The sequence below is a fragment of the Pseudomonas sp. RIT-To-2 genome, assembly GCF_029623465.1.
Taxonomy (GTDB): Bacteria; Pseudomonadota; Gammaproteobacteria; order Pseudomonadales; family Pseudomonadaceae; genus Aquipseudomonas; species Aquipseudomonas silvicola.
In genome coordinates this window covers 56,023-112,593 of record NZ_JAPYKM010000002.1, presented here as the reverse complement: position 1 = coordinate 112,593, position 56,571 = coordinate 56,023, and the positions used below count along the sequence as shown (strand labels likewise).

At 61.3% G+C, this 56,571-nt stretch carries 50 protein-coding genes, 1 tRNA gene and 1 pseudogene (1 of these 52 only partly in view); 25 read left to right on the top strand and 27 right to left on the bottom strand.

Annotated features, from left to right (window positions below):
* The 5 genes from QBK88_RS02470 to bglX form a co-directional block, all read right to left on the bottom strand.
* Window positions 1–226, bottom strand: partial view of a flavin reductase family protein gene (locus QBK88_RS02470; RefSeq protein ID WP_277960782.1) — the 5' end (the start) only. Its footprint begins 395 nt before the window's first position; only the first 226 of its 621 coding nucleotides appear in the window; the start codon lies at window positions 224–226; its stop codon lies beyond the left edge, outside the window.
* 97 nt (window positions 227–323) lie between these two features.
* On the bottom strand, window positions 324–1,640 hold the full coding sequence (locus tag QBK88_RS02465; protein WP_277960781.1) for an MFS transporter: 1,317 nt from the start codon (window positions 1,638–1,640) through the stop codon (window positions 324–326).
* 165 nt (window positions 1,641–1,805) lie between these two features.
* Window positions 1,806–3,155, bottom strand: a complete 1,350-nt coding sequence (locus tag QBK88_RS02460; RefSeq protein ID WP_277960780.1) for a sigma-54-dependent transcriptional regulator — start codon at window positions 3,153–3,155, stop codon at window positions 1,806–1,808.
* Window positions 3,149–4,909 (bottom strand): ATP-binding protein, encoded by a 1,761-nt coding sequence (locus QBK88_RS02455; RefSeq protein ID WP_277960779.1) that lies wholly within the window; start codon window positions 4,907–4,909, stop codon window positions 3,149–3,151. The genes QBK88_RS02460 and QBK88_RS02455 overlap by 7 nt, the downstream gene beginning before the upstream one ends.
* Window positions 4,910–5,130: 221 nt before the next feature.
* Window positions 5,131–7,425 (bottom strand): beta-glucosidase BglX, encoded by a 2,295-nt coding sequence (bglX, locus tag QBK88_RS02450; RefSeq protein WP_277960778.1) that lies wholly within the window; start codon window positions 7,423–7,425, stop codon window positions 5,131–5,133.
* A gap of 442 nt (window positions 7,426–7,867) precedes the next feature.
* Between bglX and QBK88_RS02445 the strand changes: the two genes are divergently transcribed.
* Together QBK88_RS02445 and QBK88_RS02440 are read left to right on the top strand one after the other, a co-directional pair.
* Complete coding sequence (locus QBK88_RS02445) at window positions 7,868–8,119, top strand: response regulator transcription factor (RefSeq protein WP_268148709.1); 252 nt, start codon at window positions 7,868–7,870, stop codon at window positions 8,117–8,119.
* Between the two features lie 97 nt (window positions 8,120–8,216).
* Window positions 8,217–9,425, top strand: coding sequence for a class I SAM-dependent methyltransferase (locus tag QBK88_RS02440; RefSeq protein ID WP_277960777.1), 1,209 nt, complete (start codon window positions 8,217–8,219; stop codon window positions 9,423–9,425).
* 76 nt (window positions 9,426–9,501) lie between these two features.
* On the opposite strand, the gene QBK88_RS02435 is transcribed toward QBK88_RS02440, so the two are convergent.
* Complete coding sequence (locus QBK88_RS02435; RefSeq protein WP_277960776.1) at window positions 9,502–10,512, bottom strand: DUF4917 family protein; 1,011 nt, start codon at window positions 10,510–10,512, stop codon at window positions 9,502–9,504.
* 125 nt (window positions 10,513–10,637) lie between these two features.
* Between QBK88_RS02435 and QBK88_RS02430 the strand changes: the two genes are divergently transcribed.
* Entirely contained in the window at window positions 10,638–11,726 is a 1,089-nt protein-coding gene (locus QBK88_RS02430) for a glycerophosphodiester phosphodiesterase (RefSeq protein ID WP_277960775.1), read from the top strand.
* A gap of 15 nt (window positions 11,727–11,741) precedes the next feature.
* Here QBK88_RS02430 and QBK88_RS02425 read toward each other — a convergent pair whose 3' ends face one another.
* Complete coding sequence (locus QBK88_RS02425; protein WP_268148717.1) at window positions 11,742–11,963, bottom strand: hypothetical protein; 222 nt, start codon at window positions 11,961–11,963, stop codon at window positions 11,742–11,744.
* 195 nt (window positions 11,964–12,158) lie between these two features.
* On the opposite strand from QBK88_RS02425, the gene QBK88_RS02420 reads away from it, so the two are divergent.
* Window positions 12,159–13,373: an MFS transporter gene (locus tag QBK88_RS02420; RefSeq protein WP_277960774.1), complete on the top strand. Its 1,215-nt coding sequence runs from the start codon at window positions 12,159–12,161 to the stop codon at window positions 13,371–13,373.
* A gap of 222 nt (window positions 13,374–13,595) precedes the next feature.
* Here the strand turns inward: QBK88_RS02420 and QBK88_RS02415 are convergent.
* The 5 genes from QBK88_RS02415 to QBK88_RS02395 all read right to left on the bottom strand — a co-directional run bounded on the left by QBK88_RS02415 (window position 13,596) and on the right by QBK88_RS02395 (window position 17,407).
* Window positions 13,596–13,669, bottom strand: a tRNA-Gly gene (locus QBK88_RS02415).
* Window positions 13,670–13,821: 152 nt separating this feature from the next.
* Entirely contained in the window at window positions 13,822–14,706 is an 885-nt protein-coding gene (locus QBK88_RS02410; protein ID WP_268148769.1) for an alpha/beta fold hydrolase, read from the bottom strand.
* A gap of 319 nt (window positions 14,707–15,025) precedes the next feature.
* The gene (locus QBK88_RS02405; RefSeq protein WP_277960773.1) at window positions 15,026–15,718 is read right to left on the bottom strand and encodes a pseudouridine synthase; all 693 of its coding nucleotides are present in this window, start codon (window positions 15,716–15,718) and stop codon (window positions 15,026–15,028) included.
* On the bottom strand, window positions 15,697–15,927 hold the full coding sequence (locus QBK88_RS02400; RefSeq protein ID WP_277960772.1) for a cysteine-rich CWC family protein: 231 nt from the start codon (window positions 15,925–15,927) through the stop codon (window positions 15,697–15,699). Before QBK88_RS02400 ends, QBK88_RS02405 begins: the two co-directional genes overlap by 22 nt.
* Window positions 15,920–17,407 (bottom strand): sensor domain-containing diguanylate cyclase, encoded by a 1,488-nt coding sequence (locus QBK88_RS02395; protein WP_277960771.1) that lies wholly within the window; start codon window positions 17,405–17,407, stop codon window positions 15,920–15,922. The genes QBK88_RS02400 and QBK88_RS02395 overlap by 8 nt, the downstream gene beginning before the upstream one ends.
* 496 nt (window positions 17,408–17,903) lie before the next feature.
* Here QBK88_RS02395 and QBK88_RS30780 point away from each other — a divergent pair, with 496 nt between their 5' ends.
* Window positions 17,904–18,068: a hypothetical protein gene (locus QBK88_RS30780; RefSeq protein ID WP_445764881.1), complete on the top strand. Its 165-nt coding sequence runs from the start codon at window positions 17,904–17,906 to the stop codon at window positions 18,066–18,068.
* A gap of 78 nt (window positions 18,069–18,146) precedes the next feature.
* Here QBK88_RS30780 and QBK88_RS02385 read toward each other — a convergent pair whose 3' ends face one another.
* Window positions 18,147–19,259, bottom strand: coding sequence for an enoyl-CoA hydratase/isomerase family protein (locus tag QBK88_RS02385; protein ID WP_277960769.1), 1,113 nt, complete (start codon window positions 19,257–19,259; stop codon window positions 18,147–18,149).
* Between the two features lie 146 nt (window positions 19,260–19,405).
* Between QBK88_RS02385 and ung the strand changes: the two genes are divergently transcribed.
* Window positions 19,406–20,098: a uracil-DNA glycosylase gene (gene ung / locus QBK88_RS02380; RefSeq protein WP_268148781.1), complete on the top strand. Its 693-nt coding sequence runs from the start codon at window positions 19,406–19,408 to the stop codon at window positions 20,096–20,098.
* An 18-nt stretch (window positions 20,099–20,116) separates the two neighbouring features.
* Here ung and QBK88_RS02375 read toward each other — a convergent pair whose 3' ends face one another.
* Genes QBK88_RS02375 through QBK88_RS02365 form a run of 3 tightly spaced genes read right to left on the bottom strand, consistent with a single transcriptional unit; the run spans window position 20,117 to window position 23,102 of the window.
* Window positions 20,117–21,631, bottom strand: coding sequence for a tripartite tricarboxylate transporter permease (locus QBK88_RS02375; protein WP_277960768.1), 1,515 nt, complete (start codon window positions 21,629–21,631; stop codon window positions 20,117–20,119).
* Window position 21,632: 1 nt separating this feature from the next.
* A complete protein-coding gene (locus QBK88_RS02370) occupies window positions 21,633–22,091 on the bottom strand; it encodes a tripartite tricarboxylate transporter TctB family protein (protein ID WP_268148785.1) in 459 nt (152 codons plus the stop codon).
* 30 nt (window positions 22,092–22,121) lie between these two features.
* Window positions 22,122–23,102, bottom strand: a complete 981-nt coding sequence (locus tag QBK88_RS02365) for a Bug family tripartite tricarboxylate transporter substrate binding protein (RefSeq protein ID WP_277960767.1) — start codon at window positions 23,100–23,102, stop codon at window positions 22,122–22,124.
* 163 nt (window positions 23,103–23,265) lie between these two features.
* Between QBK88_RS02365 and QBK88_RS02360 the strand changes: the two genes are divergently transcribed.
* Together QBK88_RS02360 and QBK88_RS02355 are read left to right on the top strand one after the other, a co-directional pair.
* Window positions 23,266–23,937, top strand: coding sequence for a response regulator (locus QBK88_RS02360; RefSeq protein WP_277960766.1), 672 nt, complete (start codon window positions 23,266–23,268; stop codon window positions 23,935–23,937).
* Window positions 23,930–25,309, top strand: a complete 1,380-nt coding sequence (locus QBK88_RS02355) for a sensor histidine kinase (protein ID WP_277960765.1) — start codon at window positions 23,930–23,932, stop codon at window positions 25,307–25,309. The genes QBK88_RS02360 and QBK88_RS02355 overlap by 8 nt, the downstream gene beginning before the upstream one ends.
* Here the strand turns inward: QBK88_RS02355 and QBK88_RS02350 are convergent.
* Window positions 25,306–26,109 (bottom strand): HDOD domain-containing protein, encoded by an 804-nt coding sequence (locus tag QBK88_RS02350; RefSeq protein ID WP_277960764.1) that lies wholly within the window; start codon window positions 26,107–26,109, stop codon window positions 25,306–25,308. The genes QBK88_RS02355 and QBK88_RS02350 overlap by 4 nt on opposite strands.
* 66 nt (window positions 26,110–26,175) lie before the next feature.
* Window positions 26,176–27,117, bottom strand: coding sequence for a CAF17-like 4Fe-4S cluster assembly/insertion protein YgfZ (ygfZ, locus tag QBK88_RS02345; protein WP_277960763.1), 942 nt, complete (start codon window positions 27,115–27,117; stop codon window positions 26,176–26,178).
* A 152-nt stretch (window positions 27,118–27,269) separates the two neighbouring features.
* On the opposite strand from ygfZ, the gene QBK88_RS02340 reads away from it, so the two are divergent.
* Together QBK88_RS02340 and QBK88_RS02335 are read left to right on the top strand one after the other, a co-directional pair.
* On the top strand, window positions 27,270–27,524 hold the full coding sequence (locus tag QBK88_RS02340) for an FAD assembly factor SdhE (protein WP_268148797.1): 255 nt from the start codon (window positions 27,270–27,272) through the stop codon (window positions 27,522–27,524).
* Window positions 27,508–27,960, top strand: coding sequence for a protein YgfX (locus QBK88_RS02335; RefSeq protein ID WP_277960762.1), 453 nt, complete (start codon window positions 27,508–27,510; stop codon window positions 27,958–27,960). The genes QBK88_RS02340 and QBK88_RS02335 overlap by 17 nt, the downstream gene beginning before the upstream one ends.
* Here the strand turns inward: QBK88_RS02335 and nadB are convergent.
* Window positions 27,929–29,545 carry an L-aspartate oxidase gene (gene nadB / locus QBK88_RS02330; protein WP_277960761.1) on the bottom strand — a complete coding sequence of 539 codons (1,617 nt, stop codon included), beginning with the start codon at window positions 29,543–29,545 and terminating at the stop codon, window positions 27,929–27,931. The genes QBK88_RS02335 and nadB overlap by 32 nt on opposite strands.
* Window positions 29,546–30,202: 657 nt before the next feature.
* On the opposite strand from nadB, the gene rpoE reads away from it, so the two are divergent.
* The 11 genes from rpoE to pdxJ all read left to right on the top strand — a co-directional run bounded on the left by rpoE (window position 30,203) and on the right by pdxJ (window position 40,652).
* Window positions 30,203–30,784, top strand: a complete 582-nt coding sequence (rpoE, locus tag QBK88_RS02325; protein WP_003252049.1) for an RNA polymerase sigma factor RpoE — start codon at window positions 30,203–30,205, stop codon at window positions 30,782–30,784.
* A 31-nt stretch (window positions 30,785–30,815) separates the two neighbouring features.
* Window positions 30,816–31,412 (top strand): RseA family anti-sigma factor, encoded by a 597-nt coding sequence (locus QBK88_RS02320; protein WP_277960760.1) that lies wholly within the window; start codon window positions 30,816–30,818, stop codon window positions 31,410–31,412.
* 8 nt (window positions 31,413–31,420) lie between these two features.
* Window positions 31,421–32,380 (top strand): MucB/RseB C-terminal domain-containing protein, encoded by a 960-nt coding sequence (locus QBK88_RS02315; RefSeq protein ID WP_277960759.1) that lies wholly within the window; start codon window positions 31,421–31,423, stop codon window positions 32,378–32,380.
* A gap of 268 nt (window positions 32,381–32,648) precedes the next feature.
* Window positions 32,649–34,082 (top strand): DegQ family serine endoprotease, encoded by a 1,434-nt coding sequence (locus QBK88_RS02310; RefSeq protein WP_277960758.1) that lies wholly within the window; start codon window positions 32,649–32,651, stop codon window positions 34,080–34,082.
* Window positions 34,083–34,333: 251 nt separating this feature from the next.
* On the top strand, window positions 34,334–36,133 hold the full coding sequence (gene lepA / locus QBK88_RS02305) for a translation elongation factor 4 (RefSeq protein WP_277960757.1): 1,800 nt from the start codon (window positions 34,334–34,336) through the stop codon (window positions 36,131–36,133).
* Between the two features lie 5 nt (window positions 36,134–36,138).
* Window positions 36,139–36,993, top strand: a complete 855-nt coding sequence (lepB, locus tag QBK88_RS02300) for a signal peptidase I (protein ID WP_158154584.1) — start codon at window positions 36,139–36,141, stop codon at window positions 36,991–36,993.
* Between the two features lie 69 nt (window positions 36,994–37,062).
* Entirely contained in the window at window positions 37,063–37,440 is a 378-nt protein-coding gene (locus QBK88_RS02295; protein ID WP_277960756.1) for a DUF4845 domain-containing protein, read from the top strand.
* Window positions 37,437–38,126, top strand: a complete 690-nt coding sequence (rnc, locus tag QBK88_RS02290; protein ID WP_268148814.1) for a ribonuclease III — start codon at window positions 37,437–37,439, stop codon at window positions 38,124–38,126. The genes QBK88_RS02295 and rnc overlap by 4 nt, the downstream gene beginning before the upstream one ends.
* Window positions 38,119–39,021, top strand: coding sequence for a GTPase Era (gene era, locus QBK88_RS02285; protein WP_158154581.1), 903 nt, complete (start codon window positions 38,119–38,121; stop codon window positions 39,019–39,021). The genes rnc and era overlap by 8 nt, the downstream gene beginning before the upstream one ends.
* A gap of 162 nt (window positions 39,022–39,183) precedes the next feature.
* Window positions 39,184–39,870, top strand: coding sequence for a DNA repair protein RecO (gene recO, locus QBK88_RS02280; RefSeq protein ID WP_277960755.1), 687 nt, complete (start codon window positions 39,184–39,186; stop codon window positions 39,868–39,870).
* Between the two features lie 41 nt (window positions 39,871–39,911).
* Window positions 39,912–40,652, top strand: a complete 741-nt coding sequence (gene pdxJ / locus QBK88_RS02275; protein ID WP_277960754.1) for a pyridoxine 5'-phosphate synthase — start codon at window positions 39,912–39,914, stop codon at window positions 40,650–40,652.
* Window positions 40,653–40,747: 95 nt separating this feature from the next.
* On the opposite strand, the gene QBK88_RS02270 is transcribed toward pdxJ, so the two are convergent.
* From QBK88_RS02270 to nadE, 5 genes and pseudogenes are all read right to left on the bottom strand, one after another.
* Window positions 40,748–41,929, bottom strand: a complete 1,182-nt coding sequence (locus tag QBK88_RS02270) for a M20 aminoacylase family protein (RefSeq protein ID WP_277960753.1) — start codon at window positions 41,927–41,929, stop codon at window positions 40,748–40,750.
* 33 nt (window positions 41,930–41,962) lie between these two features.
* Entirely contained in the window at window positions 41,963–43,264 is a 1,302-nt protein-coding gene (locus tag QBK88_RS02265) for an MFS transporter (RefSeq protein ID WP_277960752.1), read from the bottom strand.
* Window positions 43,265–43,680: 416 nt separating this feature from the next.
* The gene (locus tag QBK88_RS02260) at window positions 43,681–44,601 is read right to left on the bottom strand and encodes a LysR family transcriptional regulator (RefSeq protein WP_277960751.1); all 921 of its coding nucleotides are present in this window, start codon (window positions 44,599–44,601) and stop codon (window positions 43,681–43,683) included.
* Between the two features lie 103 nt (window positions 44,602–44,704).
* The gene (glyA, locus tag QBK88_RS02255) at window positions 44,705–45,958 is read right to left on the bottom strand and encodes a serine hydroxymethyltransferase (RefSeq protein WP_277960750.1); all 1,254 of its coding nucleotides are present in this window, start codon (window positions 45,956–45,958) and stop codon (window positions 44,705–44,707) included.
* A gap of 276 nt (window positions 45,959–46,234) precedes the next feature.
* Window positions 46,235–46,543: pseudogene (nadE, locus tag QBK88_RS02250) on the bottom strand (NAD(+) synthase); the annotation flags it as partial.
* A gap of 425 nt (window positions 46,544–46,968) precedes the next feature.
* Here nadE and QBK88_RS02245 point away from each other — a divergent pair.
* The 4 genes from QBK88_RS02245 (at window position 46,969) to QBK88_RS02230 (ending at window position 51,887) form a co-directional block, all read left to right on the top strand.
* Window positions 46,969–48,600: an NAD+ synthase gene (locus QBK88_RS02245; protein ID WP_277960749.1), complete on the top strand. Its 1,632-nt coding sequence runs from the start codon at window positions 46,969–46,971 to the stop codon at window positions 48,598–48,600.
* 282 nt (window positions 48,601–48,882) lie between these two features.
* Window positions 48,883–50,196, top strand: coding sequence for a hypothetical protein (locus QBK88_RS02240; protein WP_277960748.1), 1,314 nt, complete (start codon window positions 48,883–48,885; stop codon window positions 50,194–50,196).
* Window positions 50,197–50,528: 332 nt separating this feature from the next.
* Window positions 50,529–51,365 carry a hypothetical protein gene (locus tag QBK88_RS02235; protein WP_277960747.1) on the top strand — a complete coding sequence of 279 codons (837 nt, stop codon included), beginning with the start codon at window positions 50,529–50,531 and terminating at the stop codon, window positions 51,363–51,365.
* Window positions 51,366–51,482: 117 nt separating this feature from the next.
* Window positions 51,483–51,887 carry a GNAT family N-acetyltransferase gene (locus tag QBK88_RS02230; RefSeq protein ID WP_277960746.1) on the top strand — a complete coding sequence of 135 codons (405 nt, stop codon included), beginning with the start codon at window positions 51,483–51,485 and terminating at the stop codon, window positions 51,885–51,887.
* A gap of 109 nt (window positions 51,888–51,996) precedes the next feature.
* Here the strand turns inward: QBK88_RS02230 and QBK88_RS02225 are convergent, their stop codons facing one another.
* From QBK88_RS02225 to QBK88_RS02215, 3 genes are all read right to left on the bottom strand, one after another.
* Complete coding sequence (locus QBK88_RS02225) at window positions 51,997–52,674, bottom strand: DUF5710 domain-containing protein (protein WP_277960745.1); 678 nt, start codon at window positions 52,672–52,674, stop codon at window positions 51,997–51,999.
* A 1,440-nt stretch (window positions 52,675–54,114) separates the two neighbouring features.
* Window positions 54,115–55,662 (bottom strand): hypothetical protein, encoded by a 1,548-nt coding sequence (locus QBK88_RS02220; protein ID WP_277960744.1) that lies wholly within the window; start codon window positions 55,660–55,662, stop codon window positions 54,115–54,117.
* 262 nt (window positions 55,663–55,924) lie between these two features.
* Window positions 55,925–56,203, bottom strand: a complete 279-nt coding sequence (locus QBK88_RS02215) for a hypothetical protein (RefSeq protein WP_277960743.1) — start codon at window positions 56,201–56,203, stop codon at window positions 55,925–55,927.
* Window positions 56,204–56,571: the final 368 nt, after the last annotated feature.

Sequence of the window (56,571 nt, the reverse complement as noted above, 5' to 3'; positions counted from 1 at the left end):
TCTCGATGTTGTTGAGGCTGTCCTTGCGGCCCACACTGGAGAACCCGATGATCGGCGGGACGTAGTTGAAGGCGTTGAAGAAGCTGTAGGGCGCGAGGTTCAGGCGGCCTTGTTCATCGTGGGAGGAGATCCAGCCAATAGGGCGGGGGCCGACGATGGCGTTGAAAGGGTCATGGGGCAGGCCATGGCCCTGGGACGGTTCGTAGAAATGAATGTCATCGGGCATTGCACGATCCTGGCGGTGGAAAGCAGAGTCCTCAGTGTGCAGCGCTGAAAACCCTGCTGGCAAGGCCGCGTCCTGCCTGATGCATCGCCCGGACGGCTCAGTCAGTCTCGATGCGCGAGTGCTTGCGGGTGTCCTTCATGAACACGTACACCAGCAGCGAGCAGGCGATACAGGCCGTCACGTACCAGTAGTAGCCGCTCTCCATGCCAATGCTCTTGAACCACAGCGCGATGAACTCGGCGGTGCCACCGAAGATCGATACGGTCAGCGCATAGGGCAGGCCGACGCCCAGGGCGCGGATCTCGGTGGGAAACAGTTCGGCCTTCACTACCGCGTTGATCGAGGTGTAGCCACTGACGATGATCAGCGCCGCCATGATCAGGAAGAACGCGCCCCACCAGGTTTCAATGGTGTGCAGGGTCGTCAGGATCGGTACCGTGAACAGTGTCCCCAGAACGCCGAAGGCGATCAGGATGGGCCGCCGGCCGATCTTGTCCGACAAGGCGCCGATCACCGGTTGCAAGCACATGAACAGGAACAGCGTGGCTGCCGAGATCATGGTCGAGTCGGCCTTGCTCATGCCTACGGTATTGACCAGGTATTTCTGCATGTAGGTGGTGTAGGTGTAGAACGCCAGCGTACCGCCCATCGTCAGGCCAACCACGGTCAGCAGTTCCTTGGGGTGGCGCATCAGGGTGCGCATCAGGCTTTCCTGGGGCTTGTCCTTCTTCTGGGTGAACGAGGCGGTTTCCTCCATGCCCCGGCGCAGCCACAGGGCCACTACCGCGCACAGGGCACCGATCACGAACGGCACGCGCCAGCCCCAGGCCAGCAGTTGTTCCTCGGTGAGGGTCTGCTGCAGCACGATCAGCACGGCCAGGGCGATGAGTTGCCCGGAGATCAGCGTCACGTACTGAAAACTGGAAAAGAAACCGCGGCGTTCCTTGGTGGCCATCTCGCTCAGATAGGTGGCCGAGGTGCCATATTCGCCGCCTACCGACAGGCCCTGCATCAGCCGTGCGATCACCAGCAGAATGGGCGCGCCGACGCCAATGGTTTCATAGCTGGGGGTAAGGGCAATGACCAGCGAGCCGAAGCACATCAGCAGCACCGAGGCCATCAGCGCCGCCTTGCGGCCCTTGCGGTCGGCGTACAGGCCCATCAGCCAGCCGCCGATGGGGCGCATCAGAAAGCCCACGGCAAAGATGGCCGCGGTGTTGAGCAATTGCGCAGTGAGGTCGTCCTTGGGAAAGAACACCTGGGCGAAGTACAGGGAGAACGCGGCGTACACGTACCAGTCGTACCATTCCACCATGTTGCCTACCGAGCCACTGAAGATCGACTTGAGGCGGTTGGCGGTGGTTTTCGGGGCGGCCGTGGTTTCGGCCCCCGGGAGGGTTGGGGAGGCTTGCATAGTGAGTCCTTCTGGTTCTTGTTGTGCGGCAGCGAACAGCGTGCCTTGGGAAGGGGTATTGCAGGGGGCGTGCCAAGGCAGCTGAGCCCGAAACAGAAGGGTTGCGCGTTTACGGTGAGCGGGTTTCCGCCTATTGGGCTGTCGGCCGTAAGCGGAATTTTGCCGCTACAGGTCGGGGAGGAAGGCGTCACGCAGCAGGCCGTGGCGCTGCATTTTTTCGTTGAGCGTGCGGCGCGGCAGTTGCAGGTCGGCCATGACTGCTTTGATATCGCCCTTGTGCCGGCGCAGGGCCGCCCGCAGGCACTGGGCTTCGAATGCTTCCTGCTGGGCCGCCAGGGAGCCGCTCAGGCTATCGGCGGGTTCAAGGGCCGGCGCTTCCAGGCCCAGGGCATGGCGCTCGGCGGCGTTGGCCAGTTCGCGCACGTTGCCCGGCCAGTCGTGGCTCAATAGCTGGCCCAGGCGGGCGGCGCTGAGCGGTAGGGGTTCACGGCCCACGCGCCGGGCGCTGTGCTGGGCGAAATGCTCGAACAGCTGGGGAATGTCTTCGCGACGCTCGCGCAGGGGCGCCAGTTTCAACTCGGCGACATTGAGGCGGTACGCCAGGTCTTCCCGAAAGCGCCCGGCGCGCGCCTCTTCCAGCAGGTCCGGCTTGGTGGCCGCGATGATGCGCACATCAATGGCAATGCTCTGGTTGGAACCCAGGCGCTCCAGCGTCTGCTCCTGGATGACCCGTAACAGCTTGGCCTGCTGGGCCAGGGGCAGGCTTTCCACCTCGTCGAGAAACAGCGTGCCGCCGTTGGCATATTCCAGCTTGCCGACGCGCCTGCCCTGTGCGCCGGTGAAGGCCCCGCTTTCGTGGCCGAACAATTCTGCCTCGAACAAAGCCTCGGGTATGGCGGCGCAGTTGAGGGCGACGAAGGGCTTGTCGGCCCGTGGCCCGCAGTCGTGCAGGCAGCGCGCTACACGCTCTTTGCCGCTGCCGGTGTCACCGCGTACCAGTACGTTCACCGGTAGCCCGGCCAGGTCGAGGATTTGCCGGCGCAGTTGCCGCATTCCGGGGGAGGTGCCCAGAAGGTCAGCCTGCAAGCGGTCCTGGTGGCTGGCGCGGGCCTGCAACCGGCGGTTTTCCAGGACCAGGGCGCGTTTGTCCAGGGCGCGGCGCAGGCTGCTCAGCAGCGCTTCAGGGCTGAAGGGCTTCTCCAGAAAGTCATAAGCGCCGCCTTGCATGGCCTGCACGGCCATGGGCACGTCACCGTGGCCGGTCAGCAGGATCAGCGGCAGCTGGTGGTCGCGGGCCTGTATCTGCGCCAGCAATTGCAGGCCATCGATGCCCGGCATGCGCACGTCGCTCAGCAGCACACCCGGAAAATCTGCGGCCAGGTTCGCAAGGCAATCTTCGGCCCGGCCAAAGGCCGTCACCTGAAACCCCGACAGGCTCAGCCATTGGCACATGGCGTCACGGATGCTGGCTTCATCATCGATGATGATCACCTGCTCCACGGCTGGGTTCAGCATGGCAGTGGCGCCTCGGCGGGCATTACCACGGTCAGGATCGCGCCGTTGCCCTGGTTCGCGGCAGTCAGTTGGCCACCGCTTTCGTGAATGATCGCACAGGACACCGCCAGCCCCAGCCCCAGGCCTTCACCCACGGGTTTGGTGGTGAAGAACGGGTCGAACACTGTGTTCAAGTGTTCCGGGGCAATGCCGCCGCCGGTGTCTGCCACTGACAGGCGCCAACCGCCAGGGTCGCGGTCCAGGCATACGTTCAGCTCGCGCAAGGGTGTGTTGCGCATGGCATCCAGGGCATTGCCCAGCAAGTTGATCAAGACCTGTTCAAGGCGAATCGCGTCGCCGCGCACGCAGGCCGGCCGGGTCAGGTGCAGGGTGGTGCAGACCCGCTCCTGGCGTATGCGCGGCTCAAGCAACTGCAGCGCCTGGTCGACCACGTCGGCCAGGTCCAGCGGTTCGCGCAGGCCTGCCGGGCTCTTGCGCGCGAACGTCTTCAGGTGCCCGGTGAGCGCTGCCATTCGCGTGAGCATCTGTTCCAGTGGCGCCAAGGCCTGGTAGGCGTCGTCGACGCGGCCGTGGTCCAGCAGCAGGCGCAGGGTGGCCAATTGCATGCGCTGGGCGGTCAGCGGTTGGTTGATTTCATGGGCCATGGCCGCCGACATCTGCCCCAGCGCTGCCAGTTTGGCTGCCTGTACCAGGCCATCCTGGGCGGTGCGCAGGTCGCGGGTGCGCACGTGCACCAGGGCTTCGAGTTCTTCGCGGCTGCGCTGGCGCATGCGCCCCAGGCGCCAGCGCTGGTACAGAAACAGGCTCAGGAACACCAGGCTCAGCCAAGCGCCCGCGGCGGCCAGGGCGGCGTTGCGGGCGTCTTCGCTGGCCAGCAGCGGGCGGCGCAGAAGGTGCAGGGTCCAGCCTTCGCTGGCCAGTGGCAGCGACTGCCACAGGTACTCGGCCGAACCGCCAGGGCCGTCCACCAGGGCCAACTGGCTGTTGTCATCGAACTGTTCCAGGGCCTGCGCCGCCAGGGGTGTCAGGGGCTGGCGGTCATACTGGCGGGTGCTGCCCAGTTCACTGCGGTCCGCGTCGCTCAAGGCCCTGAGCTGACGGTAGCGCCACCCGGGCTGGTTGGCGATGAACACGATGCCGCGGGCATCGCTGACCAGCAGGGTGTCATCGCCCTGGCGCCATTCGCGCTCCAGTTCGGGGAATTCCAGTTTCACTACCATGGCGCCGAGAAAGTTACCCGTCTCGTCCCTGACTGCGCTGGACAGGAAGTAGCCAGGCACGCCACTGGTCACGCCCACGGCGTAGAAGCGCCCGCTGCCTTGGCGCCGGGTTTGCAGAAAATAGGGGCGGAAACCGTAATTCTGGCCCACGTAACTGGTGGGCAGTTGCCAGTTGCTGGCGGCGACGGCCAGACCGTCGCGGTCCAGCAGTTCGAGGGTGGAGGACTGGGCGACGGTGTTGATCTGTTGCAGCTTTCGGTTGAGGGTGTCGCGGGTGGTCGCATTGACGGGACCCTTGAGGGCATCGATCAGTTGCGGGTCCAGGGCCAGCACCACGGGCAGGCTGCGGTAGCGTTCGATCAGGGTGTGCAACGAGTTGGCGTACAGGCCCAGTTGCTGATGGGCGCGTGCGGCCTCATCGAGCAGGGCCACGCGTTGCGCATGGCGCACTGCCCACGCGGCCGAGGCCAGGGTGCCAGCGGTGATCAGCAGGGTAATCAAGGGCAGGCGCAGGGCGCGGACTGAAAGGCGCATGGGCATCGGCGGTTGGCTGCGGGGGGGCAGAACCATAGCATGGCGGATGCTTGGCAGGCCGGCTTGCACATCTTTGGTAATAACGTTTTTCGAAGGTGCCCGCACTTCCTTCCAAGGGCAGAAGCTCGCCGGCCGGAACTGCGCCGTAGCGACCGCCTTGTTGTGGGAGCTGGCAAGCCAGCTCCCATATCGGTTGCAGCGGCCTCATGGGTGCATGCAGCCTAGAGCAGGGTAAAACTCTGCTGTTTGACGTTCTGCGAATCCAGGCCGATCTGTACCTGAAACTCACCCGGCTCGGCGGCATACTTGAGCTGCGGGTTGTAGAACTTGAGGTCATCTTCGCTGAGGCTGAACTTCACGACTTTCGCTTCACCCGGCTGCAGCGTGACCTTCTCGAAGTTTTTCAACTCCTTGACCGGCCGCGCCATCGACGCCACTACATCGTGCACGTACAACTGCACTACGGTGGCCCCGGCGACCTTGCCGGTGTTCTTCACGGTCACGCTGGCTTCCACGGTACCGCCCCGTTTAAGGGTGGCGCTGGAAAGGCTGACGTCCGACAGGCTGAAATCGGTATAGCTCAAGCCGTAACCGAAGTTGTACAGCGGGCCGGTCTCCTCATCGAAATACTGCGAGGTGTAGTTGCCTGGCTGCCCAGGGGTGAACGGCCGGCCAATGGTCAGGTGGTTGTAGTACACCGGGATCTGCCCCACCGAGCGCGGGAAGCTCACCGGCAATTTGCCCGATGGGTTGTAGTCTCCAAACAGCACGTCGGTGATGGCGTTGCCGCCCTCGGTGCCGGCGAACCAGGTTTCCAGCATGGCGTCGGCCTGTTGCTGTTCCTGCACCAGCGACAATGGCCGCCCGTTCATCAATACCAGCACCAGGGGCTTGCCGGTGGCCTTGAGGGCCTTGATCAGCGCCTTCTGGGTTTCCGGCAGCGCCAATGTGGTACGGCTGGCGGACTCATGGGACATGCCCCGTGCCTCGCCTACCGCGGCAATCACCACGTCGGCCTGCTCGGCGGCCTTCACCGCCTCGGCGATCATCTGCTCGGGTGGCCGCTGATCGATGTGCACTTCCTCGCGGTCGAAGATAATGCGGTTGAGGAACTCGATGGCGTCCTTGTTGTTGGTGACGTTGGCGCCCTTGGCATAGAGCACCTTGGCCTGGTCGCCCACGGCATTCTTCAGCCCTTGCAGCAGGGTGATGGATTGCTCGGGGCGGCCGGCCGCCGACCAACTGCCCATCATGTCGATGGGTGCGTCGGCCAGGGGGCCGACCAGGGCGATGGTGCCCTGCTTTTTCAGTGGCAAGGTCTGGTTGCGGTTTTCCAGCAGGACCATGCTGGTGCGGGCCACCTCGCGGGCGGCCTGGCGGTGCAGGCGGCTGTCGGCATAAGTGTCGGCCGGGTCATCGACGGCTTTGCCAATCCTGCGGTAGGGGTCCTGGAACAGGCCCAGGTCGTACTTGGTGCCCAGCACCTCGCGCACGGCGTTGTCGATGTCGGCCTGGGAGACTTCCCCGGACTTGAGCAGCCCCGGCAGTTCCTTGCCATACACCTGGTCGTTCATGCTCATGTCGATGCCGGCCTTGATCGCCAGGCGTGCGGCGTCGCGGTCATCGCGGGCCACGCCGTGCTTGATCAATTCATGGATGGCGCCGTGGTCGCTGATGGTCACGCCCTTGAAGCCCCAGTCCTTGCGCAGCAGGTCCTGCATCAGCCAGGTGTTGGAGGTGGCGGGCACGCCATTGATGGAGTTCAGCGCCACCATCACGCCCCCGGCACCGGCATCGATCGCGGCGCGGTAGGGCGGCAGGTAATCCTGGTACATGCGCGTGGGGCTCATGTCCACGGTGTTGTAGTCCCGGCCGCCCTCCACACCGCCGTACAGGGCGAAATGCTTGACCGCGGCCATCAGGCTGTCCGGGGCGGCGACATTGGCACCCTGGTAGCCCTTGACCATTACCTTGGCGATGCGCGACACCAGGTAGGTATCTTCACCGAAGCCTTCGCTGGTGCGGCCCCAGCGTGGGTCGCGGGCGATGTCCACCATCGGGCCATAGGTCATGTCGATGCCGTCGGCCGCGGCCTCGGCTGCCGCGGTACGCGCCGACAGGGCAATGGCGTTCATGTCCCAGCTGGAGGCCAGGGCCAGGCTGATGGGGAATATGGTGCGGTGACCATGGATCACGTCATAGGCGAAGAACATGGGGATCTTCAGCCGGCTGCGCTGCATGGCGGCGTCCTGCATGGGCCGGTTCTCGGCACGCGTCACCGAGTTGAAGGTGCCGCCGATGTGCCCGGCGGCGATCTCGTCGCGGATCTGCTCGTGGGTCATTTCCGGGCCGATGGAGATCAGCCGCAGTTGGCCGATCTTCTCGTCCAGCGTCATCTGCTTCATCAGGTGGTCGATGAAGGCTTCCTTGGTCTTGAGCGGGGCGGGCGCAGTAGCAGCCATCACCGGTTGAAAGGCCAGGCTTGCAAACAGGCCCAGCAAACACAGCTTCTTCATGAATTGCTCTCGTATGGCGTGCAACGGTTCGCGGGGGAACAGGCCAGCCTAAGTAAGGTGGAACGACTATTTTTGTAATGTGCGCGCCTCTTTTAGCCCATCGGGCAGCGGCAATCCACCATTGTTTTGCTGGCGAGGGCTTTGGGGCGGTGCTGCCAGTCCTGTGCAACGGCAGAATCATCGTAGGAGAAGTTTGATGTTACTGCTTATTAAAGTGCGAATTAACTTACCGTCCTACAGTTGAAGGAGTAGGAAGTGGTGGGTGTTTTCTTACGTTGTTGTAAGTGTGTTCCTGTATTTTTGGTAGTCAATAGCCGTTTTCTGCTCGGCCAGTCTTCAATTGTTTCCAATGGTTGTTTTTCGCAGTGTGCTTATTTACCGTGTGGGCTCGTCGTGGTGCCTGCACCCCGGCGCACACGCACTGTTGCGCAGGTACGAGACCATGCATTTGACCCCCCGAGAGAAGGAGGTACTGGACCTCTTGCTGTCTGGCCGCACCAATAAGGAGATTGCCGAGTTGATGTGTATCAGTACTTTCACCGTACGTGACCATGTATCGACTTTATTGCGCAAGGGCCGCGCCCGGAACCGGATGGAGTTGTCCTCTTCACGCCTGTTGCCCGCCTGGGTGGACATGACCCTGATGGAAGACGCGATGGCGTCGCCTCGCTGTGACGCGTGGCCAGCTCGATAACCTGAAATAACCCTGTGCCCTGGCGGCCCAAGCCCCGTAAAATGCGCGCACTTCCTTTTTTCCTGGCGTGCGCGTGCATGCCCGAGGCTTTTGTTCCATGTCTGCCACTGCCGCCACCCGTGGGTCCGACCCACGCGCCACCTTCCTTGAACTGCTGGGCACCAGCCTGGCGCAGAACGCCCTGGTCAAACTGGTGCTGGCCCGCCACGTCGGTGAAGAACCGCAACTACAGCGGGTGATCATCAAGCCGGTGGTGGTCAAGGAACAGCCATGCCTGAGCTTCGTGTACCGCTACCAGACCCGTGACATCACCAAGAACCGGCCGCTGGCCGAAGCCCTGGCTGCCATCGCCGACCTGCTGCCCGAAAGCTTCAAGAACGCGCACCTGCTGACCCTCACCGACGAGGTGCAGCTGGAGTTCAGCAAGAAGAACAAGGCCATGCTGCACCGCAACGCCGCACAGCAGCCGCGCCAGGCCGCCTCGGCTGAACATGACCGTGAGAAGAAGCGCTACCTGGAGTTGACCCGGCCGTTCCTGGTGGACCTGGGCGTGACCAACAAGCAGCACGAGCTGATCCCGGCCATGTCGCGCAAGTGGAAGCAGATCAACAAATTCATCGAGGTGTTTTCCCACGCTTTCAGTGGTGCCCCCATTGCCGCTGGCCAGGCTGTGCGCGTGGCCGACTTCGGTTCGGGCAAGGGCTACCTGACCTTCGCCATCCACGATTACCTGCGCAACACCCTGGCCCGTGAGGCGCAGGTCACCGGCGTGGAGTTGCGCGAGGACATGGTCACCTTGTGCAACACCGCGGCCGCGCGCCTGGAGCACCCGGGGCTGGTGTTCCAACATGGCGATGTGCGCACCGTGGTGCCCAGCGCCATTGACGTGATGATTGCCCTGCACGCCTGCGATATCGCCACCGATTACGCCATTCATACCGGTATTCGCACGGGCGCGGCGATCATCATGTGCTCGCCGTGCTGCCATAAGCAGATCCGTTTGCAAATCCAGAGCCCGGGGCTGCTCAAGCCGATGCTGCAGTATGGGCTGCACCTGGGCCAGCAGGCCGAGATGGTGACCGACAGCTTGCGCGCGCTGTACCTGGAAGCCTGTGGCTACGACACCAAGGTGTTCGAGTTCATTTCCCTGGAGCACACGAACAAGAACAAGATGATTCTGGCGGTCAAGCGCGCCGAGCCTCAGGACCCGCGAGCGCTGCTGGAAAAGATCGAGGCGCTCAAGGCGTTCTATGCCATCCAGGAGCACTGCCTGGAAACCCTGCTGAAGGCCGACGGGCTGATCTGAATCAGACGATTCCGACGGCCTGGTAGGAGGGGGCTATTTCGCCGTTTTCGTCCAGGCGTGCCGGTCGGCCAGGGGTCTAGCGCTTGCGCTTTACCAACGGCTTGGGCACGGGCACGTTGAAGTTCGGCGCGCCCAGCGGATGGCTGGTGGCGTCGAAGAAATGCAGCTCAAGCCCGGGGAACAGGCGGGTGAAGTAGTGCTTCTGGCTGGCCACCCAGGCGTCGCTGAGCGGGAAGACCGACACGGCCAGTTGCGTGACCCCGGCCTGCGCGATGGCCTCCAGCAGGTAGCGGTCCTGTTCGCCCAGGCTGTGGCCGAACAGGCAGAGCGGGCCCTGGTGGCTGGCCAGTTGGCCGTGGCACCAGCTGAGGTAATCGGACTGGCGAATGGCGCGCAACTTGTCCTCGCGGCGGCCCTCGTTGACGAACAGTGGTACTTCGCCCGGCTGGTTGATGGCGAAGCCATCGAGCAGGGCGCTGCCCACGGCATTGCGCTTGCGCGTCGTGCCATCGGCCTGGCGAATCAGGTGCAGGCCGCCGTGCAGGTGCAGTACCCGGGTGGCGGTGCTGCGAGTGCGGCGCACATCGAAGCCTTGGTCCACGTCGAACAGGTCGTCGAAGCCGTCGGGCGACTGCTCCATGGCCCAACTGAGCAACAGGTCGTAATTGCTCGAATACACCGTGGCGTACTGGCGCAGGTGGTCGGCGATGCTCTGGGAAGTGGCGGCCGGCAACAGGCGAAACGGTATATGCGCACTGCGCATGGCGTGAATCAGCGCTTCCTTTATCGCGTAGTAGCGGTTCAGCGGCGCCGAAGCGCTGATGGCCAGCGCGGCGTTGACCCGCGTGGTGGTGTTGAGGGCACTGAGCACCTGCTCGAAGTTCTCGGTGGCCATGGACTTGAACAACGCCAGGTCGGTCTGGCCCAAGGGTTTGTTGCGCACTTTCTGCGCTCGCTCGAACAGCGAGTCATAGGCGAAGTTGCGCCACACGGCCCGGCTGGCGCCGTTGCCCAGCAGCAGGCCAGTGCAGTGAAAGGGCAGCTGTGGCCACTGGCCCAGGCTGGCGTCGAATGCGTCGAGTTCCATGAAAGGTGTCTTGCTCGGGGTTGGTTACAGGGCGCGACTGTACCACGGGAAACCGTCCTGTCATCTTCATGACCGACTATGCTGGTCTTTCGTTCGAACGCCCCCGGGGGCTGCAAGGAGCAACCATGCTGGCACGTTCTCTCATCGCTGCGCTGCTGTGCAGCTGCATCGGCCTGGCCCACGCCAAGGGTGCCGAGGGCCAGGCCTTGGCCAAGGCCGCCGATATCCCCTGGCCCGCGGTTATCGCCCACCGCGGCGCTTCGTTCGATGCACCAGAATCGACCCGGGCTTCCTACCTGCTGGCCAGGGACCTGGGCGCTGACTATCTGGAAATGGACCTGCAGCGCACCCGTGACGGGCAACTGATCGCCCTGCACGACACCAACCTGGGGCGTACCACCAACATTGCCAGCCAGTTCCCGCAGCAGAAGGACCAGCCAGTCAGCCAGTTCACCTTGGCGCAACTGAAAACCCTCGACGCAGGGAGTTGGTACAACCAGGCCTACCCTGGGCGGGCCCGGGCCAGGTACGCAGGCCTGAAGATCCTGACCCTGGACGACATCATCGACATCGCCGACCAGGACCCGGCTCATCGCCCGGGGTTGTACATCGAGACAAAGGCGCCGCTGCTGTTTCCCGGCATCGAGCAGGACCTCAAGGCCAAGCTGGTGCAGCGCGGCTGGCTGAAGGCGGACGGCCAAGTGGCACCGGGTCACCGCGTGGTATTGCAGACCTTCGAGAAGGGCAGCCTGACGCTGCTCAACCAGTTCATGCCCAAGGTGCCGAAGGTCTTGCTGCTCTGGGTGGGGGAGGGCAGCATCGAGCCGAAGGTCAAGGACGCCTACGACCCCGCCAGCGGTGAGCCCAAGGCGGCTTACTACGCCCGTCAGCAACCCCGTGACCGTGCCGAGTTCGAGCGCTGGCTGGATTTCGCCAAGGCCAACGGTGCAGTGGGCACCGGCCCCTCGGCGGCGCTCACCCAGGGCGGCGATCAAAGCTACATGGACCTGGTGCAGCCCTGGATGAACCAGATGGCCCATGCCAAGGGCCTTCTGGTGCATGTGTACACCGTGGACGATCCGGAGGATTTCCGCACGGTGATGAGCGCCGGCGTCGACGGTATCTTCACCAACCGTAGCAGCGAACTGCTGAAGTTCTACCAGCGCCCGGCCAGCCGCACCGTTGACCAGATCCTCGAGGCCAACGGCTTTTGACCTAAAGCCGCTGCGTTACAGGTCAGACCTGTCCTTGCGCAGTTCGTTGATACCGCGGTTGATGAAGTCGGCATTGCGATCGAGCGTCTCCAAGGCGCTCCGAACATTTTCAGCAATGTCCTCGGCGTCCCAGCGAACCTCCACCCACAAGGCCAGCTCTTCGACGGCGGCGGCGATTGCCAATTGATTCTCGTACAGTTTTTCCAGAAGCACCGGTTGCACAGGCAACTCCTTCATCGCGCGACTCCTGTCATGATGGCAATTGGGTCATTGTTGCTAATGACCCGTGGCCCTGCCAGATCGTTCGACGATATTTCCGTTGCTGCGAAAAAAACAATGCCATGGGGGCGTGCAACCTTTTCATCCGTGCCGGTGTCGCCTATAACGGCTATCGGGCTGTGTGTTTGAAGCCCATGAGCACCCGGAGCCCAGATGAACTCGATCAGCCAGCCTTTGCCCTCCGAGCAGCCGCCCACCGCCGATCCCATCCGGCGTCGCGCCTTGGTCGCCGCCTGCACCGCCCACGCCGTTCATGATGGCCTCACCGACCTGATCTACGTGTTGTTGCCGCTATGGCAGGCCCAGTTTGCATTGAGCCTGGCCCAGGTGGGGCTGTTGCGCGGTGCCTATTCCGGCACCATGGCCGCCATCCAGCTGCTTGCCAGCCGTGCAGCGCGCCGGTGGGGCCGTGAACGCCTGCTGATTGGCGGCACCGTGCTGGCAGGCTTCGCCTACCTGCTGGCAGGCCAGGCCGATGGCTTGGTCATGTTGCTGCTGGCGCTGATGCTTGGCGGCCTTGGTGCCGGCACCCAGCACCCGCTGGCGTCCTCGCTGGTGACTGACACCCATGAGGCCGGTGGCGGCGTCAAGCAAGCCTTGTCGCACTACAACTTCTCCGGTGACATCGGCAAGACCCTCATTCCCGGGCTGGTGGGGCTGTTGCTGACCGTGGTCAGCTGGCGCGCCAGCGCTACCCTCATCGGTCTGCTGGCGCTAGGCTGCGCCGCGCTGCTGTGGTGGCTGGTACCTGCCCGAGCCAGCGCCCAGGTGCGCCCTGCCAAGGGCGCGGCCCGCGGCCCCGGTTCGGTACGGGGCCTGCGTGCGCTGCTGTGCACCGGCACGCTGGACAGTGCCGCGCGCATGGGCTTTCTGACCTTCCTGCCGTTCATACTGCAGAGCAAAGGCGCCGGCACCGCCGGCATCGGCCTGGCCCTGATGCTGCTGTTCATCGGCGGCGCCTTCGGCAAGCTGTTGTGCGGGTACCTGGGGGCGCGCATCGGCATGATGAAGACCGTGTGGCTGACCGAGTCCACCACATCGATATTGATCGTGCTGGCGATCTTCCTGCCTCAAGCCGGGTTGATGGCCATGCTGCCGCTGCTGGGGCTCGCGCTCAACGGCACTTCTTCGGTGCTGTACGGTGCCGTGCCGGAACTGGCGGGGCCCGACAAGCGCGAACACGCATTCGCGCTGTTCTACACCGCCACCATTGGCTCTGGAGCATTGGCGCCGGTGGTGTTCGGACGCCTGGGAGATGCCACCGGTATCGCCGCGGCGATGGGGGTGCTGGCGGCGGTGTTGCTGCTGACATTGCCGTTGGCATGGGTGGTGGAGCGGGAGTCGCAGCGCGTGCTTGCCGAGGGCTGAGGGCCTGGCACCGGGATGTGCGGGTTTAACGGCGTTGTGCTGGGCAAGGCCTGGCGATGACGTGTAGCAAGCGGACCTGGCCGCGTCGGTGCCACACACGGTATGCCTGAACGCTACAGGCGATCTGCAATGAAAGGCTTGGGGGTGGCCGAGCTGAAAAAGAGGAGGAAATATTTGTTTTCAGTGGCGCATGGAAGTCGATTGACTGCCAGGGAAGCGGAGTGGAGCGGGTGAAGGGAATCGAACCCTCGTTATCAGCTTGGGAAGCTGGAGTAATGCCATTATACGACACCCGCTGAACGCGGTTCACTTTTTACCAGAAGTCGGCGCCCAATTGAAGCCTTAATTGCAGCCCGGCCGGTTTTGCCGGCCGGCCGCTGCGGTTGTGCACCTTGTCTGCCCTTTGTCTGGGGTGGATGCGCAAGCACAGCGGTCGGCTTGCGGATGGTCAGATGGCCAGCGCATGGTGGCCGTCGTAGGGGCGATAGCGGCTGCGGCTGGCCTGCACGTTGGGCTTGAGAAAATCCATCAGGGCAAGACGGGTATCGCGGCAGGCGGCCTTGTGCTCCATGTCCAGAAAGTGCCCGGTGCTCTTGATGGTGGAGAACTCGGTGTGTGCCACGTGGTTGGCAAAATGCCGCGCTTCATGGGCAGTGGTGTATTCGTCCCATTCGCCGTTCATGAACAGTACGGGTACGTTGATCCGCGAGGCAGCGTGCAGTGCGTTGCCCAGGTCATGCTGGAGCACTTCGCTGATGTGGAAGTGCATCTGCGCGTATTCGTGGTCGTCCAGGCTGCTGACGTGGCGGTAGTTGAAACGTTTGAACAGGGACGGCAGGTGCTTGCCGATGGTGTCGTTGACCAGGTGCCCGACCTTGTGGCGGTCACAGCGGCCCAGGTAGTGGGCACCGCGTTCCAGGTAGTCGCGCATGGGGTCGTTGAGCACCGGCGAGAACGAACTGATCACAGCCCTCTCGATACGCTTGGGCTGGTGCGCCAGCGCCAGCAGGGCGCAGGCGCCGCCCCAGGAGAACGACATGACGTGTTCGGCATTGAAGTGGTCGATCAACTCCACCAGGATCAGGCCTTCCTCTTCCTTGGTCAGCGAGCGCTGGTGCAGGTTGTGGGGTTTGGACTTGCCGGCGTAGGGCTGGTCGTACAGCACTACGTTGAATTGAGGATGCAGATTGCGCACTGTCTGGGCGAAAGACGCAGTGGTAGCCAACGACCCGTTAACCAGAATGATGGTTTTTTCGGCGCCGTCTGCGCGATAGAACTCCGTGTAAACCCGATACTGACCCTGTATATCCAGCACAGCGATTTCTGGCCTCATGTCGTAAGACTCCTGGCAAAAAAAACGGGTACTCGCGCAATCAACTCTGCACGTTGTTTGTGACAGGTAGGCAAACGCCTGGGAATTTTTTGCCCGTGTCGGTCCTTGCAATCTGGCCGACGGGTATTGTTGTTCTGGGGGGCGATTTGTCGGTCCTGGCCCGTGTGGAGGCGCCAGTGGCAGGCAAAAAGGTTTCTTAGAATATGGTGGTGACTGTCGAGTCACATGTGGACCGACGATTGGATTCAAGCAGGCATGTGAGGTCTGCGCAAGTACCGTCGGGAGATTGTCAGACAGGTTCTGCCCAGCGGTTGCGAGCCTAGATCTGCTGAATCTCTTCAGCGGTCAGCGCTCGGTACTGGCCCGGCGACAGCTCTGGATCAAGGGTCAGTGGACCCATTTGCTCACGATGCAGCCGTAACACCTTGTTTTGGAAGTGACCGAACATTCGCTTGACCTGGTGGTAGCGGCCTTCGACGATCGTCAACCGTGCGCTGCGATGGCCCAATATGATCAATTCGGCAGGCTGGGTGGTCAGGTCTTCGAAAGAAAAATAAATGCCGCGGGCGAAGGTCTCGACGTAGCGCTGGTCGATGACTTGCTCGGTTTCCACATAGTAGACCTTTCCCAGCTTGGTCTGTGGCTGTGTGAGGCGCCGTGACCACTGGCCGTCGTTGGTGATGAGCATCAGCCCGGAGGTGTTGTAGTCCAGGCGGCCGGCCAGGTGCAGGTCGTCCTTGTCCGGTTCGTGCAGCAGGTCCAGGACGGTGGGGTGCTGCGGGTCGACGGTAGCGCTGACGCAGCCCATGGGCTTGTGCAGCATGAAATAGCGCGCTGGCCGCCCTGCTTGCAACACCTGGTCATCGAGCAGCACCTGGCTGAACTCACGCACTTCGTGATGCGGGTCGCTGACCAACTGGCCGTCTACGCGCACACGCCGTTCCACCAGCAACAGGCGTACCTGCTTGCGGTTGAGCTGGGGCAGGTTGCTCAGGAATCGGTCGAGGCGCATGCGGGTTCGGCAGGCGGCAGTTGGTCCAGCACCTGGGCGCAGCGCGGGCACAGGCACGCCTTGTCACGCAGGTGCGCGGGCAGGGCGGCCAGCACACTGGGCTCGATGCTCACGCCGTAGCACCAGCAGGGCTGGGTGGCGGTGCGCGGGTCTGCCAGGCTGCAGGTATTAGCGGCGCCGCAGGCCGGGCACAGGCTGACATCATTCATGGCGGGATTGGGGCAACTCGCTGCGCACGCAATTGCGTCCGCTCTGTTTGGCGCGATACAGCGCATGGTCGGCGCGGTTGAGCAGGCTGTGCAGGGTGTCGTCCACCTGCAGGCCCGTCATGCCGACGCTGGTGGTGATTTTCAGCGATTTGCCGTTGTAGGGGAAGGCCATTTCTTCCGCGCGCCGACGAATCTTCTCGGCAATGTGCAGGGCATCCTCTCCGTTGGTAGCGCGCAGCAGAACTATGAACTCTTCGCCGCCCCAGCGGCAGAGAATATCGGACTGGCGCAGGCTGTCCCGCAGTACCTGGGCAAAGCCCTTGAGCACCTCGTCTCCGGCCAGGTGGCCGTGGGTGTCGTTGAGCTGCTTGAAGTGGTCCAGGTCCAGCAACAGGGCCGCCAGGGGCTGGGTGTCACGCTCGGCTTCGCTGATGGCCTGGCTGGCCAGCAGGTCGAAGCCGCGGCGGTTGGGCAGGTCGGTGAGCGAGTCGCGGGTGGCCAGGCGTTCCAGGCGTTGCTGATAGTGGTTGATCACGCGCTTGAGCAGTGACATGACCAGCGCGGTCACCAGCAGGCAGATCATCAGGTTCAGGTAAAGCGACTGGCGCAGGTCGCCCATGGCGCTGTCTGCACGCTTGTCCACGAACAGGTACCAATCCAGTTCAGGGATGAAACGCACGTTGAGAAAATGCTGGGTGCCCTGGGCTGTGTACTCGTAGCTGCCCGTGGCGGGCACCGGCATCTTCGCCAGCAGTGCTTGCAGCCCGGAAAGGCTCTTGAGGTCCTGGCCGCTGCGGGCGCCCAGTGGGCCGCCCTGGGAACCGGTGAGCACTACCCGGCCCCGGTGGTCGACGAAATACACCCGGCGCTGATAGCGCTGCTCGTAGTCCTCGATGAGCTTGACCACGGCATTCACCGTCAGGCCGACACCGGCGGCGCCGATGAAGCGGTCCTGGTAATCGAACACCTTGTAGTTGATGAAGATGGTCAGGGCGTCGCGGTTGGCCATGTCCACGTCGACGTTGATCTCGTAGGGGTCTTTCATGTCCCGTACGCGAAAGTACCAGGCATCGCGCGGTTCACCTGCGTTCACGCGCTTGAGCACGCCCTTGGCCTGGTAGTAGGTCAGCGTCTTGTCGGAAACAAAGAAGGCGGTGTAGGCACCGTAGTGGCTCATGACCTCCTGCAGGTAGCGGGTCATCTGCTGCGGGTCGCGCTCGCCCGCCATCACCCAGTCGCGCATGAAGGTGTCGCGGGACATCATCGAGGAGATGAGCACTGGCCGCACCAGGTCTTTCTGGATTTCCGAGTACACCGTGTCGCTGGTCAGCGGTAGCTCGGTATTGACGATGTTGTCGCGGATGGAGCTGCGTGACGCGTAGTAACTCAGAAGCGAAGTCAGCACGAATCCGCTGGCCAGCAATACCACCAGGGTCAGAAGCAGTGAGCGCTGTGACAGCGACGTGAAGCGGGGCGGCATAGCAAGTCCATTGGCTGTTGACCGGTGGACCATTCTAGGGGAGCGCAGGTGCCATGGCGTGGGTGGCCTGCAAATAAATAAAGTCGTTGATGAATGGAAATGTTTCTAAGTTGTAGCAATTTATTTCGGTGGTGGCACTGAGTCGGGTTATCGTGGTCTCAATCTATGCCGATCGCTATATTTTGCTCGGCGCCGACCAGCGTCGCTGGTTCGAGCTGTCCAGCGGTCCGGGAGGCCGCCATGAAACGACGACTTTTGCTGATAGTGCTGCTGGGTCTGTTGACTACTGCTTGCGCACCTTACGAGGGCGGCACTTACTACCGATCCGATGTGTATACCGTTGACCGTTACCCTTACGGCTATGGGCCAGGTTACTACCCGTATGGTTCGGGTTACTACAATTCCGGGTACTACATTCGGTCGCCGCGCTATTACGCCCCGCCGCCTCATTACTATCGTCCGCCGCCCGGGCCAGGTGGCTGGGGCGGTGGCTGGGGTGGTCATCGTCCGCCGCCCCCTCCAGGCCGCGGGCCAGGGCCGGGCCGTGGCTGGCAGGGGCATGGCGATAACCATGGGCCAGGGGGGCATGGTCCAGGTGGTCCCGGTGGTCCGGGTGGGCACGGGTTCGGCGGTGGGCGCCGCTGACCTGGCTGTGCGCTGAACCCTGTCGACTGCTTCCCGACATTCGCCCGGTCCCACAGTGGAGGGTAAGGGTTCCTTGTGGGAATGGGCGAAAGCCTCAATAGTCCGACAAATCCGCCAGCGGGTGCCGCCCTTCCCAGGCCTTGCTGAAATGTGCCTCCACTACGGCGGGGGGCACGCTGGCGATGTCGGGCCAGTGCCAGCGTGGTTTCTGATCCTTGTCGATCAGCCGGGCGCGCACCCCTTCGCTGAATTCCGGGTGGCGGCAGCAGTTCAGGCTCAGGGTGTATTCCATCTGGAACACCTGGGCCAATGACAAGTGCCGCGCGCGGGAGATCTGCTCCCAGACCAGGTGCGCTGTCAACGGGCAGCCTTCGGTCAGGGTGTGTGCGGCCTTTGCGAGCAGCACGTCGTCGCCGTGGCGCAGGTGAGCCAGGGCGCGCCAGGCGGCAGCGACGTCGCTGACGTCCAGCAAAGCATCGATCTGGCGTCGGCGCGGCAGCCATTGGGGTTCCGGCAGCTGGCTGCAGGCTTCGTGTTCCAGCGCCTTGAGCAGGCTGTTGAGTTGCACCGCCGTCTGTTCCTGCCAATTGAGTTGCAGCAGGCCTTCGAGCAGCGCCTCCTGCTGATCGTCGCGCAGGAATCGGTCGGCCAGGCCCAGGTCCAGTGCGTCGCGACCGTTGATGTGCGAGCCGGTCAGGCCCAGGAACAACCCCAACTTGCCCGGTAGCCGTGCCAGAAACCAGCTGGCGCCGACATCGGGGTACAGGCCAATGCTGATTTCCGGCATGGCCAGGCGGCTGCTGGGCGTGACGATGCGAATATTGGCCCCCTGCAGCAATCCCAGGCCGCCGCCCAGTACATAGCCGTGGCCCCAGCACAGCAACGGTTTGGGGAAGGTGTGCAGGCGGTAGTCGAGACGGTATTCGCCAGCGAAGAAGTGCGCCGCCAACTGTGGCACCTCGCCCGGGTGAGCGCGGCAGGCCTGCACCAGGGTGCGCACGTCGCCGCCGGCGCAGAAGGCCTTCTCGCCTGTGCCGCGCAGCAGCACGCACACTACCTGCGCGTCCTGGGCCCAGCGTTCCAGTTGGTCGTTGAGGGCCTCGACCATGGGCAGCGACAACGCGTTGAGGGATTTTTCGGCGTCCAGCGTGGCCACCCCGATGCGGGCGCCATCGACGCCGACCAGCTCTTCGAATTGCAGATTCATCCTGACCTCTTGGGTGAAACGAATTGGGCAGTAGGTGATCAAGCAGTATGGCCCGCTGTCGGCATCACGTCAGTCTTCGGTTACATCGATTGACAATCCGGGCCGGCTTTCCTAGTGTCCGCCCCATTGTTTTCCAGGCAACGCCCATGACCACCGACGACCGTATCAAGCTCGAACCCAGCTGGAAGCAGGCCCTGCGCGCCGAGTTCGACCAGCCCTACATGACCCGACTGCGCGAGTTTCTGCGCCAGGAACACGCAGCCGGCAAGGAGATTTACCCGCCCGGCCCGCTGATCTTCAATGCCTTGAACCTGACGCCGCTGGAGCAGGTGAAGGTGGTGATCCTCGGCCAGGACCCGTATCACGGCCCCGGCCAGGCCCATGGCCTGTGCTTTTCGGTGCAGCCGGGCATCCCGGCGCCGCCGTCGCTGGTCAATATCTACAAAGAGCTCAAGCGCGACCTGAACATCGACATCGCGCCCCATGGCTGCCTGCAGCATTGGGCCGAGCAGGGCGTGCTGTTGCTCAACACCACCATGACCGTGGAGCGGGCCAATGCCGGGTCCCATGCCAAAAAGGGCTGGGAGTCGTTCACTGACCGGATTATCCAGACGGTCAGCGAACAGCAGCCCAGCGTGGTGTTTCTGCTGTGGGGGGCGCACGCCCAGAGCAAACAGAAATTGATCGACAGTACCAGGCACCTGGTGCTGACGTCGGTGCATCCTTCGCCGCTGTCGGCCTACCGTGGGTTCATTGGCAACGGGCATTTCAGCCGTGCCAACAAATTCCTCGAGCAACGCGGCCTGGCACCGATCGACTGGCAGTTGCCGCCGCTCTGAACCAGGCCTGATACAGGCTCAGGCTGCTGCCAGTGCCCGGCGGGCCTTGGTGCGTTTGCGCCACAGGCGCAGCAGCGGCACGGTCAGCATGACCGCGGTCAGTACCCAGACCCCGAAGGTGATCGGACTGGACCAGAGTATGTCCAGCGCACCATTGGAAATCGATAGCGCCCGGCGCAGGTTCTGCTCCATCAGCCCACCCAGGATGAACCCCAGCAGTACCGGCGACAGCGGGAAGTCCAGCTTGCGCAGGATGTAGCCGAAGATGCCGATGCCGACCATCAGGAACAGGTCGAAGGTGGTGGCGTGCACGGCGTATACGCCAATGCCGGTAATGATCGCGATCACCGGTACCAGCGCCCAGTTCGGCACCGCCAGGATGCGGGTGAACACGCGGATCATCGGGATGTTGAGGATCACCAGCATCACGTTGGCGATGAACAGCGAGGCGATCAACCCCCAGACGATGTCGGGTTGCTGCTGGAACAGCAGCGGCCCTGGGGTGATGTTGTACAACGACAGCGCGCCGATCATCACCGCCGTGGTGCCCGAGCCTGGCACGCCCAGGGTCAGCATCGGCACCAGGGCGCCGCAGGCCGATGCACCAATGGCGGTTTCCGGGGCGGCAAGGCCGCGCTTGTCACCCTGGCCGAAGGTGCCTGTGGCACCGGCCAGGCGCTTCTCGGTCATGTAGGCCACGGCGCTTGCCAAGGTCGCGCCGGCACCCGGCAATACGCCCATGATGAAGCCCAGCAGCCCGCAGCGGATATTCACCGCGAACACCGAGGCGGCTTCCTTGACGTTGAACATCATGCGCCCGGTGGCCTTCACGGCTTCCTGGCCCCGGTGGGTTTTCTCCAGCAACAGCAGAATCTCGCTGATGGAGAACAGCCCCAGCACCAGCACCACGAACTGAATACCGTCAGCCAGGTGCACGTTGTCGCCGGTGAAACGGTAGACGCCGCTGTTGGCGTCGATACCGACGCTGGACAGGAACAGCCCGATCAGCGCGGCGATGAAAGTCTTCAGCGGCCGGTCGCCGGCCATGCCGCCCAGGCAGACGATGGCGAACACCATCAGCACGAAGTATTCGGCGGGGCCAAACGCGATAGCCCATTTCGCCAGCAGCGGGGCGAACAGCACCATGCCGCAGGTGGCAATCAGCGCGCCGATGAACGAACTCCACGCCGACAACGACAGCGCCACACCGGCCAGCCCCTGGCGGGCCATGGGGTAGCCGTCCAGGGTGGTCATCACGGTAGAGGCTTCACCGGGAATATTGAGCAGGATGGAGCTGATGCGCCCACCGTACTCGCACCCCAGGTACACCGCCGCCAGCAGGATCAGCGCCGATTCGGGAGGCAAGCCCAGGGCAAAGGCGATGGGTATCAGCAGCGCCACGCCATTGATCGGGCCCAGCCCGGGCAACAGGCCTACCACGGTGCCAATCAGCGTGCCGCACAATGCCGTCACCAGGTTGTAAGGGCTCAGGGCCACGCCAAAGCCTTGCCCCAGGTAGCTGAAAGTATCCATGTCAGTTCTCCAATACGTCGAGCAGGCCCAGGGGCAGTGGCACGTCCATGGCCTTGTCGAACAGCAGGTACAGGCCCACGCTCATCAGGCTCACCACCACTGCGCTGGGCAGCCAGCGGCCGCCGTACAGGCGTGCCATGGGAATGCCCGCCAGCATGCTGGCCGGGATGAAACCGAGGGGTTCGAAGGTGCCGGCGAACACCAGCAGCAACACCACGCAGGCACCAATCTTGAGCAGCGTGGCGCGGTCCATTGGTGGTTCTTCGTCGCTGTGGACAATGGCGGCGGGGCGTACGGCCAGGTACGACAAGCCCGCGCCCATGAGGCCAAGCATCAGCAAGGGGTAGGCCCGCGGGCCTACCGGTTCGTAGGAAAAGGCGGCCTGGTAAGGCCAGGCCATCACTGCCAGCGCGGCACAGGCGAGCAGCAGGGCGACGGCGAAAAGACGTTGAAGGGCCATGGTCACGACTCCCGGGCGAGGAATAAGGGGCTATTGGATCAGGCCGAATTCCTGGGCCAGGGTCTTGTATTGGGCGACCTGCTGTTTCACGTAGGTGTCCAGTTCCGGGCCGGTCATGGCGAAGGGAAAGAGCTCCCGCTGGTCGCGCAGCGTGTCGAAGTCCTGGGACACCAGCAGTTTGTCGAAGGCCGCTTTCCACCAGGCGTAGTCCTCGTCACTGACCTTCGGCCCCAGGTAGAAGCCGCGCACTACCGGCCAGACGATGTCGTAGCCCTGCTCGCGCGCGGTGGGGATGCCCTTCATTTCCGGCTCATCGATGCGCTGTTCGGCGAACACCGCCAGCAGGCGCATGTCACCGCTGAGAATGTGCGGCATGGAGTCGGAGATATCGGTGCTGCCCACCTGAATATGCCCGCCCAGCAGTGCGGTGGCGATCTCGCCGCCACCTTCGAGCGCCACGTAGCGCAACTCGCGTGGGTTGATGCCAGCGGCCTTGGCGATCAGCGCGGTCTGCATCCAGTCCTGGCTGCCCACGGTGCCCCCCGAGCCGATGACCACCTTGCTGGGGTCTTTCTTCAGGGCCTGCACCAGATCGTCCAGGTTTTTGTAGGGCGAATCCTTCTTCACCGCGATGGCGCCGTAGCTGGTGCCGACCGCGGCCAGCCAGCGCACCGCGCCTTCGTCGAAGCGGCCGAACTTGCCCTGGGCCAGGTTGAGCAGCGAACCGCTGGACCATGCCACCAGCGTGCCGGCATCGGCGGGGCGCTGGGCAACCACGGCGTTGTAGGCCACCGCACCCACGCCACCGGGCATGTAGGTGACGCGCATGGGTTTACTGAGGATCTTCTCGTTCACCAGTGCGCTTTGCACCAGCTTGCAGGTCAGGTCGAAACCGCCGCCGGGGGAGGCCGGGGCAATGCATTCGGGGCGTTTGGGTTCGGCGGCCAGGGCGGTGCTGCCAAGCAGCAGGCAACTGGCGGCCAGAGCCATGCGGCGCAGGGTAGGGCTCATGGGATGTCTCCGTTATTGTTTTTGTTGTAGCGAAAACGCGTCAGGGCGTTTTCGGCGATGGTAGGGGGCGAAGCTTTCACTAACCTTTCAGGTGCGGCGCGCGTGGGAAGCATCTGTTAGCCTCGGTGCCGTTTCATGCCACGTCCAATAAGAAGAGATTTCCATGCGCATCCTGCTCGCCGAAGACCATGTGTCGCTGGCCGAAAGCGTCGCCCAGGCCCTCAGGCATCTCGACCTGACCGTCGACGTGCTGCACGACGGCATCGCCGCCGACCTTGCCCTGAACAGCGAAGACTATGCGCTGGCCGTACTGGACGTGGGGCTGCCGCGCCTGGATGGTTTTGACCTGCTGGCCCGTCTGCGCGCCCGTGGCAAACACCTGCCGGTGCTGATGCTGACTGCACGCAGCGACGTGAAGGACCGGGTTCATGGCCTGAACCTGGGCGCCGACGACTACCTGGCCAAGCCCTTCGAACTCAGCGAACTGGAGGCCCGGGTCAAGGCTCTGCTGCGCCGCAGTGTGCTGGGTGGCGAGCGTCAGCAGCGCTGCGGTCCACTGGTGTACGACCTGGAAACCCGGCGCTTTACCCTGGGCGATGGCTGCCTGACCCTGACCTCCCGCGAGCAAGCCGTGCTGCAAGCCCTGATCGCCCGGCCAGGGCGGGTCATGAGCAAGGAACAACTGGCTGCCCAGGTGTTTGGCCTGGACGAAGAGGCCAGCGCCGATGCCATCGAAATCTACGTGCACCGCCTGCGCAAGAAGCTCGACGGGCAGGCCGTGGCCATCGTCACTTTCCGTGGCCTGGGCTACCTGCTCGAGGCCCGTGATGCGTAGCGTGGGCAGCCTGCGCGGGCGGCTGCTGTGGAACCTGGCGCTGTTGCTGGTGGTGCTCTTGGTGGCCAGTGGCCTGAGCGCTTACTGGAATGGTCGCGAGGCGGCCGACACCGCCTACGATCGTACCTTGCTGGCCTCGGCGCGCACCATCGCGGCGGGGCTCTCCCAGCGCGACGGCAGCCTGAGCGCGGACGTGCCCTATGTGGCGCTGGACACCTTTGCCTATGACAGTGCCGGGCGAATCTACTACCAGGTCAACGACATTCATCAGCAGTTGATTTCCGGCTACGACAATTTGCCCGCGCCGCCTGACGGCACCCCGCGCACCGATGATTACCCCGCCCTCGCGCGGTTCTACAATGCCCGCTATCTCGGCCAGGAGGTGCGGGTGGTCAGCCTGCTCAAGGCGGTCAGCGAGCCGAACATGAATGGCATGGCCGAGATCCGCGTGGCCGAGACTGAAGAGGCGCGCGAGCGCATGGCCCGCAGCCTGATGGCCGACACCCTGGTGCGGGTCGGCATGCTCGGCCTTGGCGCACTGTTACTGGTGTGGTTTGCCGTCAGCGCCGCCTTGCGCCCGCTGGAGCGCTTGCGCGGCGAGGTGGAAGCGCGCCAGCCGGATGACTTGCGGCCTCTGCCCGTGGTCAGTGTGCAGCGCGAACTGGTACCGCTGGTATCGTCGCTCAACCATTTCACCGAGCGCTTGCGTGGCCAGTTCGAACGCCAGGCGCAGTTCATCGCCGATGCCGCCCACGAATTGCGCACGCCCCTGGCCGCGCTCAAGGCGCGCATCACCTTGGGCCAGCGCGCCGGGCAGGGCGAGGTGTGGCGGCATACCCTGGACGCGGCGGCCCAGGATACGGACCGCCTGACTCACCTGGCCAACCAGTTGCTCTCCCTTGCGCGGGTGGAGAACGGCGCCCGTGCCGTGGCCGAGGGCGGGGCGCAACGTGTGGACCTTACCCAGCTGGCGCGAGAATTGGGCATGGCGCTTGCGCCGTTGGCTCACGCCCGTGGCGTGGCCCTGGCGTTGGAGGCCGATGGGCCAGTATGGCTGCGTGGCGAGCCGACCCTGCTCAACGAGTTGCTCAGCAACCTGGTGGACAATGCCTTGGCGCATACGCCAGCGGGCGGCAACGTGGTTCTGCGGGTACGCCCCCCGGCCGTGCTGGAAGTCGAGGACGACGGCCCGGGCATTCCCCTGGCCGAACGCGAGCGGGTGTTCGAGCGCTTCTACCGCCGCCGCGCCGAGGGCGCCGGGCTAGGGCTGGCGATCGTCGGCGAGATCTGCAAGGCACACCTGGCGCAGATCAGCTTGCACGACGGTGCCCCCAGGGGGCTGAAAGTGCAGGTCAGCTTCATCGCCGATTAGCGGAACATCGCTAACGCGTTGGCCAGGTCCGGGCCCGACAGCGGCATCTCGTCGCCCAGCTTCAGGTGCTGGCAGGCCGGCAGGTCGGGCAGCCGATGGCAATCGTTCTGGCGCACCAGGCGAGCGATCTGCACCACATCGGCGTAGTCGATGTGCGCGGTCTGGCGGTTCAGGTCCAGGTACTGGCCGGGTACCAGGGCCAGTTGCTGGGGGAATTCCCAGGCACGCAGGATCTTGTCGCCCAGCAGCGGGTGAATGCGTTCGATCACGTGGTTCAGGCACACCGGGTCCGAGAGCAACTCGTTGTGGTCCTGGGCATAGGTCAGGATCGGCAGGATGCCGATCTGGTGCACCAGGCCGGCGAGGGCCGCCTGGTCGGACTTCAACGGGGCGTAGCGGCGGCAGAGCTCGTAGCTGATACCCGCCACTTCCAGGCTCTGGCTCCAGACTTCATGCATTTTGGCTTGTACCACGGGGGAGCGGGCGTGAAAAATCTGCTCGATCACCAGGCCGATGGCCAGGTTGCTGCCGTAGTTGATGCCCAGCCGGCTGATGGCCGCGTTCAGGTCGGTGACTTCCTGGCTGGCGCGCAACATGGGGCTGTTGACGACCTTGATCAGGCGCGCCGCCAACGCCGGGTCACGGCTGATGACCTTGCCCAGGGCTGCGATGCTGATGTCCTGGTCTTCGGCTGCCTCGCGGATGCGCAAAGCGACTTCCGGCAAGGTAGGCAATACCAGGTCATCATTTTCGATGGCCGCCAGCAAATGCTCTTGAACCTGTTCGGCCAATTCGCTCATCTCGACTTCCTGAGGCGCTAACGCGGTGGGCGCCCGTCAAGCCATCGACGGGCGGGCAGTATATGCCTAGCGTTGGATCTCGCGGTCGCGGTCCAGTTCATACGGCAGGTCGAGCAACTGCAGGCGCGGGCCTTCCAGGCTACCCAGGTGGATGTTGCCATCCTCCACGGCCTCGGCCTGCAGCACCGCGAGCAGCTCGCTGCCCTGTTCGGCGTGAGCGGCCAGCGCCACCTCACCGATGGAACTGCCGTGGGTGGGCGCGAACAGGAGGGTGCCAGGCGCTGGAAGGTCCGTGCCGCCCAGCGACAGGCGGTACAGGCGACGTTTCAGTTTGCCCAGGTACTGCATGCGCGCCACGATTTCCTGGCCGGTGTAGCAGCCTTTCTTGAAGCTGACACCGCCCACGGCTTGCAGGTTGAGCATCTGCGGAATGAAGGCTTCACGGGTTTCGGGCATCACCTGTGCAATGCCTGCGCGAACCTGGCCCAGCAGCCAGGCATCGAGCTCGCCCGGCGCCAGCAGCGCGGCCAATTGCTGCTTGACGCTGTCGGCCTGCTCGGCCGGCACCCACAATTCGGCGCGATCGGGGGACACGCGCACGGCGATAAGGACCTCGTGGCGAGCTGCCACGTTGTTCTCTTCGCCCAGTTCCAGGCCCAGGGCCTGCAAGGCCGCCTGGCCGCCGACGAGGCCGAAGCGTACCCACGCATCGCTTTCATCGGTGAGCTTGGATTTGGAGAACACTGCGTATTTCTTCAGGTCTGCCAGTTGGGGCTCGACCAGCTCGCGCGCCATGGCCAGCAGCACGCCATCACCTTGCAGGACGATGCGGAAGCTCGACTGCATGCGGCCCTTCTGGGTGCAGCGGGCCCCGAGGCTGGCGTAATGCTCGTTGAGGTAATTGATGTTGCAGGTCAATTGACCCTGCAAGAACTTGCCGGCATCGGAGCCGCGGACGGCGAGAACGCCTTCGTGGGACAGCACGCAGAAAAAAGCAGAATCGGCCATGGGACATCGCAAGGGCAAAAAGACTGAAACACATGATAGAGCAAGGTACAAGCTACAAGCTACATCGATAGCTTGCAGCTTAAAGCTACATAGGTCCAAGTGCCCGACGGCGCCTGCCCCTGTATACTGCCCGCCTATTTGAGGAGCGCTCCATGGTCGAAGATATTGAACTCAACCGGCTCTACTGGCATAGCCGCCGCGGCATGCTGGAGCTGGACGTCTTGCTGGTGCCTTTCGTCAAGGAGGTGTACCCAAGCCTCGATGACACGGACCGCGAATGCTACCGCCGCCTGCTGGAATGCGAAGACCAGGACATGTTTGGCTGGTTCATGGAGCGCACCGAGTCCCAGGACCCGGAGCTGCAGCGCATGGTTCGCATGATCCTGGACCGTGTCCAGCCCAAGTAAGGTCTTTCAGTGCCGCTGGCAGCCGTCCCGACGGTTGTTGGCGGCTTACCTCACCGCGCAGGGGCTGGCCCTGGTCAGCCTGCTGTTGCTCGACGTGCCTTTTGCATGGCGTGCGCTGGGTGTGCTGACGTGCATCGCCCACGGCGTCTGGCACCTGCCGCGCGTCATTCTGCTCGACCACCCCCTTGCCTGGCGCGGTTTGCGCCGGGACACGGGTGGCTGGTCGCTGTGGCGCCGTGCCGATGGCTGGCAGGTGGTGCAACTGCTGCCCGACAGCATGGCGCTGCCGGGGTTGGTGGTGCTGCGCTTTCGCGCCAAGGGCCAGTGGTGGCCGCGCAGCCTGTGCCTGCCGGCCGACACGCTGAGCGCCGATGAACACCGGCGCTTGCGGGTGCGGCTCAAGTTCAGTCGTCGAAGGTGGGCGGCACCAGGATAGTGTCCCGCGCCTCGGGCAGCATCTCGGGGTAGTCCAGCGTGTAGTGCAAGCCGCGGCTTTCCTTGCGCTGCATGGCCGAACGGATCATCAGTTCGGCGACCTGCGCCAGGTTGCGCAGCTCGATCAGGTCGCGGCTGACCTTGTAGTTGCTGTAGAACTCGTCGATCTCGTCCAGCAGCAGCCGTACCCGGTGCTCTGCCCGCTGCAGACGCTTGGTGGTGCGCACGATGCCCACGTAGTCCCACATGAAGCGGCGCAGTTCATCCCAGTTGTGGGCGATGATCACGTCTTCGTCCGAATCGGTCACCTGGCTGGCATCCCAGTGGGGCAACGCCTCGGGCATGGCAATGTGCGGCAGCAGCCCGACGATGTGCGCGGCGGCCGAACGGCCATACACGAAACATTCCAGCAGCGAGTTGCTGGCCATGCGGTTGGCGCCGTGAAGCCCGGTGAAGGTGGTTTCGCCAATGGCGTACAGGCCCGGCACGTCGGTACGGCCCTGTTCGTCCACCATTACCCCGCCGCAGGTGTAGTGCGCCGCCGGTACCACCGGTATGGGCTGGCGGGTGATGTCGATGCCGAAGGCCAGGCAACGCTCATACACAGTGGGGAAATGCGTGGTGATGAATTCGGCAGGCTTGTGGCTGATGTCCAGATACACGCAGTCAATGCCCAGGCGTTTCATTTCATGGTCGATGGCCCGGGCCACGATGTCCCGTGGCGCCAGCTCGGCGCGCGGGTCGAAGCGTGGCATGAAGCGCTCGCCGTTGGGCAGCTTGAGCACCGCGCCTTCGCCGCGCAGGGCTTCGGTCACCAGGAAACTCTTGGCCTGAGGGTGGTACAGGCAGGTGGGGTGGAACTGGTTGAATTCCAGGTTCGCGACCCGGCAGCCGGCCCGCCAGGCCATGGCGATGCCGTCACCGCAGGCGCCGTCGGGGTTGCTGGTATAGAGGTAGACCTTGGCCGCACCGCCCGTGGCCAGGACGGTGAAGCGGGCGCCGAACGTGTCGACTTCACCCGTATTGCGGTCCAGCACATAGGCGCCCAGGCAGCGGTCACCGGTCAGCCCCAGGCGGCGCTCGGTGATCAGGTCCACGGCCACTCGCTGTTCCAGCAGTTCGATATTGGGGCGCAGGCGGGTCTGGGCCAGCAATGTCTTGAAAATAGCCGCGCCCGTGGCATCGGCCGCGTGAATGATGCGCCGGTGACTGTGGCCGCCCTCGCGGGTCAGGTGGAACTCGAAACTGCCTTCTTCGTGGTCGGGGTCGTCGTCACGGGTAAAAGGCACACCCTGGTCGATCAGCCACTGGATGGCTTCGCGGCTGTGCTCCACGGTGAAGCGCACCGCGTCCTCATGGCACAGGCCGCCGCCGGCATTGAGGGTGTCCTCGACATGGGACTGCACCGTATCGGTGTCGTCCAGCACCGCGGCCACACCGCCCTGGGCCCAGAATGTGGAGCCGTTGGCCAGGTCGCCCTTGCTCAAGACTGCGATACGCAGATGGCCCGGCAAGGTCAGCGCCAGGCTCAGGCCGGCTGCACCGCTGCCAATCACTAGAACGTCGTGTTGATACTGCTGGCTCATGTCTGGGGTTCCGCTGCAAAGGCGACTATTGTTTTGCGCGCAGTCTCGTTCATGCGGGGTGGGGAGTGCAATGCTCTGATGGTAGGGGCTGCGGCGATCGCACTGCGGGCTTGCTCTTCATGCGGGCACGGTGTGGTGGCAAGTCGCTGGGCGCGCCGCTTCAGGCACCACTAGTATATAAATGGGGCGAGCGGCACAATAGCCAAACCTTCATGGCGTTGTGGAACTATACCGTTGGTCGGGTCATCAGATGTATGGACCTGCGCAAGCGAAGATTACGCCCGACCACCGGTCTTGAGCGCTGTTACACGGCTGAAACACCGACGGTCAGTGCTTGATCATGCAACGTCCGTGGGCGATCCCTGCAAATACCGGGAACTTTATGCAACATGCCGGTATCCATAGACGGTCGCCCATGAGAAGGGAAGGGGCGTCGGCTTTATGTGGGGCTGAAGTCGCTGGCCACTGCAAGCGGATTCGACGACAAGATTATTGACGCAGCCGGCCATGACCGCGCTGCGGTTTTCGTGCAGGCCAAATTATGGTTCGCAGGAAACTTGCTTGGAGGGGAGAACTTTTGCGAAAAGCCCGAGTCTATGTTTGCAAGCCTGAACGTTGGCTTAAGCAATGCTCCTCCCGGCTCAACGAGGAGTGTTCATGCTAACCCAGGAAGAGGATCAGCAACTGGTCGAGCGTGTTCAACGCGGCGACCGGCGAGCTTTCGATCTGTTGGTGCTGAAATATCAGCACAAGATTCTCGGGTTGATCGTGCGTTTCGTGCACGACACCCATGAAGCCCAGGACGTGGCGCAAGAGGCCTTCATCAAGGCGTATCGAGCGCTTGGAAATTTTCGCGGTGACAGTGCGTTTTATACGTGGCTGTACCGTATCGCCATCAACACGGCGAAAAACTATCTGGTTTCCCGCGGTCGCAGGCCGCCAGATAGCGATGTGAGTTCCGAGGATGCCGAGTTCTACGACGGCGATCATGGCCTCAAGGATCTGGAGTCTCCGGAGCGCTCCCTGTTACGCGATGAGATCGAGGGCACCGTCCACCGGACCATCCAGCAACTGCCAGAAGATTTGCGTACGGCGTTAACTTTACGTGAATTCGACGGTCTGAGTTACGAGGACATTGCCAGCGTCATGCAATGCCCGGTGGGTACCGTGCGATCTCGGATTTTCCGCGCTCGGGAGGCCATAGATAAAGCCCTGCAGCCTTTGTTGCAGGAAACCTGAGACAGCGGCGACAGCCAAGAGAGGAACCGCCATGAGTCGTGAAGCTTTGCAGGAATCGCTGTCCGCGGTGATGGATAACGAAGCGGACGAACTGGAATTGCGCCGGGTCATCAACGCGCTTGAGGACCCGGAAACACGAGCTACCTGGAATCGTTACCAGATTGCTCGTGCTGTAATGCACAAGGACTTGCTTGACCCGCGCCTGGACCTGGCTACTGCCGTGTCCGTGGCCATTGCCGACGAAGTCGCGCCCGTCAAAACCATCCGTGGCCCTTGGCGCAGCATCGGTCGCCTGGCTGTGGCTGCCTCGGTTACCGTGGCCGTGCTGGCTGGTGTTCGCCTGTACAACCAGGACGAAATCACCGGCAATCAGTTGGCCCAACAGCAGCCCGCTACCCAGCAGGCGCCGTCTGTGCCGCAGGTTCAAGGTCCTGCCGTGCTGGCCGGTTACACCGAAAGCGCCGACCAGAGCACCGGCCCGATGGCCAATGGTGTGCTGCAAGGCCAGCCGGGTGCACATGACCAGCGTCTGCCAGGTTACCTGCGTCAGCATGCTCAGGAAGCTGCGCTGAAAGGCACCGAAAGCGCGTTGCCGTATGCACGTGCTGCGAGCCTTGAAAACCGCTAGGGAGCTTCATGCGCGCCATACCGCTACTACCGCTATTGCTCGGTTCTTGCCTGAGCGTTCCGGCCTTCGCGGCCAACGACGCTTCACAATGGCTTAACCGCCTGGCCCAGGCCGAGCAGCAGCAGAGTTTCCAGGGCACTTTCGTCTACGAACGCAACGGCAGCTTCTCCACCCACGATATCTGGCATCGCGCCCAGAATGGCAAGGTCACCGAGCGGCTTCTGCAGCTCGATGGCTCGGCCCAGGAAGTCGTGCGCGTGGATGGCCGCACCCAGTGCGTGAGCGGTACGCTGGTGTCTGGCGTGAGCCAGGCCCCCAGTGCGTCGGCCCGGGAGCTGGACCCGCTGAAGTTGATGTCCTGGTATGACCTGGCGGTAGCGGGGCAATCCCGGGTGGCAGGGCGTGACGCTACCATCGTCACCCTGACGCCCAAGGACCAGCATCGCTACGGTTTCGAATTGCATCTGGACACCCAGACTGGCCTGCCGCTTAAATCGTTGTTGCTTGACGACAAGGGCCGCCTGCTCGAACGCTTTCAGTTCACCCGCCTTGCCCCCAATGCGCCCACCGACGCCGACCTGGCCGCCAGTGACAACTGCAAGCCCCTGGGGCCTGCCGTCGCTGCCCAGCCGTCGGTATCGGGTACTGGCCATTGGCGTTCGGATTGGCTGCCACCCGGCTTCGAGCTGGCCAACAGTTCCGTGCGCAAGGATCCGGACAGCAAGACCACTGTCACCAGCCTGATGTACGACGATGGGCTGGCCCGTTTCTCGGTGTTCCTGGAGCCGCTCAACGGCACCTCGGGCATGGACACTCGCACGCAGTTGGGACCGACCTCGGCGGTCTCCCGGCGCCTGACGACGCCCAAGGGCGACGTCATGGTCACGGTGGTGGGAGAGATCCCCATCGGCACCGCCGAGCGAATTGCCTTGTCGATGCGCGCCCAAGACACCCAGGCGAAGAATTGAGGCGCCAGTGCTGAGCAGAATCAGGCGCGCAGGGAGCGCGTCACGGCATCCGTTACAAAGGATGACGAAATGAAACTTCTGTCAGTCAGGTTGCAAAATCCCCTGAATTTTTCTATAGGTCAGACCCTCAAGGGTCTGGCCTTGTGTGCTTTTCAAAGGATCGCCACTGCCGACAACCCGGACCCGGACCTTGCCTTGGGCAGCGTCCGGGTTTTGTGCGTCTGGCGTTCCCCATTGCTAAACCTTGCTCGTTACTGACGGGAGCCGTATGTCGATACTACGCTTGAAATCCTACCTGACCGTGTGCGCGGCCGTGCTGATGCTCGGCCAGGCTGTTACCGCCCAGGCCGAGGCGCTGCCTGACTTCACCGGCCTGGTAGAGCAGGCCTCGCCTGCCGTGGTCAACATCAGTACCACCCAGAAGCTGCCTGACCGCAGCGCCGCCAGCGGGGACATGCCCGACCTGGACGACCTGCCGCCAGCGTTCCGCGACTTCTTTCGCAACATGCCGCGCTCGCCGCGCAGCCCCAAGGGCGACCGCCAGCGTGAAGCCCAGTCGCTGGGCTCGGGCTTCATCATTTCCGATGACGGCTATGTGCTGACCAACAACCACGTGGTGGCCGACGCCGATGAAATCATCGTGCGCCTGTCCGACCGCAGCGAGCTGAAAGCCAAGCTGGTGGGCACCGACGCCCGTACCGACGTGGCGCTGCTGAAAATCGAAGGCAAGAACCTGCCAACCGTGAAACTGGGTGACTCCGACAAGCTCAAGGTGGGCGAGTGGGTGCTGGCCATCGGCTCGCCGTTCGGCTTTGACCATTCGGTGACCAAAGGCATCGTCAGCGCCAAGGGCCGTACCCTGCCCAATGACGCCTATGTGCCGTTCATCCAGACCGACGTGGCCATCAACCCGGGCAACTCCGGCGGCCCGCTGTTCAACATGAACGGTGAGGTCGTGGGCATCAACTCGCAGATCTTCACCCGCTCCGGCGGCTTCATGGGCCTGTCTTTCGCCATCCCGATCGACGTGGCCATGGACGTGGCCAACCAGTTGAAGAAGGACGGCAAGGTCAGCCGCGGCTGGCTGGGCGTGGTCATTCAGGAAGTGAACAAGGACCTGGCTGAGTCGTTCGGCCTGGACAAACCGGCCGGCGCCCTGGTGGCCCAGTTGGTGGAAGACGGCCCTGCGGCCAAGTCCGGCCTGCAGGTAGGTGACGTGATCCTGAGCATGAACGGCCAGCCGATCGTCATGTCGGCCGACCTGCCGCACCTGGTCGGGGGCCTGAAGGCGGGCGCCAAGGCCAGCCTGGAAGTGATCCGCGAAGGCAAGCGCAAGACCATCGACGTCACCGTTGGCGCCATGCCAGCCAATGACGACGACATCATGGCCGGCGACGCTGCCAAGCCCCAGGGCGAAAGCAACAGCAACCGCCTGGGCGTGTCCGTGGCCGACCTGACCGCCGATCAGAAAAAGACCCTGGACCTCAAGAGTGGCGTGGTCATCAAGGACGTCCAGGACGGCCCCGCGGCCATGATCGGGCTGCAGCCGGGTGACGTCATCACCCACCTGAACAACCAGGCCATCGGTTCGGCGAAGGAATTCACCGACATCGCCAAGGGCCTGCCGAAGAACCGTTCGGTGTCCATGCGTGTACTGCGCCAGGGCCGCGCGAGCTTCATCACCTTCAAGCTGAGCGAGTAAAGTCGCAGGCCTGAACAGGGAAGGGCAGCCATCGCGCTGCCCTTTTTTGTGTCTGGCAGTGTCGTGAATTGCTGCAGGCGCTGGCTTGCCAGCGAGCTTTCAGGATCCTTTCAGGGCCAAAGCGTGCTGGCAAGCCAGCGTCTGCAGGATCTTCATGATCAACCCGCTCCCACACAACCCCGTTATTCAGGTACAATTCCCGGCTATTTTTCGTTGGGCGTCCAGCCCGCAGCCTTTTCGAGTGTTGATCCGTGAGTGATTTGAGTCATATCCGCAATTTCTCCATCATCGCCCACATTGACCATGGCAAGTCGACGCTGGCCGATCGGTTCATCCAGATGTGCGGCGGCCTTGCCGATCGCGAGATGGAAGCGCAGGTACTGGACTCCATGGACCTGGAGCGCGAGCGTGGGATCACCATCAAGGCCCACAGCGTCACGCTGCACTACAAGGCTCAGGACGGTAAAACCTACCAGCTGAACTTCATCGACACCCCCGGCCATGTCGACTTCACCTATGAAGTCAGCCGCTCGCTGGCCGCCTGCGAAGGCGCGCTGCTGGTGGTCGATGCCGGCCAGGGCGTGGAAGCGCAGTCGGTTGCCAACTGCTACACCGCCATCGAGCAGGGCCTGGAAGTCATGCCGGTCCTGAACAAGATGGACCTGCCCCAGGCCGACCCCGACCGCGTCAAGGACGAGATCGAGAAGGTCATCGGCATCGACGCCACCGACGCCGTGGCGTGCAGCGCCAAGAGCGGCATGGGCGTGATCGACGTGCTCGAGCGCCTGGTGCAGACCATTCCAGCCCCTACCGGCAACATCGAAGATCCGCTGCAAGCGTTGATCATCGACTCCTGGTTCGACAACTACCTGGGCGTCGTGTCCCTGGTACGCGTGCGCCACGGCCGTGTGAAGAAGGGCGACAAGATCCTGGTCAAGTCCACCGGCAAGGTGCACCTGGTCGACAGCGTCGGCGTATTCACCCCCAAGCACACCGCCACCGCGGACCTGAAGGCCGGCGAAGTAGGTTTCATCATCGCCAGCATCAAGGACATTCACGGTGCGCCGGTCGGTGACACCCTGACCCTGAACAGCACCCCCGATGTGCCGGTGCTGCCAGGCTTCAAGCGCATTCAGCCACAGGTGTACGCCGGCCTGTTCCCGGTCAGCTCCGATGACTTCGAAGACTTCCGCGACGCCCTGTCCAAGCTGACCCTCAACGACTCGTCGTTGCAGTACCTGCCGGAAAGCTCCGACGCGCTGGGCTTCGGCTTCCGCTGCGGTTTCCTGGGCATGCTGCACATGGAGATCATCCAGGAGCGCCTGGAGCGCGAGTACGACCTGGACCTGATCACCACCGCCCCGAGCGTGATCTTCGAGGTCGTGCTCAAGACCGGTGAAACCATTTACGTCGACAACCCGTCGAAACTGCCGGATGTCTCGTCGGTCGAGGATTTCCGTGAGCCGATCGTGTCGGCCACCATCCTTGTGCCTCAGGAGCACCTGGGCAACGTCATTACCCTGTGCATCGAGAAGCGTGGCGTTCAGCGCGACATGCAGTTCCTCGGCAGCCAGGTGCAGGTGCGTTACGACCTGCCGATGAACGAAGTGGTGCTGGACTTCTTCGATCGCCTGAAATCCACCAGCCGCGGCTATGCTTCCCTGGACTACCATTTCGATCGCTACCAGTCGGCCAACCTGGTCAAGCTGGATGTGCTGATCAACGGAGACAAGGTTGATGCCCTGGCCCTGATCGTTCACCGCGACAACGCCCACTACAAGGGGCGCGCGTTGACCGAGAAGATGAAAGAACTGATTCCTCGTCAGATGTTCGACGTTGCGATCCAGGCCGCCATCGGCGGGCAGATCGTGGCGCGGACCACTGTCAAGGCGCTCAGAAAGAACGTACTGGCCAAATGCTACGGTGGCGACGTGAGCCGTAAGCGCAAGCTGCTGGAGAAGCAGAAGGCCGGTAAGAAACGCATGAAACAGGTCGGCAACGTGGAAATTCCACAAGAAGCCTTCCTCGCCGTGCTCAGGTTGGATAGTTAGGTCCTATGTCGCTAAATTTCCCGCTGTTGTTGGTCATCGCTGTCGCCGTCTGCGGTTTGCTGGCCCTGTTCGACCTGGTCTTCCTGGCTTCGCGCCGCAAGACCGCGGTCGCTACCTACCAGGGCAGTGTCAGCGAGCCGGACCCGGTGGTGCTCGAGCAGTTGAACAAGGAACCGACGCTGGTCGAATACGGCAAGTCGTTCTTTCCGGTGCTGTTCATCGTGCTGGTGTTGCGCTCATTCCTGGTCGAGCCCTTCCAGATCCCGTCGGGGTCCATGAAGCCGACGCTGGAAGTGGGCGATTTCATCCTGGTGAACAAGTTCTCCTACGGCATCCGCCTGCCGGTGATCGACAAGAAGGTCATCGAGATCGGTGACCCGCAGCGCGGCGATGTCATGGTGTTCCGCTACCCCAGCGACCCGAACGTCAACTACATCAAGCGCGTGATCGGCTTGCCGGGTGACAAGATCCGGTACACCAACGACAAGCGCCTGTACGTGAACGACCAACTGGTGGCCGAGACCCTGCTGGGCACCGAGCCTGGAACACTGGGTACCGCCGAGCTGTACCAGGAAAAACTCGGTGACGTGGAGCACCTGATCCGCAAGGAAATGGGCCGTTACCACATGCCGCCGGACAACCAGTGGACGGTGCCCGCCGGGCACTACTTCATGATGGGCGACAACCGCGACAACTCCAACGACAGCCGTTACTGGGATGACCCGCGCATTCCCAAGGAGCTGCTGGGCATGGTCCCGGACCGCAATATCGTCGGCAAGGCCTTCGCGGTCTGGATGAGCTGGCCGGAGCCGAAGATGAGCCACCTGCCGAATTTCTCGCGGGTCGGGCTGATCAAGTAACACCAGGCGGCGCTGTCCATTGGGCAGCGCCGAATGCTTTTCAGGCGTCAGCAAGGAAGGGAGCTTGAGATGAACAAGGCCGCTTCGCAGAAAGGCGTTTCGCTACTGGGCGGGTTGGTGATTCTGGCAGTGCTCGGGTTTGTGGCCAGCACGGCCTTCAAAGTGCTGCCACACTACTTCGACTACTGGTCGATGAAGAAGATCATCGAGTCGGTGTCGACCGACAAGGCGCAGCAGATCGACAGCGTGCAGGCGTTCTATACCCATGTGCGCAACGGGATGCAGGTCAACAACATCAATGACCTGAACCTGGAAAAGGCTTTGACCGTGACACTGGACGACGACGTGTTCGCCGCCCATTTGCAATACGAACAGCGTGAGCCACTGGTCGGCAACCTCGACCTGGTGGTGAAATTTGACCACGAATTCAGCGTGCGTAAACCGTGAGTGTTTCCTTGAGCCGTCTCGAGCGTCAGCTCGGCTATACCTTTAAAAACCAGGACCTGATGGTGCTGGCCTTGACACACCGCAGCTTCGCGGGGCGCAACAACGAGCGCCTCGAGTTCCTCGGTGATGCCATCCTCAATTTCGTGGCGGGCGAATCGTTGTTCGAACGGTTCCCCCAGGCCCGCGAAGGCCAGCTGTCGCGCCTGCGCGCCCGGCTGGTGAAAGGCGAGACCCTGGCCGTGCTGGCCCGTGGTTTCGACCTGGGCGAATACCTGCGCCTGGGCAGCGGTGAATTGAAGAGCGGCGGTTTCCGCCGCGAGTCGATCCTGGCCGATGCCCTGGAAGCACTGATTGGTGCCATCTACCTGGATTCGGGCATGGAAGTGGCCCGCGAGCGCGTGTTGTCCTGGCTGACCAGCGAGTTCGACAGCCTGACGCTCGTAGACACCAACAAGGACCCCAAGACCCGCCTGCAGGAACACCTGCAGTCGCGGGGCTGCGACCTGCCGCGTTATGAAGTGGTGGATATCCAGGGCGAACCGCATTGCCGGACGTTTTTCGTCGAATGTGAAGTGGTCCTTTTGAACGAAAAAAGCCGGGGTCAGGGCGTGAGCCGTCGCATTGCCGAACAGGTAGCGGCCGCATCAGCACTGATAGCCCTGGGCGTGGAGAATGGCAATGACTGATACAACCCAAACCCGCTGTGGCTATGTCGCAATCGTCGGCCGCCCGAACGTGGGCAAGTCCACGCTGCTCAACCACATCCTGGGCCAGAAGCTGGCGATCACCTCGCGCAAGCCGCAGACCACCCGCCACAACATGCTCGGCATCAAGACCGAGGGTGACGTGCAGGCCATCTACGTCGACACCCCCGGCATGCACAAGAGCAACGAAAAGGCGCTCAACCGCTACATGAACAAGACCGCTTCGGCGGCCTTGAAAGACGTGGACGTGGTGATCTTCGTGGTCGACCGCACCAAGTGGACCGATGAAGACCAGCTGGTGCTCGAGCGCGTGCAGTACGTGCAGGGCCCGGTGATCCTGGCCATCAACAAGACCGACCGCATCGAGGACAAGGCCGAGCTGATGCCGCACCTGGCCTGGTTGCAGGAACAGCTGCCCAACGCCGAGATCGTCCCGGTGTCGGCCCAGCACGGCCACAACCTCGACGCCCTGGAAGGCCTGATCGCCAAGCACCTGCCGGAAAACGATCACTTCTTCCCTGAAGACCAGATCACCGACCGCAGCAGCCGGTTCCTGGCTGCCGAGCTGGTACGCGAGAAGATCATGCGCCAGCTGGGTGCCGAGCTGCCGTACCAGATCACCGTCGAGATCGAAGAATTCAAGCAGCAGGGCAAGACCCTGCACATCCATGCCCTGATCCTGGTGGAGCGTGATGGTCAGAAGAAGATCATCATTGGCGACAAGGGCGAGCGCATCAAGCGCATCGGCATGGAAGCGCGCAAGGACATGGAGCTGCTGTTCGACTCCAAGGTCATGCTCAACCTGTGGGTGAAGGTCAAGGGCGGCTGGTCCGACGACGAACGCGCCTTGCGCTCGCTGGGTTACGGCGACGTCTGACCCCCTGTGGCAAGGCTTGCTTGCAAGGGGTTCTTCAGGGCCTCTCGCGAGCAAGCTTTGCTCCCACAGTGTGCACGGCCCATCCGAGCTGTACCGCTGTGTAGCAAAGCGTGGTGGCGATGAGGCCATTCGCGTCGCAGCAAGCCTGAAGGCATTCGAGCCATGTCCAACCCGCCCATCCTGCAACCCGCTTACGTACTGCACTCGCGCCCTTACCGCGAGAACAGCGCCCTGGTCGATTTCCTGACCCCAGGCGGTCGCCTGCGCGCGGTGCTGCGCAGTGCGCGCAGCAAGGCTGGCACCCAGGCGCGCCCGTTCGTGCCGTTGGAAGCCGAATTCCGTGGCAAGGGCGAGCTGAAGAACGTCGGCCGCATGGAAACCGTGGGCGTAGCCGCCTGGATGGTGGGAGATGCGCTGTTCAGTGGCTTGTACCTCAATGAGCTGCTGATCCGCCTGCTGCCCGCCGAGGACCCGAATCAGGTCATCTACGACGCTTACGCGGCCACCCTCCAGGCCCTTGCCGCCGGGCGCCCGCTGGAGCCGCTGCTGCGGGCCTTCGAGTGGCGGCTGCTGGACGAACTGGGTTACAGCTTCGCCCTGGACACCGACATCAACGGCGATGCGGTGGAGGCAGACGGTATGTATCGCTTGCAGGTAGACGCCGGGCTTGAGCGGGTGTGGCTGGTACAGCCCGGCTTGTTCAGCGGTAGCGCGCTGCTGGCCATGGCCGAAGCCGACTGGACCACCCCCGGGGCATTGAACGCGGCCAAGCGCCTGATGCGCCAGGCGCTGGCCGTGCACCTGGGCGGTCGTCCGCTGGTAAGCCGGGAACTGTTTCGCAAGCCGTAAGCAAGACGTATCCTAGGCGTTCAATTCCAAGGAGCGCTCCCGTGACCACCAGCAATCGCATTCTTCTCGGCGTCAACATCGACCACGTGGCAACCCTGCGTCAGGCTCGCGGCACGCGCTACCCTGACCCGGTCAAGGCTGCGCTGGACGCCGAAGAGGCGGGTGCCGACGGCATCACCGTGCACCTGCGCGAAGACCGCCGGCATATTCAGGAACGCGATGTGCTGCTGCTCAAGGACGTGCTGCAGACGCGCATGAACTTCGAGATGGGCGTTACCGAGGAAATGCTCGCCTTCGCTGAACGCATCCGCCCGGCCCACGTATGCCTGGTACCGGAAACCCGCCAGGAACTGACCACCGAGGGTGGCCTCGACGTGGCCGGCCAGGAAGCGCGCATCCAGGCAGCGGTGGAGCGCCTGGCCAAAATCGGTTGTGAAGTGTCGTTGTTCATTGACGCCGACGAGCACCAGATCGCCGCGTCCAAGCGCGTGGGTGCGCCCGCGATCGAATTGCACACCGGCCGTTATGCCGATGCCCAGACGCCGGCTGAAGTGGCCGAAGAGCTCAAACGCATCGCCGACGGCGTGGCTTTTGGTGTCGCCCAGGGCCTGATCGTCAATGCCGGGCATGGCTTGCATTATCACAACGTCGAGGCCGTGGCGGCCATCAAGGGCATCAACGAGCTGAACATAGGTCACGCGCTGGTGGCCCATGCCCTGTTCGTCGGCTTCAAGGCGGCTGTGGCGGAAATGAAGCAACTGATTGTGGCTGCCGCTCGCTGATCGTCTTGCTGCTTCCCACGCTTCACCCGGTCCTGCAGAGCAGCAATGCCCATCTGTAGGACCGGGCGAAGCTCGGGAACCAGGCGGCGCCAATCTCACCCCTTGAGGTAACCCTCCACCAACCCTACCCAGCACGCCGCGCCCAGCGGGATCACCGCGTCGTCGAAGTCATAGTGGTCGTTGTGCACCGAGCATCCGGTGAACTCACCGGTGCCATTGCCGAGAATGAAGTAGCAACCAGGCTTCTCGTCCAGCATCCAGGCGAAGTCCTCGCTGCCCATGATTCGCACTGGCATTTTCTGCAACACGTTGTCGGTGCCCAGCACATCGCGCGCCACTGCCAGCATGCGCTCGGTCTCCGCCGGGCTGTTGACCAGCACCGGGGCCAGCAACTGGTAGTCGATCTCGGCCTTCACCCCAAAACTCGCCGCCTGGCCTTCGACGATCTCGCGGATGCGCTTTTCCACCCGTGCACGCACGGCCGGGTCCGCCGTGCGCACGCTGAGCATCACCTTGGCCGTCTCGGGAATGATGTTGTACGCCGTGCCCGCCTGCACCATGCCCACGCTCAGTACCGCGGCGTCATCGGTGGACAGGTTGCGCGAGATCACGGTCTGCAGGGCAGTGATGATCCCGGCCAGGGCCGGCACCGGGTCGATGGCACGTTCGGGCATGGCGCCGTGGCCACCGCGGCCGGTCAGGGTGATGGTAACGCGCTCCGACGAGGCCATGAACCCACCGGGCTGCACCACCGCCTGGCCGACCGGCAGGCCGGGCATGTTGTGGTAGGCGTACACCGCATCGCAGGGGAAGCGGGTGAACAAGCCGTCATCGATCATCTGCTTGGCGCCGGCCAGGCCTTCTTCATCCGGCTGGAAGATCAGGTTCAAGGTGCCGTCGAACTCGGCATGCAACGCCAGTTGCTCGGCGGCGGCCAGCAGGGTGGCGGTGTGCCCGTCGTGGCCGCAGGCGTGCATGCGCCCCTGGTACTGGCTGGCCCAGGGCAGTCCGTTCTTTTCCAGAATCGGCAGGGCGTCCATGTCGGCACGGATGCCCAGGGTGCGCGTACCGGTGCCGCGCTTGAGCACGCCGACCACCCCGCAGCCGCCTACGCCTGTGTGTACTTCATAGCCCCAGGCCCCCAGCATTTCGGCGACCAGGCTAGCGGTGCGTGGTACTTCGCCGCCCAGCTCCGGGTAGCTGTGGATGTCCCGGCGAATGACCGCGAAATGCTCGGCGCTGGCTTGCAGTTTCTGGTTGATGATCAGGTTGCTCATGGTTACTTCCTTTTCTGGCAGTAAAGGGGAGACTCAGGCACGCCCCGGGTGTTCCGGGAACAGGCGCAGGGCGATCAGGCTCAGCACCAAGGTGGCGATCAGGTACAGGGCAGGGGTCAAGGGGTTGCCGGTCAGGCCGATCAGCCAGGTCACCAGCAGCGGCGAAAAACCACCGAACAAGGTCACGCCGAAGCTGTAGATCACCGACAGCCCGGTGACGCGCTGCTCGCGGGGGAAGGCCTCCATCAACATGGCAAAGCTGGCACCGACGCCGACCGCCATGGGCATGATCAGCAAGGCAATGGCCAGCATGCACAGCCAGGTGCTTTGCAGGCCCAAGAGCAGAAACGACGGGTAGGCGAACACCAGCGCCAGCCCGGCCACCCAGTACAGCAGTGGCTTGCGCCGGGTAAACCGGTCGGCATAACGCGCGGCGATCGGCGGGATCACCGCCAGCAGGGCACTGGCCAGGCCCACCAGGGCGAAGGAAAAGCTGCCCGGGTAGTGCAGGGTCTGCACCAGGTAGGTGGGCATGTAGAACACCACCATGTACATGCTCACGGTAGAGGCCGCCATCCACATGATGCCCAGCAGCAGGGTGCCTTTGTGCTCGCGCAGCAATTGCGCCAGCGAGGGGGTGTCGGCGGTTTCAGTATGGGTTTCATCCAGGTGCTGGCGAATGAACCAGCCTACCGGGCCGATCATCAGGCCGATGATGAAGGGTACCCGCCAGCCCCAGCTCTGCAGCGCTTCGGGGCTCAGGTTACTGCTCAGCAGCAGGCCGGTGAGGGCGCCCAGCAGTGCCGCTGCCCCTTGGCTGGCGCCCTGCCAGCTGACCATGAAACAGCGGTTGGCGGTGCTGCCCGATTCCATCAGGAACGCCGAGGCACTGCCCACTTCGCCGCCTGCCGACAGGCCTTGCAGCAGTCGGCCGAACACCAGCAGCAGGGTGGCGGTGATGCCGATGCTGGCATAGGTCGGGGTGAAGGCGATGATGCCGGTGCCCACGGTCATCAGGGCGATGGTCAGTGACAACGCCGCCTTGCGCCCGCGACGGTCGGCCACCCGGCCGATCAGCACCGCGCCCAGGGGGCGCATCAAAAAGCCCACGGCAAAGGTGGCCAGCGACATCAGCAACGATGCCAGGGCCGATTCGCCAGGAAAAAACAGTTTGCCGATGATCACGGCGAAGAAGCTGTACACCGTGAAATCGTAGATTTCCAAGCCATTGCCCAAGGACGAGGCGATGACCACGCGGCGCATCTTGCGTGCATGCAGCGAGGCCGTGGCCGGGCTGGGATGGAGGGGCAAATCACTGGCGGGGGTGCTCTTCATGGCGCTGTTCCTGTACCCGGGGTCGTGGTGAGCGGGAGTGTTGAACAGTGCCGCGCAAACTGCACATCCCTTTTATGCAAGGCCCCAACCGTTGGTGCGGATGAGCATTGGCCAGGGAAAGGGCTGGCGATGGTTGTGGGCATTTTCGACTCGCGGTGCGCGAAAGTGGTGCTGATGAGCTGGGGAGATGGGTAACGGTGGGGGCTGGCGGAAGGTCAGCCTGGCGCGCGGGGTGGCGAAAGCGCCTGTGACGGCGGTGGTGCGGGGGCATCCAGCCTGGCGGTAAACCCCTTGCGCAATGCTCCAGCAATCCGGCGTGGGGCCGGGCGAAACTCAGGAAGATATCGACGCGGTGAAACAGTAATCACGCGGCGCTCCCTTCCCGAGCTTAGCCCCGTCCCATGGGTAGGGGCGCGCTAGATGGGCAGGGGTTTGCCTGCCAATTGCTCGTGCAGATGGGCGAACAACTGCCCCGCGGTCTTGGTCAGGTAGCTGCGGTTCACGCACACCAGGTTCACCGAATACTCGGGCACCGGCTCCTGGATGTCGATTTTCTGCAGGTGCTTGGACATGTCGCTCAACCCTACCAGGTCATGGCCCAGGGCCGGCTGGCTCATGATCATCACCGCGTCACTGTCGATCAGCATCTTGATCGCGAGGTTCATGGCCGTGCATTCGAATACCTTGCGCGGGCGGCCAAGGGCACTGCCTTCGAACAGCTGGTTGAACTGTGACTGGTTGTCGGTGAGGGGGTCGACGCTGATCCAGTTGGCTTGCTGCAGCAGGCGCAGGGAGCGCACGTTGCGCATGGGGTGGTCCTTGCGCACGACCACCACGCCGGGGATACGGCACAGCGGTTGCCAGTCCAGGCCCACGGCGTTGACGGGCACCTGTGAGGTCAGGGCGAAATCCAGCAGGCCGTCGCGCAGGTGCTGCAACAGCTGCGCAGGGCGCATCTCCAGGACTTTCAGGGTGGCATTGGGGTAGCTTTGCTGAAAGCTCAGCAGGGTTTGTTTGAGCGATTGCAGCAGGGCGGTGACCGGGGTGACGCCAATGGTGATCTCGCTGACCACCAACCCCTTCATGTCTTCGATTTCCTGGCGCGCCCGGCGCACGCTTTCCAGCGCCTGGCGGGCGTGGCCGAGCATGCGCTGGCCATATTCGGTGAGGGTCATGCCCTTGTTGGAGCGTACCAGCAGGGTGATGCCCAGTTCGTTTTCAAGTTCCTTGATGGCCCGGCTCAAGGCCGACTGGGTGAGGTGCAGTACCTGGGAGGCGTCTTGCAGGCTACCGGTTTCATGGATGGAGACGAGCGCACGGAGTTGATGCAGTTTCATTGTTATTCCTGACAACGGCCACAGGCCTGTAAGGTTGCCCTGCACGGGCGTCTGGGTGAAGTGTGCCAGAAGGTCGCGGGTGCAGGGCAGTCCCTGGCGTGTATCAGCGCCCGTAAACCGGGAAAGCCTGGCTCAGCGCCGCCACCTGGGCGGCCACTTCGGCTTCCACGTCGGCGTCGCCCAGGTGGTCGAGCACATCACAAATCCAGCCTGCCAGGCGCACGCACTCGGCTTCGCCAAAGCCACGGGTGGTGACGGCGGGCGTGCCGATGCGCAGGCCCGAAGTCACGAAGGGCGACTGCGGGTCGTTGGGCACGGCGTTCTTGTTGACGGTGATGTGCACGCGGCCCAGCGCGGCGTCGGCGTCCTTGCCGGTGATGCCGCGGCGGATCAGGCTCACCAGGAACAGGTGGTTGTCGGTCCCTGCGGAGACCACATCGTAGCCGCGCTCCACGAACACCCCGGCCATGGCACGGGCGTTATCGATGACTTGCTGTTGGTACACCTTGAACGCCGGGGCCAGCGCCTCTTTGAAGCACACAGCCTTGGCGGCGATCACGTGCATCAGAGGGCCGCCCTGGCCGCCGGGGAATACCGCCGAGTCCAGCTTCTTCTCCACGGCCGGGTTGCTGCGCGCCAGGATCAGGCCACCGCGCGGGCCGCGCAGGGTCTTGTGGGTCGTGGTGGTGACCACGTCTGCGTAGGGCAGGGGGTTGGGGTAGAGCCCGGCGGCCACCAGCCCCGCGACGTGGGCCATGTCCACGAACAACCAGGCCCCCACCTTGTCGGCGATGGCGCGGAAACGCGCGAAATCCAGGGTGCGCGAATAGGCCGAGAAGCCGGCGATCAGCATTTTGGGTTGATGCTGCACGGCCAGGCGTTCCACCTCGTCATAGTCGATCAGCCCCTGGTCGTCGATGCCATACTGCACCGCGTTGTACAGCCGGCCGGAAAAACTGACCTTGGCGCCATGGGTCAGATGCCCGCCGTGGGCCAGGCTCATGCCCAGCACGGTGTCGCCCGGTTGCAGCAGCGCCAGGAACACCGCAGCGTTGGCCTGGCTGCCCGAGTGGGGTTGGACGTTGGCGTAGTCGGCGCCGAACAATTGCTTGGCCCGGTCGATGGCCAGTTGCTCGACCACGTCCACGTGTTCACAGCCGCCGTAGTAACGTTTGCCCGGGTAGCCTTCTGCATATTTATTGGTCAGCACGCTGCCTTGGGCCTGCATCACGGCCGGGCTGGTGTAATTCTCGGAGGCGATCAGTTCGATGTGTTGCTCCTGGCGGCAGGCTTCCAGGGTAATGGCATCGTTCAGGGCGGGGTCGAAATCGGCGAGGGTGAGGCTTTTGGAGAACATGGGGCGGGTCCTTGTGTCCGGTATTGAGATGGAGTGGACAGAGCAAGGCCGATGCCAATTCGTTTATTCTATTAAAATCAATAAGTTGCAGAATAGTTGGTTGAAGCGCTGCAATGATTTCATTCCGGTTGGCTCGCGCACGGATGGAAAATTACCAGCATTCAAGGATGGATGGTCACGGTTGTAGTGGTTTCGTTACGATGGAATGATATCGATACATAACGTGCAGGAGCTGCCAAGGCAGTTCCTGCATCCGGTCCCATCAACCTGCGGGCTTCACGGTGCGAACGGCAGCTCGCGCTTGTGCTGGCTGTTGTCGTAGGTGCGCACGATGATGGCGTAGGCCTCATCGCTGACCTTTTCGCCATGCAGGAAGGCGTCGATCTGGGCGTAGCTCACGCCGTGGGCTTCCTCGTCAGGCTTGCCTGGGCGCAATTCTTCCAGGTCGGCGGTGGGCACTTTTTCCACCAGGTTTTCCGGGGCACCCAGGTGGCGGGCAATGGCCCGTACCTGGTTCTTGACCAGGCCGCTGAGCGGGGCCAGGTCGCAGGCGCCGTCGCCGAACTTGGTGAAGAAGCCCCTGACATTCCTCCCTCCGAAAAAGTGCACAATCAACCGCAATTAATCAGTGTTTGTGGCGCTAATGATATGTGCATAATCCACGTTTGCACAACGAAAAAAAATTAAAAAAATTTTCGTCCTCCTCCCAGCTTTGCCAGCAATCGACGCACGGCATCATCCCTGATCCGGCATAATGACCCCATTGTGACAAGGTGCTGCGACATAACAGGCCTGTCCTTGACTGGGCCATCAGAGACGCGTCATCAAACACACGTCATCACAGATGAGCCACCAGGGACCAGCCACCAGAAGGGAGCAGCAGAGATGAGCCACCAGCGCCACATCGTGCTGCCGCTCAGTCGTCTTCAGCCCATTCGGTAGCGCTAGATGCGACACCTGGTCCACGGCGCAGCATCTTGTAGATCCCATATCACGTTTCCGGAGGACCCATGGATCAGCGTTTGAGAGTGGTAATGGCCCAGTTGAACATCCGGGTTGGGGATGTTCACGGCAACGTCGAGAAGATCATCGAAGCAGCTCAGAAAGCTCGTGACGACCTTGGCGCCCAGGTCATCGTCTTCCCTGAGCTGACTCTGTGCGGCTATCCACCAGAAGATCTGCTTCTACGTTCCAGCATGCAAAGCCGGATCGAAAAAGCACTGGCGCGCGTCCGCGAGGCCGCTCGGGGGATAGTGATCGTGATCGGCTTCCCGTGGGTTGAAGATGGCGCTCGTTACAACAGTTGCGCAGTGATCTCAGAAGGGGAAGAGGTTGCTCGCTACTATAAGCAGCGCCTGCCGAACTACCGCGTCTTCGATGAGAAGCGCTATTTCGAGTCCGGCAGCGGCCCCTGCGTTGTTAGCCTGTTCGGCATCCAGGTCGGCATCACGATCTGCGAAGACATCTGGTTCTCTGAGCCCCTCAAGCAAGCCTGTGACGCTGGCGCTCAGATCATGCTGACGCTCAACGCATCGCCGTTCCATCGAGGCAAGCAGGCAGAGCGCGAAGCCCTGCTGGCCCAGCGGGCTGACGAGTGCTCGATCCCGATGGTGTACGTGAATCAGGTCGGAGGCCAAGACGAGCTGGTTTTTGACGGCAATAGTTTTGTCGTGGACGGCAACGGCAAGGTCACCCAACGCGCTCCAGCGTTTGAAGAAGGCCTGTACGTCACCGACTTCGATTGCACCAACAATGCCTTGGTGCCTGTTCCAGGGCCTGTGACAGAGCTGCTGAGCCTTGAAGCCAGCGTGTACCAGGCACTGGTGAGTGGCGTTAAAGACTACGTGCAACGCAATGGCTTTAAAGGTGTTGTGCTGGGCCTTTCTGGCGGTATCGACTCAGCACTGGTGCTGGCTGTTGCTACTGACGCCCTTGGCGCAGAAAACGTCGAAGCTGTGATGATGCCGTACCACTACACGGCACAGATGAGCCAAGACGACGCGAGAGAAGAAGCCGACATCCTGGGCGTGAAGTACAGCGTGCTGCCTATCGCCCCCATGGTTGAAGCGTTCCTTTCTACCCTTGCGCCGATGTTCGAAGGTCTGGGCAAGGACACCACAGAGGAGAACCTCCAGGCCCGGTGCCGCGGCACCATGCTTATGGCCATCTCCAACAAGAAGCGCTACTTGGTTCTGACCACTGGCAACAAGAGCGAGATGGCTGTTGGTTACGCGACCCTATACGGCGACATGGCCGGTGGGTTTGACGTCCTCAAGGACGTACCGAAGACCCTGGTGTTCAAGCTCTGCGAGTACCGCAATACCTTGGGCTACGTGATCCCGCAGCGCGTCATTGATCGCCCGCCATCGGCTGAGCTGGCACCTGACCAGAAAGACGAAGACTCCCTCCCTCCATATCCGGTGTTGGACGAAATTCTGCGTCTGTACGTTGAGCAGGACCTGTCTGCCGACGCGATCATCGAGGAAGGCTTTGACGCAGAGGTCGTGCGCAAAGTGATCCGACTTGTTGACCTCAACGAGTACAAGCGTCGGCAGGCAGCTGTGGGACCACGGATTACCGAGCGCGGGTTCGGGCGAGATCGTCGCTACCCGATCACCTCGGGCTGGCGTATCGGCGACTGATCTTCAGAACCTGTTGATTAAGTGAGGTAGGCGCCTGTAGGTATCGGGCTTACCGCACCACGAATGAACTCCAACTTTCGTGGTGCGGCAAGCATGATCTTTAGCCTCCACGTCTTCATGCCTCCACGCTTCACGTCTTCAGCCTCACCGACTACACCTTTGCACCTATGAGGCTCGTCGTTTCGCGCTTTCGTAGGTAGGTAGGTAGGTAGGTAGGTAGGTAGGTAGCAAGATCGCAGGTGCGTTGTTCAGATTTATTATTATGTTAAGGAAAACATTAAAGTGCTTTCGAATGTCAGCAAATTTATTCATCCATATCTTGAATTTGTCGGTGGTGCAGCCTTCAGCTCTGGGCACATAGTCCATGACTTGGGTGTACCAAAATCTGAGTTTTTTGAAACTCACCTCAGCGGCTTTGTTCCGATAGCAATGACGTTGACTTCCGTATTGATGTTTGTGCTGGCGTTAATCGTAGGTGCTGCTTACACGTTAGGGCGATTTAAGGGCGCAATCATAGCGCTTTGTGTGCTCCTTGCCCCTGGCATACTCAACGTGATTGGGTTTTTCCCAGACTTTCAATACGGCACACACAGCTCTTCTGCGGGTGGCGTGGGTGTGATCGGAAGCGTTATGGCGCTCATTCCATTATTGGTGATGGTCACTGCATTGGGGTGGTCAATCACGATATTGCTGTACGATACTCTAAAATTAAGTGATAGGTTTCATCATTATTATGACCATTTTTGGTTTTTGACGGCGCTGGCCGCTGCCGTTTTCTTTGTGGCAGATACGACGGCAATGAGTAATGCGCAAAGTCTTAAAGATACTTCGCGGGTAGTCCAGGACTCAAGTCGTTATCTTCTTCAGCAAATCCGCCGTTACCAAGACTATTGTCGAGTCAATGGTTTGGATGCTACCAAGTCTTGTCAGTGGAGCAATTATTCTCAGTGGACAATTGGGCAGCTCGCTGAGTATGGCCCAGTACTTTTTGAAGAGTTTGGGCCCAAAACCAGTCGGGAATTTTTCCAGCCATCAAGGACGGAGAATCTGTCTGATGAGGACATTCTGGTCATCCGTCGTGAGCTGTTGGACTATAACCAGAAAATTTGTCCTGTAAAACAGTTGTCTAAAGCTGCTGCTCAGTACGCTCAGCCATCGGACAGTTGTGAATCACCTCCATTTGATTACTGCTCCATGTGGCCGGACGGCCCCGAGGGTTTCGTTGACCGCTACATCTCCCAGCGCCCAGTGGCGATTGCTAACGAGTGCATCATCCCCAACTTGGTATGGCTGAAGTCTAGAATGCCGGGATTGCTTGCTGATGACCGTGAAGCGAGTCTGATGAAGAATTACCGGTGGGTTTACTTCTTATTTATTGCGTTGGCTGTTGGTGGAAAAATAGCGATTTCGAGCACAAAATTGGTTGACTTTAAGAAAAGGGAGCGAGCGGTTGTCGTCAAGGCGCTGTGGCGTCTTACGACTATCCCTTTATCATTCGTCTGGAAGGCGTTTAAATTCAGTCTGTCCATTATTTGTTATTGGGGCAGGGCGGCGAAGGCGAAATATCAAGCTCGCAGGGCATCTGCTGATGCATGACGCGCCCTAGCTGGTAGGCGGAGAGGTATTGCTGAGTCGTCTGGCTTGCGTGCCCCCTACCATTGATTAGGGCAGGACGAACAATGTGCAGGCCAGGCCCTCGCTCCAGCATGGTGGTTTCAGCGCCTGCGCTGCTAGAGCTGCTTCGCAGAAGGTGCCAGTGGGTGGTCCCTAGGTTGGTTGCCTCGCGGTTTTCCATCCGGTTGCTTTGGCTGCGGTTCCATTTTGCTGAGGGTCGCAGCCCGCTTGGCCTCCGTGATGATGGTGTATTTGACGGAAGCGTCATCGGCAGCCTCAAAAGTTTTTTTGTTTTTTACAGGAGCGTAGTTTTTATGCCGAGTCAGCAGTTTACTTATTTGTTGAGTGAGGAAGTCGATAGGATCGATGCTATTTTCAATGAATCGACTGAGTACGAACGAAATAAGGTGGATTGTCCGGAGATTGAATTTCCGGGGCTGGCAGTTGTGGCGTCCCGCTCCATTGCGTTGAGGCGTGAAGTCCTTGCCTGGCTTATTGGGTGGACGTTAAAAAATACTTTCTTTTTCAATGCTGATGATAAGGGAAAGGCGGTAGTGGTCATCGCCAACCATAACCCTGCTGTTCTGCTGCGGCAGTTACTAGCGTTACAAGGGGGATTGGAATTTTCCGTCATTGATCAGGTGGTTATGGCAGATGAGGATTGGCCAAAGCTGACGCATGCAGTCAATATGCTGGACGGACAGGAAGGCCCCGCTAAAGAAGCGGTCGATGGTGAGCCACCTTTCTCTCCAGACCCTGAGGCGAAGCTGAGGTGGAGAAACGGCGTTATACGCCTGACTGAGTTGAAGCAGATAATTAATGCACAACTGCCTGGTTCCAGTGTGGTGGTTGAAAATTATCACCTGGTCACGGATGTGGGGAACCATGCCGAGGCGCTTCGAGACCTGAGAAATACCGCCGCCGAAGCCGGCGTTTACCTCTACATCGGCGGTGGCATGACTCATTGGCACGAGGTTCGGGAAAAACGTTACGTGTACCTGTCAGATTTGGCCGAGTCGTTGACTGAGGCAGTGAATGTAGCTGATCTGATCACCATGGTGTATCCGGGCACCAATGAAACCCAGATGTGCATTTTCGATCCACGGTATAGCACGCCATACCGAGGGGGTCTTTTTCTGCCTGACCTGTGATGCGTAGTGGGGAGGGCGGGCGATGGGCCCGGATGCCAGGAGGGTGAGGCCAGGGCCTAGGTGTACGACCTAGCGCTTGATGTGAATACAGTCAGGAACGTTGTACAGGGAGGATAATTGCTTACTACGTCCGAGATATCGGCCTCAGAAGATCTGAGAGACTTCTGCCTGCGTGACCGTTGCAAACAGGGGTACAGCCCGAAGGCGAAGAACTTTGCAGTCCTGCGGGACGGTGTGGAGGTAGGGCTGCTTATTTATGAAGATTGGAAGGAGCCTCAGGGCTACATCTACGAGATTTTCGTGCTTCCTGCATTCAGGGGGGAAGGAGTAGGGGCCTGGATGCTTAAGCAGGCTGAGCGGCTTGCCCGTGAACTTGGTTGCACGAGTGTCAAACTGGAGCCGAGTTCGTTGGATCGTGAGCAATATACCAACGACGCCTTGATCAAGTGGTATGAGCGGAAAGGCTACGTGCAGTGCGACCTAGAACGCTCAAAATGGATCAAGAGCCTTTCACACCTGTAGCTTACGACGCTTGGGCCAGTGATATCCGAGCGTACAGGTGAATTGCATCAATGGCATGCCCGCATTCATCCATGGTTTAAAGGCGCCAGTGCGCGGCTTAATAGGGTATTTAGGATTGCTCGCGAATCTGCATGCAATCGAAAAAATCATCAGTGGAGTAGCCAAGACTACAGTTGGCGTCGAACCGCTCGTTGATTTTAGTGAGGGTCATCCGTTGAGCTTCGTGAGGGGCGGTTGGTAAGAAGGCCCCACCTGGTTCGCTGTGCATGAAGAAATCTCCTAGCTTTGCACCGCAGTGCTCGCAGTGATTCATCCAGTAACGGCTGCCAGCCATTTTGCTGTAGGCCAGCTTGAAATTACTGGTAAAACGATGGATCTGCTTGGTGACCAATGGGGAAAGGCTGTCGACGTTGGAGACCGTCCCGCGATATCCACGACGCTTCCACTCCCCGAGATTACTGGTGAGTTCAAAATCTTCGTCTTCATCCACGTAGTAATCGAATTCCTCGTGTTGTTCGGGCAGCTTGAACGAAAACACGCGGGTTAGGTTCGAGCACCCCCAGCAGTCTGAAATCGACTCGATGACATAGTAGTAGGGCGCTCTGACATAGAACTCTGGACCGTGCACCAAGTCCTCCAGCGGGGTGACCGGCAGCCAACGGGTCAGTGGGCCTACCTGCACCCCCTCGGGGATGTACCAGGTCTTCTGGGACGGGTCCCATCGGGCACCGAGTGATTTCGCCTCATCCTTCTCTGAGAATGGGACAGCGAGATTGATCCGTTCCATGGCTGTATCCAAACGTAGTGATTGCGTCCTTTCGCTTGTGAGAGCTGGAGGCTAGGCCGGGAGGCGCGCGCTCTTCTTCCGACATGAGTGCCAGGTCTCGCGACCATTCAGTTCCATCCCGTTCAGCACATTTAGCGATGCCTGGAGTGGTCCGATTGCAGCATCAGGTGCCGTACATTTGTGACCCTACCACAGTTGGGGCACACCTGATGTTGGCCTGGCGCGATCCTTAGCTGAAAAGCTAGGATTAGCTGTACAGCTAATGTTGGGTTTTTAGCTAAGGATATGAATCCTTTTTGCATGTGGGGGGGCAGCGCCGCCGCTATGCCATGGCCTGTTACCTTGTAAGCCAGTGAAAGAAGGCAATCGCCGACAGCGTCAGAAATTTCGACCTGTGGAGGATGCGTGATCTCTGTTCGGAGGGCGTTGAACACTCCTCACATCATTGCCCTGATTTATTGTTGCAAAGCCGCTACGCGGAAGCGCCAGCGGGTGAAGTGCAGGGTTTTTCGAATTCTCTAGCGACGGCCTGAAGTAACCAGTCATCTTTTCAGGTCTTCATTATCGCTACTCAGGGCGTGCTCGCGAATGGTATTTCGTGTGGCGGCGTCGATGCGTGGCACCCGCACAGGTGGTCCTGGTGAGCGGGTGACGGTCGCCCTCGACTCCACGGTGTATAGATCGAAAATTCAGAAATGGATCATTGGTGTCTATCGGGCTACCTGATGAATTCTATAAGAAAACATAATTTCCAATTTGCTTTTGAGAACCGGATCATGGACGGGAGGCTGTCAAAAAGGTCTTTGCGTAATATGTAGTGTTTTACATTGCTAGTAAAAATTTGAATCTTCGCCTCCGTCAGTGATGGGGCAAAATTCTGAGCTATTGCAGGCGCAATGCTGGTAAAAATTGCCGAACTTAACTGTATCGCAACGTCCTGCTTAATATGGCATGCACTCCGGTTATCGAAGGTAAACGTCCCAAGGTATTCCGTCTGGCTCTCGGGGATGAAGCTTCTAGTGATCGGCCTACAGGTGTAATGCGACGAGACGGCAGAATTGATGGCAATCTTGTTCTCATGTTTTTTTTCTTCGACTGGTTGAACACATACTCTCCGTCGTAGTGCGTCCGGTACCCATGATTTTAGTCGCCGAGGCCGAAGGGCAGACCCAATTTTAGGTACCCTTTCTATTTGGCGTGGTCGTTGGCATTGGACGTCTCGCCCGGTATGTCAAGTCGTGTAATCGTTAAATATAGAGTGGGGCGGTCCACCCTGTGAGGTGGAGCGGTTTTCGAACTCTTCTTGTGCTTGATTTAGGCGTCTGGCTTGAAAAAAGAACCGTGTGTGGTCTTTGGTCATTGCGGTTATTTCAGAGCATACCTAAACTGAGCTGAGAGCTGGACACTGATAAACGCGTGTGGCCAGCTCTCTGTTCTTGATCAGATATCCAGGTAAGTCACACCTACGCCTAGCACAGGATATACTTGCTGTGCCGGATTAGTGACCGGCGACTTCGAAGGACCGGTCAGCTTGAACGTGAAGCTGCTTTCGCTTTCTGCGGACGTCACAGTCGACGTGTAGGTATTCACGCTACCGCCACCCAGCGAAATAAACCCGAATAGACTGACGCTAAAAGATGTGTGGGTTTTTTGCCAGGACTGGAAATCGCTATAACTGCCGTTCGTGACTGTAACACTGATCTCCGGATAACCACTGAGCACGATAGTGGAAGGGTAGCCGAAGTTTTCGGGAATCGCTCCGCCAATGAATGCAAAGCCGCTCGGTGCCGCACTACCGAGTTGAGTATTGGTATAAGCCTGCTTGACGATAGACTCGCTAAACCAGCCGGTCGCGCTGCCGTCAGCTGCTACGGCGGATAATCCTTGAGGAATAGACGAAATCGCTGGGGTTGCAACGATGTTCGGATATGTAACAGTCACACTCATGGTTGCAGATGAACCACACTGCGAAGCTATATCACCCGACACGGTCGTGCTGGCGTTGAAAGATAAAAATTCACCAACGCTGATCCCTGCTTGGCCACTGTAGCTGACGTTCCAGCTGCTATCGGAAGTTGCCTGAGCTTTGAAGGCGGCATCTATTGAGTTTTGCTGGAGGCTTGGATCCTGGGGGATTGGTGGAGAGACGGTATAGGCGGGTAGTGTCGGATTGTTCGGCTGATTTGCTTGAGCATTGAAGACCGTTATGCCGCCATTATTGGCGGTCGGGGTAAGCAGGTTGCGTTTCATCGCGCCAATTTGCATATTGGCGAGGTTTGCTTGATCGGTGAGCGCAGTACCCTGCCCGAGGGCGACCAAGTATTCCGTTGCCAGCGGCAGTACCGTACCGGCATTTGCAGGTGCATTTGCGAGAAGCGTGGAAAGCGACGCGGTATTCTGCATCTGCGTGTTGGTGAAGGGGCCTTTGCTCCCTGCCCACTTCGATCCCATCACATAGTCGATGATAAAGTTTATCTCGGTGGAGGGTCCATATGCAGGGTACGCATTCATCGCTGTGGTTGCGTTGGCATAGTCATTTGCAGTGGGCGTACCGAAAGTCGTGTTGAACGCTGCAACCAGGGCAGCCGACTGAGTCGACGCGGCGTTTTGGCTAGCCTGAAGTGCCTTTTGATCTGCAACACTGAACTGATAATAAATCCCTTGGATGAAGCTTTGGTAGGCCACATTGAACGAGTTCTCATTCCCCATAGAAACCATATGGTTGGCATCAGCGACAGTCATGGCCGCTGAGATCCAATTGTAACTGGCCCCGTTGACTTGGGTGGTTTGCCCGTTCGAGTAGCTCCAGTTGAAATCGCCCATCCCATTGTTGCGCAATGAGAAGATTTGGCAGTCGAGCTGTTTGCCCAGCGTTTCTTGAGCACTTGCGCTCACCATTTGAAGATAACCGTTTACTGCGGCCATCTGATCACCAACGTCTTGGTCGGCCTGTGCGGTTTCGAATTTATGTACGATAGGTTGGTTCATTTGTATGCCTCGTTCGGTGCATTGGTTTAAAGGCGGATAGCCGTCGTGGACGGTTTGCGCCTTATGAAAGAACACTAGCTGGAAACGATTTTATTCTGAAAATGCGCTTTGGCGCATATCTGAAACAACAAATGCAACTATTGCACGGCTGTATTGTATGCCCAAGCTTCACGAGTAAAGCTTTAGGCCAAAAGCGACTTCATTATGGGGTAAGTACTTCAAGTTGCTATGTGGCTTTGAGTTAAGTTGTCCAGCAGAAACTTTATCCGGCAAGCTTGACGGTATACTTTGATGGGCCTATGTTGGCTTTAACTTCAAAGGTGGAGTCATTGTGGTGGTTAGAATCGCTATAGTAGAGTTTGTCACCCACATTGTAATGCCCGATTTGGGGAGGTGGCGCAACAAGGATCATAGTTCCAATTGATCCAGCAGGGACCGTTACGTTAGGGTCAACTTTATCGAATTGTATCTGATCAACCGCAGCTGCTAGCTTTGCTGGCTGATTGCTAGTGTGTACTACGCCTCCTTTCACAACTTTCATCGAGGAACTCTCCTTAGTTGGTTTGATTTGATGCTGCTTGCACACGCATTCAAGCGATTTTTCCAAATTGGCTTTAATCGCCTTCCGTTGTGTTAGTGGTTGTCGCAATAGGGGCGCATTAGTCGCCAAGCGACACAGGGAAGCGCTGTAGAATATGAGAGTGTAAGAGGTGCGTCGAGAAGATATGTTGCAAACTTGATACTTTTCATACGTACTCCCTTACGCCTGAATCCCTGAGGTTTGGATCCTAGACTAAGCGCGGTAGCAAATCAATGGCCACTGATGCCTTTTTTAGGGGGGGGGGATGCAGTGGGTAGTACGCTTTAAGCATATTGATCGGCCAGGATAGTAATCACCCTAAACGAGGC

Excerpts from the sequence above, each read along its gene's own strand:
- QBK88_RS02235 (WP_277960747.1), top strand. The coding sequence starts at position 50,529 with ATGCCGAGTCAGCAGTTTACTTATTTGTTGAGTGAGGAAGTCGATAGG.
- QBK88_RS02440 (WP_277960777.1), top strand. The coding sequence starts at position 8,217 with ATGTCTGCCACTGCCGCCACCCGTGGGTCCGACCCACGCGCCACCTTC.
- QBK88_RS02355 (WP_277960765.1), top strand. The coding sequence starts at position 23,930 with ATGCGTAGCGTGGGCAGCCTGCGCGGGCGGCTGCTGTGGAACCTGGCG.
- QBK88_RS02395 (WP_277960771.1), bottom strand. The coding sequence starts at position 17,407 with ATGCCGCCCCGCTTCACGTCGCTGTCACAGCGCTCACTGCTTCTGACC.
- QBK88_RS02460 (WP_277960780.1), bottom strand. The coding sequence starts at position 3,155 with ATGCTGAACCCAGCCGTGGAGCAGGTGATCATCATCGATGATGAAGCC.
- QBK88_RS02410 (WP_268148769.1), bottom strand. The coding sequence starts at position 14,706 with ATGAGGCCAGAAATCGCTGTGCTGGATATACAGGGTCAGTATCGGGTT.
- QBK88_RS02465 (WP_277960781.1), bottom strand. The coding sequence starts at position 1,640 with ATGCAAGCCTCCCCAACCCTCCCGGGGGCCGAAACCACGGCCGCCCCG.
- QBK88_RS02360 (WP_277960766.1), top strand. The coding sequence starts at position 23,266 with ATGCGCATCCTGCTCGCCGAAGACCATGTGTCGCTGGCCGAAAGCGTC.
- recO (WP_277960755.1), top strand. The coding sequence starts at position 39,184 with ATGTCCAACCCGCCCATCCTGCAACCCGCTTACGTACTGCACTCGCGC.
- QBK88_RS02340 (WP_268148797.1), top strand. The coding sequence starts at position 27,270 with ATGGTCGAAGATATTGAACTCAACCGGCTCTACTGGCATAGCCGCCGC.
- QBK88_RS02225 (WP_277960745.1), bottom strand. The coding sequence starts at position 52,674 with ATGGAACGGATCAATCTCGCTGTCCCATTCTCAGAGAAGGATGAGGCG.
- nadB (WP_277960761.1), bottom strand. The coding sequence starts at position 29,545 with ATGAGCCAGCAGTATCAACACGACGTTCTAGTGATTGGCAGCGGTGCA.
- lepB (WP_158154584.1), top strand. The coding sequence starts at position 36,139 with ATGTCGCTAAATTTCCCGCTGTTGTTGGTCATCGCTGTCGCCGTCTGC.
- QBK88_RS02245 (WP_277960749.1), top strand. The coding sequence starts at position 46,969 with ATGGATCAGCGTTTGAGAGTGGTAATGGCCCAGTTGAACATCCGGGTT.
- QBK88_RS02295 (WP_277960756.1), top strand. The coding sequence starts at position 37,063 with ATGAACAAGGCCGCTTCGCAGAAAGGCGTTTCGCTACTGGGCGGGTTG.
- rpoE (WP_003252049.1), top strand. The coding sequence starts at position 30,203 with ATGCTAACCCAGGAAGAGGATCAGCAACTGGTCGAGCGTGTTCAACGC.
- bglX (WP_277960778.1), bottom strand. The coding sequence starts at position 7,425 with ATGAAGAAGCTGTGTTTGCTGGGCCTGTTTGCAAGCCTGGCCTTTCAA.
- QBK88_RS02350 (WP_277960764.1), bottom strand. The coding sequence starts at position 26,109 with ATGAGCGAATTGGCCGAACAGGTTCAAGAGCATTTGCTGGCGGCCATC.
- QBK88_RS02315 (WP_277960759.1), top strand. The coding sequence starts at position 31,421 with ATGCGCGCCATACCGCTACTACCGCTATTGCTCGGTTCTTGCCTGAGC.
- QBK88_RS02265 (WP_277960752.1), bottom strand. The coding sequence starts at position 43,264 with ATGAAGAGCACCCCCGCCAGTGATTTGCCCCTCCATCCCAGCCCGGCC.
- QBK88_RS02375 (WP_277960768.1), bottom strand. The coding sequence starts at position 21,631 with ATGGATACTTTCAGCTACCTGGGGCAAGGCTTTGGCGTGGCCCTGAGC.
- QBK88_RS02310 (WP_277960758.1), top strand. The coding sequence starts at position 32,649 with ATGTCGATACTACGCTTGAAATCCTACCTGACCGTGTGCGCGGCCGTG.
- QBK88_RS02400 (WP_277960772.1), bottom strand. The coding sequence starts at position 15,927 with ATGAATGATGTCAGCCTGTGCCCGGCCTGCGGCGCCGCTAATACCTGC.
- QBK88_RS02385 (WP_277960769.1), bottom strand. The coding sequence starts at position 19,259 with ATGAATCTGCAATTCGAAGAGCTGGTCGGCGTCGATGGCGCCCGCATC.
- QBK88_RS02425 (WP_268148717.1), bottom strand. The coding sequence starts at position 11,963 with ATGAAGGAGTTGCCTGTGCAACCGGTGCTTCTGGAAAAACTGTACGAG.
- QBK88_RS02430 (WP_277960775.1), top strand. The coding sequence starts at position 10,638 with ATGCTGGCACGTTCTCTCATCGCTGCGCTGCTGTGCAGCTGCATCGGC.
- QBK88_RS02435 (WP_277960776.1), bottom strand. The coding sequence starts at position 10,512 with ATGGAACTCGACGCATTCGACGCCAGCCTGGGCCAGTGGCCACAGCTG.
- ygfZ (WP_277960763.1), bottom strand. The coding sequence starts at position 27,117 with ATGGCCGATTCTGCTTTTTTCTGCGTGCTGTCCCACGAAGGCGTTCTC.
- era (WP_158154581.1), top strand. The coding sequence starts at position 38,119 with ATGACTGATACAACCCAAACCCGCTGTGGCTATGTCGCAATCGTCGGC.
- QBK88_RS02370 (WP_268148785.1), bottom strand. The coding sequence starts at position 22,091 with ATGGCCCTTCAACGTCTTTTCGCCGTCGCCCTGCTGCTCGCCTGTGCC.
- QBK88_RS02455 (WP_277960779.1), bottom strand. The coding sequence starts at position 4,909 with ATGCGCCTTTCAGTCCGCGCCCTGCGCCTGCCCTTGATTACCCTGCTG.
- QBK88_RS02320 (WP_277960760.1), top strand. The coding sequence starts at position 30,816 with ATGAGTCGTGAAGCTTTGCAGGAATCGCTGTCCGCGGTGATGGATAAC.
- QBK88_RS02270 (WP_277960753.1), bottom strand. The coding sequence starts at position 41,929 with ATGAGCAACCTGATCATCAACCAGAAACTGCAAGCCAGCGCCGAGCAT.
- QBK88_RS02445 (WP_268148709.1), top strand. The coding sequence starts at position 7,868 with ATGCATTTGACCCCCCGAGAGAAGGAGGTACTGGACCTCTTGCTGTCT.
- QBK88_RS02260 (WP_277960751.1), bottom strand. The coding sequence starts at position 44,601 with ATGAAACTGCATCAACTCCGTGCGCTCGTCTCCATCCATGAAACCGGT.
- QBK88_RS02420 (WP_277960774.1), top strand. The coding sequence starts at position 12,159 with ATGAACTCGATCAGCCAGCCTTTGCCCTCCGAGCAGCCGCCCACCGCC.
- QBK88_RS02215 (WP_277960743.1), bottom strand. The coding sequence starts at position 56,203 with ATGAAAGTTGTGAAAGGAGGCGTAGTACACACTAGCAATCAGCCAGCA.
- QBK88_RS02365 (WP_277960767.1), bottom strand. The coding sequence starts at position 23,102 with ATGAGCCCTACCCTGCGCCGCATGGCTCTGGCCGCCAGTTGCCTGCTG.
- QBK88_RS02220 (WP_277960744.1), bottom strand. The coding sequence starts at position 55,662 with ATGAACCAACCTATCGTACATAAATTCGAAACCGCACAGGCCGACCAA.
- ung (WP_268148781.1), top strand. The coding sequence starts at position 19,406 with ATGACCACCGACGACCGTATCAAGCTCGAACCCAGCTGGAAGCAGGCC.
- glyA (WP_277960750.1), bottom strand. The coding sequence starts at position 45,958 with ATGTTCTCCAAAAGCCTCACCCTCGCCGATTTCGACCCCGCCCTGAAC.
- QBK88_RS02405 (WP_277960773.1), bottom strand. The coding sequence starts at position 15,718 with ATGCGCCTCGACCGATTCCTGAGCAACCTGCCCCAGCTCAACCGCAAG.